The following is a 57,671-nucleotide window of genomic DNA, read 5'->3' on the forward strand; positions in this document are numbered from 1 at the left end:
CTTGCCGGTCAGAACGAAGATCCCGGTGCCGATGATGACGCCGACGCCGAAGACCGTGAGATCGAGGGCGGACAGCGACTTCTTGAGCGCGTGCTCCGGCTCCTCGGTATCCCTGATGGACTGCTCGACGCTCTTCGTCCGGAAGAGGGTGCTGCTCACGGGCGTACCTCCCACGCTGGTTCGTCCTCGACATGATCGAGAGGACGAGTACCCGGCATGCCCCGGCACGGACCTATTCACGCGGATGGGCCGGTCCGACCACCCGTACAGGGTGCGCGGACCGGCCCATCGGCCGGGCGGGTTGACCTCGGCGTCGACCTGTCGGCCTCAGTCGCGGGCGGGCTCCACCGAGTCCACCGCGGCCGCCGTGGACCGTTCGGAGGGGGTCCCCCCGCTCGAACGAAGTTGAGAGTGGGGGAGGCCGTCGAGCTTGGCGACCAGGCCGGTCACCTGGCGGGCGACGTCCGGGGCGGTCAGGCCGATCTCGGTCATGACCTCCTTGCGCGAGGCGTGGTCGAGGAAGCGCGGCGGGATGCCGAAGTCGCGCAGCGGCACATCGACGCCCGCGTCCCGCAGTGCCTGGGCGACGGCCGAACCGACGCCGCCCGCACGGGAGTTGTCCTCGACGGTGACCACGACGCGGTGCTGCTCGGCGAGCGGCGCCATCGCCTCGTCGACCGGCTTGACCCAGCGCGGGTCGACGACGGTCGTGGAGATGCCCTGCTTGTCGAGCAGGTCCGCGATCTCCAGGCACATGGGCGCGAGCGCGCCGACGGAGACGAGCAGGACGTCCGGCTTGGTGGTGTCGGGCCTGCGCAGCACGTCCATGCCGCCGACGGTGCCCACGGCCTTGACCGCCGGGCCGACGGCGCCCTTGGAGTAGCGGACCACGGTCGGGGCGTCGTCGACCTCGACGGCCTCGCGCAGCTGCAGGCGGACCTGGTCGGCGTCGCGCGGGGCGGCGATGCGCAGCGTGGGCACGCACTGGAGGATCGACATGTCCCACATGCCGTTGTGCGAGGCGCCGTCCGTGCCGGTGACGCCCGCCCGGTCCAGGACGAAGGTGACGCCGCACTTGTGCAGCGCCACGTCCATCAGGAGCTGGTCGAAGGCGCGGTTGAGGAACGTCGCGTACACGGCGAAGACCGGGTGCAGGCCGCCGGTGGCGAGCCCGGCCGCGCTGACCGCGCCGTGCTGCTCGGCGATGCCGACGTCGTAGACCCGGTCGGGGAACTCCTCGGCGAACCTCTTCAGGCCGACGGGCTGCAGCATCGCGGCGGTGATCGCGACGATGTCCTCGCGCTCGTGGCCGAGCTTGACCATCTCCTCGCCGAAGACGGACGTCCAGTCCATGCCGCCCGCGGCGATCGGCAGGCCGGTGTCGGGGTGGATGGGGCCGATGCCGTGGAAGTGGTCGGCCTCGTCCTCCTCGGCGGGCTGGTAGCCGCGGCCCTTCTCGGTGAGGCAGTGCACGATGACGGGGCCGCCGAAGCGCTTGGCGCGCTGCAGGGCGGACTCCAGGGCCTCGATGTCGTGGCCGTCGATCGGGCCGACGTACTTCAGGCCGAGGTCCTCGAACATGCCCTGCGGGGCGATGAAGTCCTTGAGGCCCTTCTTGGCGCCGTGCAGCGTCTCGTAGAGCGGCTTCCCGACGACGGGGGTGCGCTCCAGGAGGTCCTTGCCGCGCGCCAGGAACCGCTCGTAGCCGTCCGTGGTGCGGAGCGTCGCCAGGTGGTTCGCGAGTCCGCCGATGGTGGGGGCGTAGGAGCGCTCGTTGTCGTTGACGACGATGACGAGCGGGCGGTCCTTGGCGGCCGCGATGTTGTTCAGCGCCTCCCAGGCCATGCCGCCGGTCAGCGCGCCGTCGCCGATGACGGCGACGACGTGGTCGTCCTTGCGGCGCACCTCATTGGCCTTGGCGAGGCCGTCGGCCCAGCCCAGGACGGTGGAGGCGTGCGAGTTCTCGATCACGTCGTGGTCGGACTCGGCGCGCGAGGGGTAGCCGGAGATGCCGCCCTTGTTGCGCAGCTTGCCGAAGTCCTGGCGGCCGGTGAGCAGCTTGTGGACGTACGCCTGGTGGCCGGTGTCCCAGAGCACCCGGTCCTTGGGGGACTCGAAGACGCGGTGCAGGGCGATGGTGAGCTCGACCACGCCGAGGTTGGGGCCGAGGTGGCCGCCGGTCTTGGAGACTGCGTCGACGAGGAAGGTGCGGATCTCGCCCGCCAGCTGGTTCAGCTGCTCCGGGGTGAACCGGTCCAGATCGCGCGGTCCCGTGATGCGGGTCAGCAGCGGCACCCGTGCCTCCTTGCAGTAGAGCTGAGTAGAGCTGCGCCAGCCTCGCTGAGAACTGGCTGCGTGCTGTTCGAGCATTGCCGGGTCTGTCGAGTCTAATGTTCCGCCGTTGACGGCCGCGTCCGGGCCGGGGGATCCACGTCACACGATCGGCGGTACCTCGGCGGTACGCAGAGAACCGCCCGGCACCGTCGGGGGAACGGTGCCGGGCGGCAGATGAGGGGCAGAAGGCCAGGTCAGGCCCGGCCTGCCGCCTTCTGGCTCTTACGGGAGACGGAGTCGAGGACCACCGCGGCCAGCAGCACCGCACCGGTGATCATCGACTGGACCGCCTTGCTGGAGCTGCCCTCCATGTAGAGGCCCGTCATGATCGACTGGATCACGAGGATGCCGAGGAGCGCGGACCAGGGGGTGCCGCGCCCGCCGAAGAGGCTGGTGCCGCCGATGACCGCGGCCGCGATGACCAGCATCAGGGTGTCGCCGCCGCCGAGGTTGGAGTCGGCGACGCCGGACTGGGAGGCGATGAAGAGGCCGCCGAGACCGCCGAGGAAGCCGGAGATCGTGAAGACGCTGATCCGGATCCAGACGACGTTGATGCCCGCGCGGCGGGCCGCCTCGACACCGCCGCCGACCGCGAAGACCTGGCGGCCGTAGTTGGTGCGGCGCAGCACGAAGCTGGCCAGGACCACGACACCGACGAAGACGGTCAGGCCGAGCGGCAGCCCGTCCTGCTGGTTGAGCGTCCAGGCCGCGGCGAACGCGAGGATCGCCACCACGGCGGTGCGCAGGGCCAGCTCGCTGATCGGGCGGTGCGGCAGGTCCACGGCCTTGCGGCGGGAGTGCTCGCGCCACTGCGAGAAGGCGTACCCGGCGACGGCGACCGTCGCGAGGCCGTACGCGGCGGCGATGTCGCTGAAGTAGTAGTTGTTCAGCTTGTAGACGATGCCGTCGGAGATGTTGTTGAGGCTCAGGGTGTTGCCGAGCACCTGCAGCTGGAGTCCGCTCCAGCCGAGGAAGCCTGCCAGTGTCACGACGAAGGCGGGCACGCCGACCCGGGCGAAGAAGAAGCCCTGGATGGAGCCGATGACGGCGGCGGCGGCCAGGCCGATGAGCACGGCGAGGCCCTCGTTCATGCCCTGCTTGATGGCGAGGACCGAGGTGACGGCGGAGGTGAGGCCCGCGATCGAGCCGACCGAGAGGTCGATCTCGCCGAGCAGCAGCACGAAGACGATGCCGGTGGCGATGAGGCCGGGGCCGACGATGTACTGGGCGATGTTGCTGAGGTTGGCGGGGTCGAGGAAGCGGCCCGTGGTGATCTCGAAGATCGTCCAGATCACGATCAGTCCGGTGACCACGGGTATGGACCCGAGCTCGCCGCCCTTGATCTTCCGCTTGAACTCGGTGAGGTAGCCGGCGAAGCCCTGCTCGCGCACGAGCAGGCGCGGGTCGACGGCGGGGATGGCGTCGGCGGCCGCGGCCCCGGCCTCCACGGTCGTGGCGGGCTCGGCGTCCTTCGTGGACTCCTTCGACACGTTCGCGGATCCCTTGGAGGTGTTCACGGTCTCACTCACTTCGCGGCCTCCGTGCTGCGCGCCTTGCGCCGGGTCACGGCGTTGTCCGTGGCTCCGGTGATCGCGGCGATGATGTCTTCGTTGGTGGTGTCCTTGACGCTGAAGACACCGTTGTTGCGCCCGAGGCGCAGGACGGCCACCTCATCGGCGACGGCCTTGACGTCGGCCATGTTGTGGCTGATCAGCAGGACGGCGAGGCCGCGCTCGCGCAGCCGCTCCACGAGGTCGAGGACCTGCGCGGTCTGCTCGACGCCGAGGGCCGCGGTGGGCTCGTCGAGGATCACCAGCTTGGGCTCGCCGACCAGGGCGCGGGCGATGGCCACGACCTGGCGCTGACCGCCGGAGAGCGAGGCGATCGGGATGCGCACGCTGGGGATGCGGATGGAGAGCGTGTCGAGGAGCTCCTTGGCCCGCTTCTCCATCTTCACTTCGTCGAGGACCTTGGCCCGGCCGAGCTCGCGGCCGAGGAAGAGGTTGGCCACGACGTCCAGGTTGTCGCAGAGCGCGAGATCCTGGTAGACGGTGGCGACGCCGAGTCCCTGGGCGTCGTGCGGGCGCGCGATGGTGACGGACTTGCCGCCCCACTCGATGGTGCCCTCGTCGATGGGGTGGACCCCGGCGATCGTCTTGACCAGGGTCGACTTTCCGGCTCCGTTGTCGCCCACGAGAGCGACCACTTGACCCGCGTGGACTTCCAGATCGACCTCGGTGAGCGCCTGTACGGCACCGAAGCGCTTGGAGACTCCGCGCAACGCCAGCACGGGTGCGGCGGACATGTGAACCATCTCCTTCGTCCGCCGCGGGGACGGCGGAGCACCGCCGTACGGGGATGGCGTACGGCGGGATGTGACGTGTGTGGGAAGGGGGTCCCCCCTGCTCGAGCGAAGTCGAGAGCTTGGGGGAGGGTGGGCGGGCGGGGTGGTTCGGCTCGCCCGGTTCGGCGGGCTCCGTACAGCGTCCCGGCTCCCGGCAGCGGGGTGAATAGGGAGGGAGCCAGGACGCCGTACGAGTTCCGCGTGCGCCCGGTTCGCGGGGCGGGCCCGGGTCAACTCACCACCGGGCGCCGCCCTTTGGGGCACTGCGGGCTACTTGATGCCCGCGTCCGCGCAAGCCTTGGCGTACTCGCCCTTGCAGATCTCGCTCGTCTTGTAGAGCTCGTCCTTGATCACGGTGTCCTTGATGTTGCTCTTGTCCACCACGAACGCCTGCACCAGGGCCGACGGGATGCCCTTGTCGCTGGGGCTGTCGAGCTTCGTCGTCAGCAGCGAGTCGATGCTGTCGCCCTTGAGGAGCTTCACCGCGACCTCGGCGGTCTTGTCCGCCTCGGGCTTGTACGGCTTGTAGATGGTGAAGGTCTGAGTGCCCTTCAGGATCCGCTGGATGCCCGCGAGTTCGGCGTCCTGGCCGCCGACCGGGATGCCCGAGACCTTGGCCGACTGGAGGGCCGCGACGACGCCGCCCGCCATGCCGTCGTTGGCCGAGTAGACCGCGTCGAAGCCGTCCTTGCCGAGCTTGGTGATGGCGGTGCCCATCGCCTTGCCGGCGATGCCCGCGTCCCACTCACCGGTCTGCTCGTAGACGACCTTCTTGACCTTCTTGTCGAGGACGGAGTGGGCGCCCTTCTTGAAGAGCGCGGCGTTCGGGTCCGACGCCTTGCCGTTGATCATCACGACCCGGCCGTCCTTGGCCTTGTCGCCCAGGGCCTTGACGACGCCCTCGCCCTGGAGGCGGCCGATCTTCTCGTTGTCGAAGGAGACGTACGCGGAGAGGGGGCCCTCGGCGAGCCGGTCGTAGGCGACGACCTTGATGCCCTTGTCCTTGGCCTTCTGGACCCAGGACTTGGTGGCGCCGGAGTCGACCGGGTCCAGGACGATGACCTTCACCCCGGCGGTGACCAGGTCGTCGAACTGCTGCTTCTGGGTGGAGACGTTCTCGGACGCGTTCTTGTAATTGATCTTGCAGTCGGAGCAGAGCTCCTTGACCTTCGCCTTGATCAGCGGGTAGTCGAACGACTCGTAACGCGTGGTCCGGCTCTCCGGGAGCAGCAGACCGATCGTCTTGTTGTCGTCACTGCCCTTGTCCCCGCCCCCCGCCTCACCACAAGCGGCGAGGGAAACGGCCATCGCGGTAGCGGACAGGGCTATCGCGGCACGACGCAGATGGGTGTTCACTTTTCTGACCTCCCTGACGTGGCCGCGTCGTTGCGGCCGAGGTGGCTCGAAGTCAACTCGGCCGCCTCAGCAGCGTCAAGGAGTAAATCCTTAACGAGATGACAACGGTGCCATGCGTTATCTAAGTGAAGGCAGGTGCTCCCGCAGGCAGCGTTCCGTCCAAAAGGGTCGAATCGCCCATCTCGCTCAGTGCGAGGGCGAGCGCCCCCAGCACCTCGGCCCGCCCCCCAAGTGCCCCGGGAAGTACGGACAGTTGGCGCGCCGCGCTCGGGATCGCGTACCGCCCGACGGACTCCCGGATCGGGCTCAGCACCAGCTCACCGGCCTCGGCGAGGTCACCGCCGAGCACCACCCGGCTCGGATTGAGCAGATTGCACAGGTTCGCCACACCACTCCCGATATGCCGCCCCACATCGGCGATCACCCGACGGCACCCGGGGTCGCCCTCGCGCGCCAGCGCGACGACCCGCTCCATGGTCAGATCCGTCCCGTGGCTGGACTGCAGCAGCGGCAGCACGTAGCGGGCCGCGGTGAAGGTCTCCAGGCAGCCGCGGTTGCCGCAGCGGCAGACGGGCCCCGACTCGTCGAGCGTGATGTGCCCGATCTCGCCCGCGGTGCCGCCGGGCCCCCGGTAGATCCGCCCGCTGATCACCAGTCCGGCGCCCACACCGCTCGCGACCTTGATGTACGCGAGGTCCTTCACGCCCCGCCCGCTGCCCCAGACGAGCTCGCCGAGCGCGCCGAGGTTGGCGTCGTTGTCGACGTGCACCGGCACGCCGAGCCGCTCCTTCAGCTCCTCTGCGGGCTTCGTGCCGGTCCAGCCCGGCAGGATCGAGGTGGAGCCGAGGGTGCCGGACTCCACGTCGATGGGGCCGGGGACGCCGAGCCCGATGCCCGCCACCTTCGCCCGGTCCACGCCCGTCGCCGCGATCAGACGGCTCACCAGCTGCTCGGCCCGGTCGAAGCCCTGCGCGGCCGAGGCGTCCACGTCCAGCGGCTCGGACTCCTCGGCGAGCACCTGGTGGGCGAGGTTGCCCACGGCCACGCGCAGATGGGTGTGGCCGAAGTCGACCCCGATGACGATGCCGGCGTCCCCGCTCAGCGAGACGCTGCGGGCCCGCCGCCCCCCGGCCGAGGTGGGCGTGACCTCCACGGTCCCGCCGTCCTTCAGCTCCCGGACGATGTTGGACACGGTGGCCGCGGACAGTCCCGTCGTCCTGGCGATCTCCGCCTGCGTGAGCGACCCGGCGAGCCGTACCGCGCGCACGACTCGTTCCAGATTGGCCCGGTGCAGCGAGGACTGCGACCCAGGAGTCTCCATTGACTCATCCTTTGCCCTATGTAAGGCGACACGTAGCCACCCCTGACGCCAGCCGCGATACAGGCCGGGCCACATACAAGTTGTGAACTACAAACTCCGTCGAAGCCGATGCCTCAGTCAAGTCCTTGACGGCAATCCGGCCTTCGTCATCCCCTGCCCTCGGATCGACGTGGGCGGCCCGGAGGGTTCACCTCCGGGCGCCTTCTCCTCGTGAGGAGTACTCGTATCCGTCGGCTCGCTGGACGAGGCGCAGGTTCTTGTGAGAAGTGTCGACATGGCCTCCGAGGACGGAGACGCGGTGAGTACCGGACGCCCGGACCGAGACCCTCCCCTGATACGTCCCTCGGTACTTCCCCTTGGGGACCGTCGCTCGCCTGTCGCTTCGCGTACGGGCGCAACTCCCGCGTCCCGTGGATGTCGCGACGAGGACCGTGTCCGGGCGCCGGACAATGCGTGTGGTGTCTGTGACCTCACCCACGCAGAGAGCGTCCAAGGTGTGGCTCTTGGCCAGTCGGTGCTCAGTGCGGTTGTACTTGGTCCGTCCGCCGGACCACATCGTGACAGGTGGCCCTAGCGTCCTCAGACCTTGGATGCGTTGCCAACGCGTCGCATTCATGGCAGCCGCATCCCGCAAGGATGCTCTGGTCTGATTGCAAGGGACGCACGCCAACGTCAAGTTGGAGATCCGATCGGAATCGCCTCGCGCCCGCGGCTCGATGTGATACTCGGCTGCCTCCAGCGATTCCTTGCCGACACTGATCGCATGCGTGTCGAACGCAACGGACTCCACGTGTACTTCGGTGATGGGGAACAGTCTCAACAGGCGACGCTCGGTACCCACGGTTGTCTCGACCCGGTGCGCCAGAAACGGCGCGAGCCAACCACGCCGCCGCCGACGGCTCGCTCGACGCCGCATGCTCGCATGAATCCTCGCGCCCCGATGAACCAGCTCCAGCGCGAACAGACCGCGGCGATGGGCACCACCCTGGCCCGGGGCAACCTGGCCCGGGGCAAACGTCTCCGAATCACTACTGACGGCGAATCCACTCCCCTTGAGTGGGTACCCACGTCTGTCGATCGCTGCGACCATCCCCGCACCGGTTCCGACACCGGAAGAAGAACGGATGGCACGGCGGCCGCCCTCACTGGCGGTATCTGCTCCCTCGACCACGGCCAGGGCAGCGGTCTCGGGGTGACGCCGCACGCCAACAGGTGAGGTGCGTGCGGTCTCCCCTCGCCCAAGTTCCCTACCGATTCCAGAGCCTGCTGCTGAGGAAGCACAGCAGGGTGCACGCCCTACTTGATCGTCGCCGCCGTGAGCCCCGACTGCACCTGCCGCTGGAAGGACAGGTACACCACGAGCACCGGGATCATCGAGATGGTCATGCCCGCGTACAGGGCGGGCAGGTCCGTCTCGTAGTTGCCCGCGTTCATCAGGCTCACCAGGCCCTGCGCGAGCATCGAGCGGTCGGGGTCGTTGCCGCTCTGCTTCTGCATGAGGGTCAGCGGCAGGATGTACTGGTTCCACTGGCCGAGGACGTTGAAGATGCCGACGCTGATCAGTCCGGGCTTGGCCATCGGCAGCATGATCTGGAAGAAGACGCGGGTGTGCGAGGCCCCGTCGATCACCGCCGCCTCATGGATGGCCGTCGGCAGCGTTCTGAAGAACGAATGGAGATAGAAGACCGTGAACGGCAGGGAATACGCGATATAGACCAATATCAGGCCCTGATACGTATTCAGCATGCCGAGCCGGTCGACCATGAAGTAGAGCGGGACCAGGGCCAGGAACACCGGGAACATCGAACCGGCGACGAAGAAGTAGTAGATGAAGCGGTTTCCGACGAAGTCGTAGCGCGCCAGGACGTACGCCGCCATCGCGCCGAGCAGCATCGTGAGCGGCACCGAGAAGACCATGACGATCAGGGTGTTGAGGAGATAGTCGCCGACACCCTTCTCCCAGCCGCGCTGGAAGGCGTCGAAGGTCCACTCCGTGGGCCAGGCCCAGGCGCTCGACTTGATCTGGGAGTCGGTCTTGAAGTTGCCGAGCAGGATCCAGAAGAGCGGCAGGACGATCATGATCGACCAGAGGATCAGAAAGCCGTGCGAGAAGGCGTTGAACGTCTTGCCTTCCGCGTCGCGCGGGGCGCCGGAACCGCGGCTGCCACTGCCGCGCTGGCGGGGCAACTTGGCCTTGGTGACCGGGGGTTGAGTCGCAGGAGCCGTCATCGCTCGCGCCTCCTCAGAACTCGATGCGGTCGCGGCGGCTGAGCCGCAGCGTCACGATGGACACGATCAGGGTGAGCAGCAGCATGACCACACCCATGGAGCAGGCGTATCCGCTCTTGCTGAACGTCTGGAAGTTCCGCATCAGATACGTGGAGATGACCTCGCTGTGGTGGTCGGGGCCACCGCCGAAGTCCTGCGACGTCAGCGTGGAGATCAGCAGGAACGCGTCCATCGAGAGGATCGCGAGGAACACCCACGCCGTCTGGATGGTCTCCCAGAGCAGCGGCAGCGTGACGCGGATGAAGGTCTGGAAGCGGCTCGCGCCGTCCAGGAGCGCCGCCTCGTAGATGTCCTTGGGAATGGACTGCATGGCCGCCGAGAACAGCACCATGTAGAAGCCCGCCCCGGCCCAGATCATCACGAACGTGATGCACCACAGGACCGTGTTCGGGTCGTTGAGCCACTCCGTGGGGTTGTTCTTGTCGCCGAGCCCCACGGCCTGCAGGCTGCCGTTGATCAGGCCCGAGTCGTCACCCCGGTAGACCGCCTTGAAGAGGATGGCGAGGATGGCGATGGACAGGACCTGCGGGAAGAAGAAGATCACCCGGTAGAAACCGGAGCCCCGCACGCCCTGCACACCGCCCGCGCCGGTGCGCCCGCCGACGTTCACCATGAAGGCGAAGAACAGCGAGAGCAGGATCGTGAGCGCGGGCACGAAGATCAGGAGCAGGGCGTTGTGCTCCAGCGCCTTCAGGAAGACGTCGTCCTTCGCCAGGTTCTTGTAGTTGTCGAAGCCGACGAAGTTGAACTTCTGTGAGGCGCCGCTCCAGTCGGTGAACGAGTAGCTGATGGTCTGGATGTACGGCCAGATCACCAGCAGTAGGTACAGCCCGACGGGGAGGACGAGAAATCCCGCTATGAACGGGTACTTTTTGCGATGCATAACACCCTGCTCCTGGCCTGGTCAGCCCTGAACTTCCGGTCCTAGCGCTTGTTCTTCGGGTTCTTCTCGGCCTCGGCGTCGGTCGCCTTCTGCGCGCGCTCCAGCCACTGCTTCGGCGTGATGCGCTTGGCCATCAGCTCACCGGTGGCGTTCTGGATGGCGACGTCCATCTCGCTGTACCACTCGGGGTAGCGGAAGTTGAAGCGCTCGGGCACCGGGCACGCGTCGACGGCCGCGAGGGCCGACTTGATGCCGGGGCGCAGCTGGACGCTCTTGTCCACGTACTCGGGGCCGAGCACCGAGAGCGAACTGGCCTCCTTGGCAAAGGCGGTGGCGCCCTCCTTGGAGAGCATGCGGCGCAGGAACTCCAGGCCGCCCTCCACGTTCTTCGCCTTCGACGGGACGATGAACGGCTCGTCGGCGCCGGTACGCACCGCGTGCAGCTTCATCTTGCTGCCGGGCAGCAGCGGCAGCGGCAGGAACGTCATCTCGAAGTCCGCCGGCGTCTGCTTGGCCTGCTCGTTCTCCAGCCAGGAGCCGCTGGGGATGAAGACGGCCTTGTACTCGTTCCACTTGGTCTGAGCCTCGGTGTGCTCAAGGGAGTTGGTGCCCGGCATCAGCAGGCCCTTCTCCACGATCTCGTAGACCGCCTCGATGGAACGCTTGGCCGCCGGGTTGCCCACGAACGCCTTGGGGTCGAGGTTGTCGATCTTCTTCACGGAGTCCATGCCGCCGGTCTTGGCGATGAGGTCCATGATCACGATGTTCATGTAGTACGGGTACTTGCCCTGGTGGGCGAAGCCGCCGATGCCCTTGGACTTGGCGTCCTTCATGATGCCGATGAAGTCGTCCCAGGTCTTGGGGGCCTCCCAACCGTGCTTCTTGAAGAGCTTGTTGGAGTACCAGACGCCCCACGCCGCGTACACGTAGAACAGCGCGTGGAACTTGCCGCCGAAGGTGCCCTGCTCGATGGTGCCGGGCAGCATGATGTCCCGGACCTTCTTGGACGGGTCGTCGACCGAGGGCGCGTCGAGCAGCTGCGTGAGGTCCGTGAGCTGGCCGTCCTTGAACAGGGTGTCCAGCTTCATCTTCTTCGAGCCCGAGTCGTCGACGACGTCCGGCGGGTTGCCCTTGTTGAAGCGGGGCTGCAGCTTGCCGGTGACGTCCTGCTCGCCGGAGTGCGCGACGTCGCCGCCGTACTTCTTCTCGAAGGACGCCTCCCACACCTTGGCGTACGAGTCTCCGTAACCGCCCTTGAAGATGAAGACGTCAAGGTCGTTGCCCTTGCCGGCGCCGAAGGGGTTGTCCTTCGTCTTCTTCCCCTTCTTCGCCTTGTCGTCGTCGCTGCCGCCACCGGAGGCACACGCGGAGAGCGCGCTCATGGTGGGGACGGCGACGATGCCCAGGGCGGCGGCCCGCTTGATCAGGTCACGACGGCCGATTCCGGACGCACTGCCGGACGTGCTGGGGGTCTGGGGGGTTCCCGACGTTCCAGAGGTGGATCCCATGCTCAAGTCCTCGCCTTCTCCAGGACTCAGGCGGTGAACCGGATCCTCCCCGGCACCGCGGTGATGGTGTAGCTGGGGTCGTGCGTTGAAACCGATGGAGCTGTGGTGCTGTGCACTGAAGGGGGCTGTATTCGGCTGGCAGAAAGGGCAGTTGACCAGGCATCCCGCGCCGATCACCCCCGGTTCCGCGGCCTGTGGAGAGGCTGTGCGGACGCCGACAGGTATAGTCCACTCACGCTCCGGTGGGCAAGATCGAATGCAGGTTTGGGCTGCAGTCTTTCCCGAGTTGAGACCTGCCGGGCCTTCAGTCGAAACCTCTCGCACGACGGCGCGAGACAGTGTGGACTTTTGCGTCCAGGCACATGGACTTTCCGGACTTCTTCGTCCGGGAGCGGTGGCACCCCTTCCGCACACCGAGCCGGCTACACCGCGTCTGCGGCGCTCTGGATGCGGTCGACGACCTCGGCCGGAGTCGCCCGCTTCGCCATCATGTCGCCGAGCGCCACACCACTCGCATCCCTCAACTCCGCCCCGAACCCGCCCCATTGCACCGCATTGTCCCCGGCCTTCCCATACGCGTCACGGGCGGCCGCCACGCCCTTCGGCAGCTCCCATGCCGCGGAGTCGCGCACGCACGGCAGCACCCCGAGCTTCTTCGCGAAGCGCGCCGCGCCCTCCTTGCCGAGCATGAAGCGCAGCAGCTCCATGCCCCCGTCCGGATTCCCGGCCGCCTTCGGTACGAGGAAGGGCTCGCCCGCCGCGACGACGAGCGTCCCGAAGGGCAGCGCGTCATCGGCACCCAGGGACGGCGGCGGACCGACGGCAAGGTCGAAGTTGTCCTGGGGAGCCGCCTCCGCCTCCACCCAGCTCCCGTTCGGGATCAACAGGGCCCGCCCCTTGACCCACTGGGTCTGCGCCTCAATGTGGTCGAGGTCGTAAGACCCCTTCCACACATGCCCCTTGCGGGCGATTTCGTAGTACGCCTCCAAGGTCTCGCGCACGGCGGTGTGCCGCCAGGCGCCCGGCCGGTTCTCGACGAGCGCCGCGAGGACGTCACGACCGCCGCGCTTGGCGATCGAGGCGGCGACGCCGAACCAGAGGTAGTACGGGTACTTCCCCGGATACGTGAGTCCGGCCATCCCTTGGTCCTTGGCGGCCTCGCAGACGGCGAGCAAATCGGCCCAGGTCTTCGGGTAGTCGACGCCGAGGTCGCGCAGGGCCTTGCGGGAGTACCAGAACCCGTAGACGGTCAGCACGTAGTTGAGAACGTGCACTGCCTTGCCGTCCTTGCCGTCCTTGCCATCTCCCGCGACCCGGCCGGCCTCCAGGGCCTGGGGCACGAGTGTGTCGCGCACGGTCTTTCCCGGGCTGCCGAGTGCGGGGGCGTCCAACAGCGGGCCGAGGTCGGCGAGTTGCCCCTTCTTGACGAGGGCGGCGGCGGACAGGGGCTGCGTCCCCGAGTTGGCGATCAGGTCCGGTGGGTCGCCGGACGTGAGCAGGGGCTGCACCGCGGACTTGATGTCGCTGGTGCCCCGCGGGCGGACCTCGACCTTCGGGTGCGCCTTCTTGAACAGCCCGATCGCGTCGTCGAGGTAGTCGTTCCCGTACCCGCCCTGGAAGAGAAGGAGATCGAGGGCGCCCTTCCCGCTGACGCCCAGGGGGTCCCCGCTCGCCCGCGAACCGCTGCGCGCGCCACCTCCGTCACCCTTCCCCTTCCCCTGGGGCGAGCCACCGTCGTCGCCGTTCCCGCGCAACGCGACGTAGACACCACCGGCGGCAGCGGCGGCGACCCCGGCCGCGGAGAGCCGAAGGAGCCCACGCCGCGAGACCCCGACGCGGGGGCGCTCTTCGGGTACGACGGTGACGATCCCCAACTCGCCTGGAGAAGCGGTGGGTTGAGGGACCGTGAGGTCGGCGTGCCGAGCGGCTGGACGGACGGGCTCCGCGCTCGTCGCGGGCGCGGCCGGCGGCGGGGCGGGGACGTCGGCCGGAGCGGGAAGGCCGCCCCCGGACGAACCGGAAGGCGGCACCTCGGCTCCGACGCCACGGTCGCCGACGCCCTCGACTCCCGCGCCCTCAACTCCTGTGCCCTCAACTCCTGCGCCATCAGCTCCGGTGCTCGCGACTCCCGAGCCCTCAGCTACCGCGCCCTCGACTCCCGTGCGATCAGCTCCGATGCCCTCGACTCCTGCACCATCAGCTCCGACGCCACGGTCGCCGATGCCCTCGACTCCCGCACCATCAGCTCCCGCACCATCAGCTCCGGTTCCCTCAACTCCCGCACCCTCAACCCCGGAGCCACGGCCTCCGGAGCCATCGGCACCGACACCGTCAGCGCCCACGCCGTCCGCCCCGCTGCCGTCGCCGCCGCCCCTCGCCCCGAGCCCGCCCTCCCCATCCCCACCCCGCTGCGCCACCAACGCGCTCACCCCGGACGGCAGCCACGGCTCCCCCATCCGCAACGTCGCCGGAACCGAGAACTCCGCCTGGAGCTCCGCCACCGTCGGGCGGGTCTCCGGGTCCTTGGCGAGGCAGCGGGCCACCGCGCGGCGCAGCGTCGCGCCGGGGACGCCCTCGACGTTCGCCTCCTGCTCCATCGTGCGGTAGATCATCGCGAATACGTCCCCGTGCCCGAACGGGCCCTCGCCCGTCGCCGCGTACACGAGCGTCGCGCCCAGCGCGTACACGTCCGTGAAGGAGCCGATCTCCGAGCCGCGCAGCTGCTCGGGCGCCATGTACCCCGGAGTGCCCGGGACTTGGCCGGTGCGGGTGATCTGCGAATGGGCCACCGACCGCGCGATGCCGAAGTCGATGACGCGCGGCCCGTCGTCGGCGAGCAGCACGTTCGACGGCTTCAGGTCCCGGTGCGTGAGCCCCGCCGCGTGGATCGCGGCGAGTGCCGCCGCGATGCCGGCCGTCAGCGCACGCAGCGACGGCTCCGGGAGCGGGCCACGGTGCGCGACCGCCTCCGTGACCGAGACGCCCGGGATGTACTCCGTGGCCAGCCACGGCCGCCGGGCCCGCGGATCCGCGCCGAGGACCGCCGCCGTGAACCGCCCGTCCACCTGCCGCGCCGCGTCCACCTCGCGCGCGAAGCGCCGCCGGAACTCCAGGTCACCGGCCAGCTCGGTGCGCGCCGCCTTGATCGCCGCGAGCCCGCCGTCCGGCCCCCGGCCCAGGAAGACCTCGCCCATGCCGCCGACACCGAGCCTGCCCAGGAGCTCATAGCTGCCGATCTCCGCCGGGTCCCCGGCCTCCAGCGGATTCACCCGTGCCACGGCGCCGCGCACCTCCCCCGGTCTTCAGCACGCTCCCCGTCCCGGCCTGCCCGCCGGTCCGCCCGCGCGAGGATACCTTCCCGCCGCACGCGCCCCCATGACGCCCCAACACCCTTGACACCTCTGCCCACTTGACTCCCTACTGGACCTTGCGAAGCCAAGTGACAACGTTGTCCAAGCCGCAGGGAGGGACTCACGTATGGGGCACCGAGCCCGCTACAGACGCCGCTCCGCGAGGACCGGGATGGTCGTCGCACTCACCGCTCTCACCCTCGTCGCCGCCCAGGCCACCGCCACCGCGAAGCCGGACCGACCGCCGCGCGCCGACCGGGAGTTCGCCTCCTCCTTCGAGGAGCAGGACCCGCCGCCCGCCTGGCTGAACACCGTCGAGACCGGCCCCGACGGGAAGAAGAAGGCCGCCGGTGTCAACGGGGCGTTCAGCTCCGGCATCCCCGGAAGCGTGATGGACCACGTCACCGACGTGCGGGCCAGCGGTGAGAACACCGGCGGCGGGGAGGGGAAGGAGAACCTCGTCGACGGCGAGGCGAGCACCAAGTGGCTGACCTTCGCGCCCACCGGCTGGGCCGAGTTCGAGCTGGACGAGCCCGCCAAGGCCGTGACGTACGCGCTGACTTCGGCCAACGATCATGCCGAACGCGACCCCAAGGACTGGACCCTGAAGGGCTCCACCGACGGCAAGGACTGGAAGGTACTCGACGAGCGGACCGGCGACAGCTTCGACGGCCGGCACAAGACCAAGTCGTACGACTTCGCCAACGACACCGCCTACAGCCACTTCCGCATCGACTTCACCGCCAACAACGGCGCCTCCGACGCCCTCCAACTCGCCGACGTCCAGCTCTCCGTGGGCGGCGGCGAGACCCCCGTACCCGAGGACATGCTGAGCCTCGTCGACCGGGGCCCGAGCGGCTCCCCCACCGCCAAGTCCCGCGCCGGCTTCACCGGCAAGCGCGCCCTGCGCTACGCGGGCACGCACACGGCGGACGGGCGCGGCTACTCGTACAACAAGGTCTTCGACGTCAACCTCGCCGTCCGGCGGGACACGGAGCTCTCGTACCGGGTCTTCCCGTCCATGGCGGACGGGGACCGTGACTACGACGCCACGAACGTCGCCGTCGACCTCGCCTTCACCGATGGCACCTATCTGAGCGAGCTGAACGCCCAGGACCAGCACGGGTTTCCGCTCACCCCGCGCGGCCAGGGGGACTCGAAAGTCCTCTACGTCAATCAGTGGAACCACGTCTCCGCCGCGCTCGGGCAAGTCGCCGCCGGCAAGACCGTCGACCGGATCCTCCTCGCGTACGACTCTCCCGAGGGGCCCGCGAAGTTCCGGGGCTGGCTCGACGACGTGACCATCCGGCAGGCGCCGCCCGCCGAGCCGAAGGCGCACCTGAGCGACTACGCGGACACCCGGCGCGGCACCAACTCCAGCGGCGGCTTCTCCCGCGGCAACACCTTCCCCGCGACCGCGGTCCCGCACGGCTTCAACTTCTGGACGCCGGTGACCAACGCGGCCTCGACCAGCTGGCTCTACGACTACGCGCGCGGCAACAACGCGGACAACCTGCCCACCATGGAGGCCCTCGCGGCGAGCCATGAGCCGAGCCCGTGGATGGGCGACCGGCAGACGTTCCAGCTGATGCCCTCGGCGGCCGAGAAGGTCGACACCTCCCGCAAGGGGCGCGCGCTGCCCTTCAAGCACGGGAACGAGACGGCGCGGCCGTACTACTACGGCGTGCGCTTCGAGAACGGCGTGCGGGCCGAGATGACGCCCACCGATCACGCCGCCGCGCTGCGCTTCAGCTACCCCGGCGACGACGCGAGCGTGGTCTTCGACAACGTCTCCGAGCAGGGCGGTCTCACCCTCGACAAGGAGAACGGGGTCGTCAGCGGGTACTCGGACGTGAAGTCGGGGCTCTCCACGGGGGCCACGCGGCTCTTCGTGTACGGGGTCTTCGACAAGCCCGTGAAGGAGGCCGAATCCGCCGGTGTGAAGGGGCACTTCACCTTCGACGCGGGCAAGGACCGCACCGTCACGCTGCGGCTCGCGACCTCGCTCATCGGCCTCGACCAGGCCAAGGACAACCTGGCGCAGGAGCTGCCGGAGTCGCGGTCCTTCTCCTCCGTGCGGGACGCCGCGCGCGCCCAGTGGGACGGGCTGATGAAGAAGGTGGAGGTCGAGGGCGCCACGGAGGGACAGCTCACCACGCTCTACTCCTCCCTGTACCGGCTGTACCTGTACCCCAACTCCGGCTTTGAGAAGGTCCGTTCGGAGAGCGGGGGCAGTGGCGGGGGCGGTGGCGGTGGCGGCAAGGGCACGTACAAGTACGCCTCCCCCTTCTCACCGATGCCCGGACCGGACACCCCGACGCACACCGGCGCGAAGATCGTCGAGGGCAGGCCGTACGTCAACAACGGTTTCTGGGACACGTACCGGACGACGTGGCCCGCGTACTCGCTGCTGACTCCGAAGAAGGCGGGTGAGCTGGTCGACGGGTTCGTGCAGCAGTACAAGGACGGCGGCTGGATCTCCCGCTGGTCGTCACCGGGGTACGCGGACCTGATGACCGGCACGTCGTCGGACGTGGCGTTCGCCGACGCGTATGTGAAGGGCGTCGACAACTTCGACGCGGAGGCGGCCTACAAGGCGGCCGTGAAGAACGCGACGGTCGTGCCGCCGAACCCGGGCGTGGGCCGCAAGGGCATGCCGACCTCCCCCTTCCTCGGCTATACGAGCACCGACACCGGAGAGGGTCTCTCCTGGGCCCTTGAGGGCTACTTGAACGACTACGGGATCTCCCGCATGGGGCAGGCCCTCTACAAGAAGACGGGCGAGAAGCACTACAAGGAGGAGGCCGCGTACTTCCTCAACCGCGCCCGGGACTACGTCAACCTCTTCGACCCGAAGGCGGGCTTCTTCCAGGGCAAGGACGGCAAGGGCGTATGGCGCGTCCCGTCGGAGAAGTTCGACCCGCGCGTGTGGGGCTACGACTACACGGAGACGAACGCCTGGGGGTACGCCTTCACGGCGCCCCAGGACTCGCGGGGTCTCGCGAACCTGTACGGCGGCCGGTCCGGGCTCGCCGACAAGCTCGACACGTTCTTCGCCACTCCGGAGACGGCGTCCCCCGAGTACGCGGGCTCCTACGGAGGCGTCATCCACGAGATGACCGAGGCCCGCGACGTCCGCATGGGCATGTACGGACACTCGAACCAGGTCGCCCACCACATCGCGTACATGTACGACGCGGCCGGGAAGCCGTACAAGACGCAGGAGAAGGTCCGCGAGGTGCTCGCCCGCCTCTACACCGGCAGCGAGATCGGGCAGGGCTACCACGGCGACGAGGACAATGGCGAGCAGTCCGCCTGGTACCTCTTCTCCTCGCTCGGCTTCTATCCGCTGGTGATGGGCAGCGGTGAATACGCCATCGGCTCACCGCAGTTCACCAAGATGACGGTGCACCTGGAGAACGGCCGCGACCTCGTCGTGAAGGCCCCGAGGAACAGCGCGAAGAACGTGTACGTGCAGGGACTCAAGGTCAACGGCAAGGCGTGGCACAGGACGTCGCTGCCGCACGAGCTGATCGCGCGCGGCGGGGTCCTGGACTTCTCGATGGGCCCGGAGCCGTCGTCGTGGGGCACCGGCAAGGACGCGGCGCCCGTCTCCATCACCCAGGACGACAAGGTGCCGTCGCCGCGCACGGACGCGATCGAGGGCGAGGGGCCGCTGTTCGACAACTCCTCGGCCACGACGGCCACTTCGCAGTCGGCCGAGCTCCCGGTGAAGGGGAGCCCGCGCGCCGTGCAGTACACCCTGACGTCGGCGGATCACGCGAAGGCGCCGAGCGGCTGGGTGCTGCAGGGCTCCGACGACGGCGAGAAATGGACGGACCTGGACCGGCGCACGGACCAGTCCTTCACCTGGGACCAGCAGACCCGGGCGTTCACGATCGCCGACCCGGGTGCGCACAAGAAGTACCGGCTGGTGCTCGACGGCGGGCCCGCGACGCTCGCCGAGGTCGAACTCCTGGGCTGAGCGGGCTGGTTGGCGGACCTCGCCCGCCATAGAAGGGTGCCCCGTCGCTCACTCCGGGCGGCGGGGCACCCTTGTGGCGCTTCAGCGGGCGACCAGCCCCGCGTCGTACGCGAGCAGTCCGGCCTGCGTCCTGTTCGCGCACTCCAGCTTCACGAGCATCCGCGAGACATGGCCCTTGACGGTGGCCTCGCTCAGGAAGAGCCGCGAGGCGATCTGGGCGTTCGAGAGCCCCTCGCCCAGGCACGTCAGCACGTCCGACTCCCGTTCCGTGAGCTTCCCGATGAGGCGCTCGGCCCGCTCCCGCGCCGCGTCCTCACCGGCGGACGCGGCCACGATGCGGCGCATCGCCACCGGCGAGAGCACCGTGTGCCCGTCGGCGGCGACCCGGACCAGGCCGATCAGGTCCTCGGGGGGCGTGGACTTCACCAGGAACCCGACGGCTCCGCCCCGCAGCGCCCGCAGCACGTACTCGTCGGCGTCGAAGGTGGTGAGCACGACGACCTTCGGGGGCCGGTCGAGCTCCATGATGCCGTCGATCGCCGTGAGGCCGTCGACGCCGGGCATCCGGAGGTCCATGAGGACGAGGTCCGGGCGGTGGCGCAGCACGCTCTCCACCGCGGCCGCCCCGTCGTGCGCCTCGTCGACGACGTCGATGTCGTCGGCGGATCCGAGGATGGTCCTCAAGTGCGCGCAGACCATGGGTTCGTCGTCGACGACCAGCACCTTTACGACTTCGCGTGCCATGCACACCAGTCTATCGATAAGATCACCGGCGACATCGCGTGCCGGTCACCGGCTGGGTGAGGCATGGAGGTGTCGGGAGCTGCCTTGTGGAGGCACTCGACCATGTCAGTACAGCTCAATCACACCATCGTGCACGCCCGGGACGCCCAGGAGTCCGCCGACTTCCTCGGGGACCTGCTCGGCCTCGAAGTGGGCGCCCAGTGGGGCCCGTTCATCCCCGTGGTGCTCGCGGGCGGCGTCACCCTGGACTACGCCTCGATCCCCGAGGACAAGATCGCGATGCAGCACTACGCCTTCTTGATCTCCGAGGCGGAGTTCGACGCGGCGTACGAGAAGATCACGTCGCGCGGTATCCGGCACTGGGCCGACCCGCACCAGAAGCAGCCGGACGAGATCAACCACAACGACGGCGGCCGGGGCGTGTACTTCCTCGACCCGGCGGGCCACGCCATGGAGCTGATCACGGTGCCGTACGGCGGCTTCCCCGCGTAGCGGCCGCCCGGCGCAGGCGCCATCCCTGAATTTCGGGATACCGGGGTGCGGGTTGCCCCTGGGACTTTCTTCGTACGCAGTGCGGGACGGTTCCAGAGCGCAGCCCGCACCCGAACGGGAGCAACGAAATGATGCGATGGACGGCCACGCGTCTGTGGCGACCGCTACTCGCCCTCGCGGTCGGCACGGGCACCTTCCTCGGCACGACGGGACAGGCCACGGCGGCCCAGGACCAGCAGGCCCCGAGGGCCGAGGCAGCCGCCTCCGGTTATCTGAACCTGCACCAGTGCGCGTACTACGCGAGCAGCCTCGACGACCACTTCAACACCTTCGTGACGCCGAGCGGCGACGGGCGCTACTCCACCGGCACGAAGCACTCGGCCACCGCCGACACCACGGCGGCCTGCGGCGCGGGGAACGGCAATCACGTACCCGTTCCGCTCCTGCACGGCGTCAAGGCGCTGAACCTCACCGCGGGCCGCTACCTCAACCTCCAGCAGTGCGACTACTACCGGAGCGCGAGCACCGACCGCTTCACCACCCTGGTGACGCCGAGCGGCGACGGACGCTACTCCACCGGCACGAAGGTCTCCAACACCAGGGAGACCACGCCCACTTGCGGCCCGGGCAACGGCAGCCACGTGCCCAACCCGGGCCTCTCCGGCTCCCTGCCCCTGGACCTGACCGCGGGCCGCTACCTCAACCTGCACCAGTGCGTGTACTACTCGGAGCGGCTCAAGAGCCACATGACGAGCGTCGTGCCGGCGCCGGACACGCGGTACGCGACGGGCACGAAGGTCTCCGACACCCAGGAGACGAGCCCGTCCTGCGGCTCCGGCAACGGCGACTACGTCCTCGTCCCGCTCCTGTCGGCCGTCAAGAGCATCCCGCTGAGCTGATCACTCGCGGTGGCGCGCGCGAAAGGGCCGTACCCCCCGGTCGACCCGGAGGGTACGGCCCTCAACTGCCCGCCCTGACCGCTTACTTGCGGATCAGGCTGCGCAGCACGTACTGCATGATGCCGCCGTTGCGGTAGTAGTCCGCCTCACCGGGGGTGTCGATGCGGACGACCGCGTCGAACTCGACACCGGTGTCGGTGGTGACCTTCACCGTGCGCGGCGTGGTGCCGTTGTTGAGCTCCTCGACGCCGGTGAAGGAGAAGGTCTCCTCGCCGGTCAGGCCGAGGGAGTCGGCGGACTGGCCCTCCGGGAACTGCAGCGGCAGGACGCCCATGCCGATGAGGTTCGAGCGGTGGATGCGCTCGTACGACTCGGTGATGACGGCCTTGACGCCGAGCAGCGCGGTGCCCTTGGCGGCCCAGTCGCGGGACGAGCCGGAGCCGTACTCCTTGCCGCCCAGGATCACCAGCGGGGTGCCCTGCTCGATGTAGTTGCGCGAGGCGTCGTAGATGAAGGAGACGGGGGCGTCCTCCTTCGTGAAGTCGCGGGTGTAGCCGCCCTCGGTGCCCGGCGCGAGCTGGTTGCGCAGGCGGATGTTGGCGAACGTGCCGCGGATCATGACCTCGTGGTTGCCGCGGCGCGAGCCGTAGCTGTTGAAGTCACGGCGCTCGACGCCGTGCTCGGTCAGGTACTGACCGGCCGGGGTGTCGGCCTTGATGGCGCCGGCGGGCGAGATGTGGTCGGTGGTGACCGAGTCGCCGAGCTTGGCGAGGACGCGCGCGCCGGAGATGTCGGCGACCGGGGCCGGCTCCATCTCCATGCCCTCGAAGTACGGGGGCTTGCGGACGTACGTCGACTCGGTGTCCCACTCGAAGGTGTTGCCGGTCGGGATGGACAGCGCCTGCCACTGGGCGTCGCCCGCGAAGACGTCCTGGTAGGACTTGTTGAACATGTCCTCGCCGATGGCGTTCGCCACGACGTCGTTGACCTCGGCCTCGGTCGGCCAGATGTCGGCCAGGTGGACGGGCTTGCCGTCCTGGTCGACGCCGAGCGCGTCCTTGGTGATGTCCACCTTCATGGAGCCCGCGATGGCGTACGCGACGACCAGCGGCGGGGACGCCAGGTAGTTCATCTTGACGTCGGGGTTGATGCGGCCCTCGAAGTTCCGGTTGCCGGAGAGGACCGAAGTGACCGCCAGGTCATGGTCGTTGACGGCCTTGGAGACCTCCTCGGGCAGCGGGCCCGAGTTGCCGATGCAGGTGGTGCAGCCGTAGCCGACGAGGTTGAAGCCGACCTTGTCGAGGTAGGGGGTGAGCCCCGCCTTGTCGAAGTAGTCGGTGACGACCTTCGAGCCGGGCGCGAGGGTGGTCTTGACCCACGGCTTGCGGGTCAGGCCCTTCTCGACGGCCTTCTTCGCGACGAGCGCGGCGGCGACCATCACGTACGGGTTCGAGGTGTTGGTGCAGGAGGTGATGGCCGCGACCGTCACCGCACCGTGGTCGATCTCGTACGTCGAGCCGTCGGGGGCGGTCACGGTGACCGGGTTCGACGGGACGCCGTTGGTGTGCGCCGGGGCGTCGGACGCCGGGAAGGACTCCTTGCCGGCCTCCTCGTCGTCGGTGACGTAGTTGCGCACGTCGACGGCGAACTGCTGCGCGGCGCCCGCGAGGACGATGCGGTCCTGCGGACGCTTCGGACCGGCGATCGACGGGACGACCGTCGAGAGGTCCAGCTCCAGCTTCTCGGAGAAGTCGGGCTCGGCGGCCGGGTCCAGCCAGAGGCCCTGCTCCTTGGCGTACGCCTCGACGAGCGCGACCTGCTGCTCGGAGCGGCCGGTCAGCTTCAGGTAGTTCAGCGTCTCCCCGTCGATCGGGAAGATGGCGGCCGTCGAACCGAACTCGGGCGACATGTTGCCGATGGTGGCGCGGTTGGCGAGGGAGGTGGCGGCGACGCCCTCGCCGTAGAACTCGACGAACTTGCCGACGACGCCGTGCTTGCGCAGCATCTCGGTGATCGTGAGCACGAGGTCCGTGGCGGTGGTGCCCGGCTTGAGCTCACCGGTCAGCTTGAAGCCGACGACGCGCGGGATGAGCATCGAGACCGGCTGGCCCAGCATCGCGGCCTCGGCCTCGATGCCGCCGACGCCCCAGCCCAGGACGCCCAGGCCGTTGACCATCGTGGTGTGCGAGTCGGTGCCGACGAGGGTGTCGGGGTACGCCTGGCCATTGCGCACCATGACCGTGCGGGCCAGGTGCTCGATGTTGACCTGGTGGACGATGCCAGTGCCGGGCGGGACGACCTTGAACTCGTCGAACGCGGTCTGGCCCCAGCGCAGGAACTGGTAGCGCTCCTTGTTGCGGCCGTACTCCAGCTCCACGTTCTGGCCGAACGCGTCCTTGGTGCCGAACTTGTCGGCGATGACGGAGTGGTCGATGACCAGCTCGGCCGGGGCCAGCGGGTTGATCTTCGCCGGGTCGCCGCCGAGCTCCTTCACGGCCTCACGCATGGTGGCGAGGTCCACCACGCAGGGGACGCCGGTGAAGTCCTGCATGATCACGCGGGCCGGCGTGAACTGGATCTCCTGGGAGGGCTGGGCCTGCGAGTCCCAGTTGCCGAGGGCACGGATGTGGTCGGCGGTGATGTTCGCGCCGTCCTCCGTGCGGAGCAGGTTCTCCAGCAGAACCTTGAGGCTGTAGGGAAGGCGAGCAGAGCCCTCGACCTTGTCCAGCCTGAAGATCTCGTACGACTCGTCGCCCACGCGCAGCGTGCTGCGGGCGTCGAAGCTGTTCGCCGACACGACAGTCTCCTTCATATATGTGCGCGTTCCACCACATCGTGCCGCCACGCCCCGCCGCCGATCCGCTAAGGTAAGGCTTAGTTAGGGTTGCCTTACCGTCAGGGTCGACGGATGCGTGTGGCTGCGGTGCGCCTCGGCAGATATCTCGATGTCGAGATAACCCTAGTACATCACGCCGCGGGGCGACGAGGCGTGCCCGGGCGTCCCCGCTACGGAACCACGGAACCGCGAGGGTTCCCGTCGTCGTTGGTACCCCTGTGGAAGATCTCTATGAAATCCAGCTCGGCGTCTTCGCCGCCCCGGAGGCACTGCGCGGACTCGTCGAGGGCTGCACCCGCGTCCTGGAGGAGCGGGGACGGCCGTACGGGCTGAAGGTCGCCGGGCAGGGAAGCGAGCGGAGCGGCGGCGGGATGTCGATCGCCGAGTTCTACGACGAGCTGCCCGAGCAGTGGCGCGTGGAGCACCCCGGCGAGGACCCGGGCGAGCGGGAGAACTACGAGATCCGCGTGGGCGTCGTCGTCACGCACGCGGAGATGGAGGAGCTGCGCGACCGGCTCACCCGCGTCGCCTGCCCCGATCCCGGGCACGCCTCGCCCTGCCCCGTCCCGTGGGGCACGGGGCACATCAGGGCGGGCGGCGTCCAGGACGAGGAGGGAGTCGTCGAGGAGCGGTTCGGGCATCTGCGCGCGCGGTAGCGTGCAGCCGTGCCGCCACAGAAGCGCGCAGCCGTGCCGCCCGTGACCCTCGCCGATGTCGCGCGCGCCGCCGAGGTGTCGACCGCGACCGTCTCGCACGCCCTGAACGGCACGGGACGGCTGGGCGAGGCCACCCGGCGGCGGGTCCGCGAACTCGCCACCGCGCTCGGCTACGGCGCCCCCCGCACCGCCCCCACCCGCACCCTCGGCGTCGCGGTCACCACCTTCCCCGGGCCCTGGAACTACACGGAGATCGCCTACTTCTCGCGCGTCGTCACCGCCGCCACCGCGGCCGCCCACACGCACGGCTACGCCCTCACCACGCTGCCCGCCGACCGCGTCGCGGACGCCGCCTGGCACACCCTCGCCGTCGACGGGATGCTCGTCATCGACAGCCCGCCGGGCGACCCGATGGTGCGGGCCCTGCGCGCCCGCGGCGTCCCCCTCGTCTTCGACGGCGCCCCCGTCGACGCACGCCCCGGCGACCACTGGGTCGACAACGACCACGCGGCGACCGCCCGCGAGGTCCTCGGCCACCTGCGCGCGGCGGGCGCGCGGCGCATCGTGCTCCAGTCGGGCAGCGGGGGCGAGCACTACGCCCGGGCGATCCGGGCCGCGTACGAGCAGTGGTGCGCCGAGCAGGGGGCGCCCGCGCTCGTCGTCGACTTCGACCGGGACGACGCCGCGGGCCACGCCTTCGACGGGCTGCTCGACGCCGGGGCGGACGCGGTGTACGCCGTGTACGACCCGGGCGGCCACCAACTCCTCGCCGCCGCCCGCCGCCACGGCCTGCGCGTCCCCGACGAGCTGCTCCTGGTGTGCGCGAGCGAGGATCCCGCGTACGAGCGCACCGACCCGCCGGTCACCACGGTGACCCTCGCCCCGGAGCGCTCGGCGCGCGAGGCGGTGGCGCTCCTCGTCGCGCTGGCCGAGGGGGCGGCCGGGGTGCCGGCGGGGCCGGTCACGGTGCCCGCGGGCCTGAAGGTGCGCGCTTCCTCGCGGCGGTAGCGGTTGGGGGCTGCGGATTCCGTCGTCCGGGACGGCTTCTGGTTAAGCCGTTACTCACCCAGGGTCCCTGGCAACAGCCAACCCCCTTGGAGTGCCCATGAGTTCGCTCTCCCCCCTGTCCCGGCGCGGCGTCATCGCCGCTGCGGGCGCCACCGGGCTCGCCGCCGTCGCGGGCGCCCCCGCCGTCGCCTCCGCCCCGCACGGGCGGCGGTCCGCCGCGCTCGTCGTCCACAACGCCCGGGTGTTCACCGGGGTCCGCGGGGCGCCCCTAGCCGAGGCCGTCGCCGTCGGCAGGGACGGGCGGATCCTCGGCGTCGGCGGCGCGGAGGTGCGCCGGTTCGCCGGGCGGGACACCGAGGTCGTGGACGCGAAGGGCGCCACCGTGATGAGCGGGATCCACGACGGGCACGCCCACCCCACGGACGCCGCGAGCCGCTCGCTGCGACCCTCCCTCGGGGGCGCCGAACAGACCGTGGCGGACCTGCAGAAGACCCTCACCGGGTTCCTCAAGGACTCCGCCGACCAGGAGCCCGACGGCTGGCTGGTGGTGGAGGACTGGAATCCCGTCGGGCTGCTTCCGCACGGCACCGCCCCGCACCACGACATGCTCGACTCCCTGCCGACCCGCCGCCCCGTCGCGCTGCGCGGCGGCGACGGCCACAACATCTGGGTCAACCGGCGTGCCCTCGACATCGCCAAGATCACCGCGGACACCCCCGACCCGGTCGGCGGGAAGATCGTCAAGGGCAAGGACGGCAAGCCCACGGGCGTGCTCAAGGACGACGCCCAGCCCGTCGTCACGAAGCACATTCCCGAGCCGAGCCCCAAGGAGCTGCACGCGGCCGCCGCGAAGATCCTCGCCCAGGCCGCCGCGTCCGGGATCACCACCTTCATGGAAGCCGTCGTCGGACACGACGAGTTGACGGTCTACCGGTCCCTCGCCGAGACCGGGCAGCTCCTCCAGCGCTTCGTGCCCGCGCTGCGCATCGACACCGACAAGACCAAGGACCCGGCCGCCGCCCTCGCCTACGCCCGCGGCCTGCGCGCCGACTTCGACGACGTGCCGGGCCTGCGCTTCGGCACCGTCAAGGTCTTCCTCGACGGCGTCATCGAGTACCCGGCGCAGACGGCCGCCCTCCTGGAGCCGTACCTCGACAAGGACGGCAGGCCGACCGACAACCGCGGCGAGCTCTATGTCTCCGCCGCCGACTACGGCAGGCTCAGCGCGGCCTTCAACGCGGCGGGCTGGCAGATGCACGCGCACGCCCTCGGCGACCGCGCCGTGCGCACCGCGCTCGACGGCTACGCGTACGCCCTGCGCGCCACCGGGCGCCGCGATCTGCGCAACACCGCCGCCCACCTCCAGCTGGTGCACCCCGACGACTTCCCCCGTTTCGCCCAACTCGGCGCCATCGCCTGCATGCAGCTCCAGTGGGCCACCCGCAACACCTGGACCATGGACTCCCTGCTCCCCTACATCGGCGCCGCCCGCCACCGCCTGCTCTACCCGGCGCGCAGCCTCCAGCGGCACGGGGCGCCGCTGTCCGGCGGCTCGGACTGGCCCGTCGACCCCTTGCAGGTGTGGAACCAGGTCCGCACCGCCGTCGACCGCACGGGCACGGACGGCGAGGGCGGCGATCTGTACCGCGAGAAGGAGGGGCTGAGCCGGACGACGTCGCTGCGCATGCACACCCTCGGCACCGCGCGTCAACTCCGCATGGAGCATCTCACCGGGACCGTCGAGCGGGGCAAGTCGGCCGATCTGGTGCTGCTGGACCGCGATGTGACGCGGTGTCCGGTGGCCGATATCAGCAGCACCGAGGTGCGCCTGACGCTCGTCGGGGGCACAGTGGTGCACGACGCCTCCACGGCGTCGGGCCGCTCGGCTGCGGCCCGGCTCGCGCGGGCGTCGGCGGGGCCCCGGCCCACGGCCTTCGCGTCCGTGCACGGCGGCAGGCACCGTGGGTGCGGCTGCGGCTGACGGTCCCGGTGTCCGGGCCTGGCTCCGGGGCCGAACTCCCGGTCCGGGCAGGCCCGGAAGGGATCCTTCCCGTTCGGCCCACCCCGCCGCGCGACTCATCTCATATCTGAGATAGCCTTCGTCACATGGCAGACGACTACCTCGTACGCATCGGCAAGCTCATCCGCGACGCCCGGCAGCACCGGGGCTGGACGCAGACGCAGCTCGCCGAGGCACTCAGCACCAGCCAGAGTGCCGTCAACCGCATCGAGCGCGGCAACCAGAACATCAGCCTTGAGATGATCGCCAGGATCGGCGAGGCTCTCGACAGTGAAATCGTCTCGCTCGGGTACGCGGGTCCCATGCACCTGCGCGTCGTCGGCGGCCGCCGTCTCTCCGGCTCCATCGACGTCAAGACGAGCAAGAACGCGTGCGTGGCGCTGCTCTGCGCATCCCTCCTCAACAAGGGCCGCACGGTACTGCGCCGCGTCGCCCGCATCGAAGAGGTCTACCGGCTCCTCGAAGTCCTCAACTCCATTGGTGTACGCACCCGTTGGATCAACGACGGGGTGGACCTGGAGATCGTGCCGCCCGCGAAGCTCGACATGGACGCCATCGACGCGGAGGCGGCCATCCGCACCCGCTCGATCATCATGTTCCTGGGCCCGCTGCTGCACCGCATGGACCGCTTCAAGCTGCCGTACGCGGGCGGCTGCGACCTCGGCACCCGCACGATCGAGCCACACATGATCGCGCTGCGCCGCTTCGGCCTGGACATCGCGGCCACCGAGGGGCTCTACCACGCGGAGGTGGAGCGCGGCGTCTCCCCCGACCGCCCGATCGTGCTGACCGAGCGCGGCGACACCGTGACGGAGAACGCTCTCCTTGCCGCCGCCCGCGCCGAGGGCACGACGGTCATCCGCAACGCCTCGTCCAACTACATGGTCCAGGACCTCTGCTTCTTCCTGGAGGCCCTGGGCGTCAAGGTCGAGGGCATCGGCACCACCACGCTCACGGTGCACGGCGTGCCGACCATCGACGTGGACGTCGACTACTCCCCCTCCGAGGACCCGGTCGAGGCGATGAGCCTGCTCGCCGCCGCCGTGGTCACCGAGTCGGAGCTCACCATCCGCCGGGTGCCGATCGAGTTCATGGAGATCGAGCTCGCGGTCCTGGAGGAGATGGGCCTCGACCAGGACCGCTCGGCGGAGTACGCGGCGGACAACGGCCGCACCCGCCTCGTGGACCTCACGGTGCGCCCCTCCAAACTGGAGGCGCCCATCGACAAGATCCACCCGATGCCGTTCCCCGGCCTCAACATCGACAACGTCCCCTTCTTCGCGGCCATCGCGGCCGTGGCGCAGGGCAAGACCCTCATCCACGACTGGGTCTACGACAACCGCGCGATCTACCTCACGGACCTCAACCGGCTCGGCGGGCGCCTCCAGCTCCTCGACCCGCACCGGGTGCTGGTCGAGGGCCCGACGCGCTGGCGCGCCGCCGAGATGATGTGCCCGCCGGCGCTGCGCCCGGCCGTGGTCGTGCTGCTCGCGATGATGGCGGCGGAGGGCACGTCGGTGCTGCGCAACGTGTACGTGATCAACCGCGGCTACGAGGACCTGGCGGAGCGCCTCAACTCGGTGGGCGCGCAGATCGAGACGTTCCGCGACATCTAGTCCGCGGGACGGCGTTTCAGGACGGGGGCGCGGGGTCGCGGTTCATTCCAGCACCGCGACCCCGTCCAGCTCCACCAGCGCCTGCTCGTCCCAGAGCCGGACGACGCCCACCACCGCCATGGCCGGGTAGTCCCGCCCCGCCAACCGCCGCCAGCTGCGCCCGAGTTCGGCGGCGTGCGTGCGGTAGTCGGCGACGTCCGTGGCGTACACCGTGACGCGGGCCAGGTCGGCGGGGGTGCCGCCGGCGTGGCGCAGGGCGGTGAGGAGGTTGGTGAGGGCGGTCTCGAACTGCTCGGGCAGCGTCTCCCCCGTGACCTTGCCCTCCCCGTCGAGGGCGGTCTGGCCCGCGAGGAAGACGAGACGGCCGCCGGTCGCGGTCACGGCGTGCGAGAAGCCCGTGGGCGGGGAGAGTTCGGCGGGATTGACGCGGTGCAGGGTCATGCGGGCGGCCCTTCCGTGGTGGTCGAATCTGCGTGGTCGGCGTACAACTCCTTGCCGATGATGGACCGTTGGACCTCACTGGCGCCCTCGTAGATGCGCGGGGCGCGCACCTCGCGGTAGAGGTGTTCGAGGAGGTGGCCGCGCTGGAGGGCGCGGGCGCCGTGCAGCTGGACGGCCGCGTCGACGACGTACTGGGCGGTCTCGGTGGCGAGCAGCTTGGCCATCGCGGCGCGGCGCGCGATGCCGGGGTCCCCCCGGTCGTACGCCGCCGCGGCCGCGTACACCATCAGGCGGGCCGACTCGGTGCGCAGCGCCATCTCGGCGACCTGGTGCGAGACCGACTGCAGGTCGCTCAACACCCCGCCGAAGGCCCGGCGTTGCGATGTGTGCGCGAGCGTCGCGTCGAGCGCGGCCTGCGCCATCCCGACGGCGAAGGCGCCGACGCTGGGGCGGAACCGGTTCAGGGTGGTCATGGCGACCCGGAACCCGCGGTCGACCTCGCCGAGCACATCGTCCCCGGTGACGCGCACGCCGTCGAAGGTGAGGGTCCCGATGGGGTGCGGCGAGAGCATGTCGAGCGGCTCGCCGCCGAGCCCCGGGCGGCCGGCGGGCACGAGGAAGGCGGTGACGCCGCGGGCGCCCGCGTCCTGGGTGGTGCGGGCGAAGACGGTGGCGAAGTCGGCCTCGGGGGCGTTGGAGATCCAGCGCTTCTCGCCGGTGAGCCGCCAGCCCGAGGCGCCGTCGCGCTCCGCCCGCAGCGTGAGTGCCGCCGCGTCCGAGCCCGCGTCCGGCTCGGAGAGCGCGAAGGCCGCGACCGCCCGCCCCTCGCGGGCGGGAGCGAGCCACTCCTCGCGCTGGCGTGCGGTGCCGAAGGCGTGGACGGGGTGCGCGCCGAGCCCCTGCAGGGCCAGCGCGGTCTCTGCCTCGGTGCAGGAGCGGGCGAGGGACTCCCGCATGAGACAGAGCCCGAGCGCACCGCTCCGTGGCCCCTCCTTGTCCGTGAACAGCGCTTCCAGCAGCCCGAGTTGGCCCAGCTCAGCCACCAGCGGACGGTTCACCCGGCCCGGCTCGCCCCGCTCCGCCAGTGGGCGCAGCCGCGTCGCGGCCAGGACGCGCAGCTCCTCCGCCCATGCGGTTTGTTCCGGTTCGAGGGAGAATGCCGACACCCAGGACCCCTCCTTTATCGCGCACCATTGACTGTCGTCACCATCACGATACGCTCGAAGCGCCAGGGCCTGCCCGGCGGATCCGGCCGCAGAATTTCGAGCTCGCCAGTACGTCGCCGGTGAGCGGTCTCTGGTGCGTGCAGCTGCAAGGCGGAGGAGGGAGTCAACGCGGAGCGTTGGCGACCGACGACAACGCGGCAGATGTGCGCACCAGAGACCGCGACCGCGGCAGGATCCGCCGGGCAGGCCCTGGCTCTCCACCCCGTCGACAAGACCTCGGGTCGACAGGACCTCGGCAAGGGGGCGCACCTCCATGGACGCCAGCGGCACCTGCGCACTGACACCTTCGGCCCACACCGACACCTTCGCGCGCGACCACCTCCCGCCCGTCGAGCAGTGGCCCGCCCTCGTCCGCGACCGGCCCGAGCTGCACTACGCGCCCCGGCTCAACTGCGGGGCCGAGCTCCTGGACCACACGGCAGCGCGGTTCGGCACCGACCGGCCCGCGTTCCGCTCGGGCTCCGGCGAGGTCTGGTCGTACGGCGAACTGCGGCGCCGCGTCGACTCCCTCGCGCACGTCCTGACCGGCGAGCTCGGCGTCGTCCCCGGCAACCGCGTGCTGCTGCGCGGCCCCACCACGCCCTGGCTGGCGGCCTGTTGGCTCGCGGTGATGAAGGCGGGCGCCGTCGCGGTCACCGTCCTGGCGCAGCACCGCCCGCACGAGCTGGCCACGATGTGCGAGATCGCGGAGGTCCGGCACGCGCTGTGCGACGCCCGCTCGCTCGACGACCTGACGAAGGCGGGGATCGCGGGCCTGAGCGTGACCACGTACGGCGGCGAGGGCCCCGACGACCTGCTCACCCGGGCGGCCGCCCACGAGGAGCCCTACGAAGCCGTGGACACCGCGGCCGACGACGTCGCCCTGATCGCGTTCACCTCGGGCACCACCGGGCGCCCCAAGGGCTGCATGCACTTCCACCGCGACGTCCTGGCGATCGCCGACACCTTCGCGCGCCACGTCCTCAAGCCCGTCCCGGACGACGTGTTCGCGGGCAGCCCGCCGCTCGGCTTCACCTTCGGCCTCGGCGGGCTCGTCATCTTCCCGCTGCGGGCGGGAGCCTCCACGCTGCTGCTCGAACAGGCGGGCCCCAAGCAGCTGTTGGCCGCGGTCACCGAGCACCGGGTGAGCGTCGTGTTCACGGCGCCGACCGCCTACCGCACGATGCTCGACGAGCTCACGGAGCACTCCGCGTACGACATCTCCTCGCTGCGCCGCTGCGTCTCGGCGGGCGAGAACCTGCCCGCCGCGACCTGGGAGGCGTGGCGCGAGCGCACCGGCCACCGCATCATCAACGGCATCGGCGCGACGGAGCTCCTGCACATCTTCATCTCCGCCGCCGACGAGGCGATCCGCCCCGGCACCACGGGCCGCCCGGTACCGGGGTGGCACGCGCGCGTCGTCGACGAGGCGGGGCACCCGCTGCCGGACGGCGAGCCGGGCCTGCTCGCGGTGCGCGGCCCCGTCGGCTGCCGCTATCTCGCCGATCCGCGCCAGCAGGAGTACGTGCGGCACGGCTGGAACGTCACCGGGGACACCTACGTCCGGGACCCCGACGGCTGCTTCCGCTACGTCGCACGCGCGGACGACATGATCATTTCGGCCGGATACAACATCGCGGGCCCCGAGGTGGAGGAGGCCCTGCTGCGCCACCCGGACGTGGTCGAGACGGCGGTGGTGGGGCTGCCCGACGAGCGGCGCGGACAGCTGGTCGCGGCGTACGTGGTGCTGCGCGCGGGCGCCCCGCGCGACGCCGGTCGGCTGCAGGAATTCGTCAAGGCCGAGCTGACTCCCTACAAGTGCCCGCGCGAGATCGTCTTCCTCGACGCGCTGCCGCGCACCGCCACGGGCAAGCTCCAGCGCTTCCGGCTGCGGGCGGGCCCCGTCGACCGGAAGCCGGAGCCCGCGCCCGGAACCGTAGAGTGATCACGTGTCCGAGCAGCGCACCCCACGGTCCTTGATCGTCACGTTCTACGGCGCGTACGGGCGTACGCGGCCCGGCCCCGTCCCGGTCGCGGAGCTGGTCCGGCTGCTCGCGCCCGTGGGCGTCGACGCCCCCGCCGTGCGCTCGTCGGTCTCCCGCCTCAAGCGCCGCGGACTGCTCCTGCCCGCCCGTACGGAGTCGGGCGCGGCCGGGTACGAGCTGTCGCCCGACGCCCGCCAGCTCCTGGACGACGGCGACCGGCGCATCTACGCCGCCCCCGAGCCGGACACGGCGGGCGAGTGGGTGCTCGCCGTCTTCTCCGTGCCCGAGCCGGAGCGGCAGAAGCGGCACGTGCTGCGCTCGCGGCTCGCGGGGCTCGGCTTCGGCACGGCGGCGCCGGGCGTGTGGATCGCGCCGGTGCACCTGTACGAGGAGACCCGGCACACCCTGGAGCGCCTCCAACTCGACGCCTACGTCGACCTGTTCCGGGGCACGCACCTCGGCTTCGCGGCCACGGCCGAGTCGGTGGCCCGGTGGTGGGACCTCGCCGCGCTCGCCAAGCAGCACGAGGCGTTCCTCGACCGCCACGAACCGGTCCTGCGCGCCTGGCAGTCGCGCCCGGACACCCCTCCCGAGGAGGCGTACCGGGACTATCTCCTCGCCCTGGACTCCTGGCGGCACCTGCCCTACGCCGACCCGGGCCTGCCCGCCGAGCTGCTGCCCGCGGACTGGCCGGGGGCGCGCTCGGCGGCGGTCTTCCGCGAGCTGCACGGGCGGCTGCGCGAGGCGGCCGCGGAGTTCACCGCGTCCGCCTGAACGGGCTCAACCCCCCCAGGGTGAGCCGGGGCTTGGGGCCGTCCGTGCGACCGGTCTGGGGGCGCCTGCTGCCCGCGCGGTACGGGGCGGGCCAGCTGGCGCCGGGGCCGCTGTAGCCCTGTTCGGCGGCGGCGTGCAGCGTCCAGTGCGGGTCGTACAGATGCGGCCTGGCCAGCGCGCACAGGTCCGTACGACCGGCCAGGATCAGCGAGTTGACGTCGTCCCAGGAGGAGATGGCGCCCACCGAGAGCACGGGGATGCCGGTCTCGTTGCGGATGCGGTCGGCGTACGGGGTCTGGTAGGAGCGGCCGTACGCGGGCTGTTCGTCGGCGACGACCTGCCCGGTGGAGACGTCGACGGCGTCGGCCCCGTGGGCGGCGAAGGCGCGGGCGATCCCGACGGCGTCGTCGGCCGTGGTGCCGCCCTCGGCCCAGTCCGTCGCGGAGATCCGCACCGTCATGGGCCGCTCGGCCGGCCACACCTCCCGTACCGCGTCGAAGACTTCGAGCGGGAAGCGCAGCCGGTTCTCCAGCGAGCCGCCGTACTGGTCGTCGCGGAGGTTGGTGAGCGGGGAGAGGAAGCCGGAGAGCAAGTAGCCGTGGGCGCAGTGCAGTTCGAGGAGGTCGAAGCCCGCGCGGGCGGCGCGCCGGGCGGCGGCCTTGAACTGGAGGGTGAGCACGGCGAGTTCACCGGTGGTGAGGGCGCGGGGGCGCTGGCTGCCCTCCTTGTACGGGAGCGGGGAGGCGGCCACGAGCGGCCAGTTGCCCTCGTCGAGGGGGTCGTCGATGCCCTCCCACATCAGCTTCGTGGAGCCCTTGCGGCCCGAGTGCCCGAGCTGCACGCCGATCGCGGTGCCCGGGGCCTGGGCGTGCGCGAAGTCGGTGATCCGCCGCCAGGCCGCCTCCTGTTGCGGGGTGTAGAGCCCGGCGCAGCCCGGCGTGATCCGGCCGTCCTCGGTGACGCACACCATCTCCGTCATCACCAGGCCCGCCCCGCCGAGCGCCCGCGCGCCCAGGTGGACCAGGTGGAAGTCGCCGGGCACTCCGTCCTCGGCGGAGTACATGTCCATCGGCGAGACCACGACGCGGTTGCGCAGGGTCAGCCCGCGCAGCCGGAACGGCGTGAACATCGGCGGGGTGCCCTCGGGACAGCCGAACTCCCGCTCCACGGCCTGGGTGAAGCCCGCGTCGCGCAGCCGGAGGTTGTCGTGGGTGACGCGGCGGCTGCGGGTGAGCAGGTTGAAGGCGAACTGCCGGGGCGCCTGGTCCACATAGAGCCCCAGCTCCTCGAACCACTGCAGGCTGGCGGCGGCCGCGCGCTGGGTGGAGGCGACGACGGGGCGGCGCTCCTCCTCGTACGCGGCGAGGGCGGCCGGGATGTCGGGCTGCTCCTGAAGGCAGGCGGCGAGCGCGAGGGCGTCCTCGACGGCGAGCTTGGTGCCGGAGCCGATGGAGAAGTGGGCGGTGTGCGCGGCGTCCCCGAGGAGCACGCAATTGCCGTACGACCACTGCTCGTTGACGACCGTGCGGAAGCTGATCCAGGAGGAGTTGTTGGAGCGCAGCGGGCGCCCCCCGAGGGCGTCCGCGAAGATCTTGGCGCACCGCTCGACGGAGGCGGCCTCGTCGAGCTCGGCGAACCCGGCGGCCTCCCAGACCTCTTCGCGCATCTCGACGATGACGGTGGAGGCGCTCTCCGCGTACGGGTAGCCGTGCAGCTGCATCACGCCGTGCTCGGTCTCGGCGATCTCGAAGCGGAAGGCGTCGAAGGCGAAGTCGGCGGCGAGCCAGATGTAGCGGCAGCGGTGCGTGGTGAGGGTGGGCTTGAAGACGTCGGCGTGCGCCGCGCGGGTGAGGCTGTGCACGCCGTCGGCGGCGATCACCAGGTCGTGGCTCGCGGCGAGTTCGGCGGTGGGCGGCGCCTCCGTACGGAAGCGGAGGTCCACGCCGAGCTCCCGGCAGCGCTCGTGCAGGACGGCGAGGACCCGCTTGCGGCTGAGCGCGGCGAAGCCGTGGCCGCCCGAGGTGTGCCGCTGCCCCCGGTGCACGATGTCGATGTCGTCCCAGCGCACGAACTCCGCCTGGAGCGCGGCGTACACGGCGGGGTCGGCGTGCTCGATGCCGCCGAGCGTCTCGTCCGAGAGGACGACGCCGAAGCCGAAGGTGTCGTCGGGCGCGTTGCGCTCCCAGACGGTGATCTCGCGGGTGGGGTCGAGGCGCTTGAGGAGCACCGCCGCGTACAGCCCGCCGGGTCCGCCGCCGACGACGGCGACGCGCCGGGCGGTCACGGCACGGGCGTCACCGCCTTCCTGGGAGTTCATCAACTACCTCACCGTCCCCGCCACTTGGGCGAGCGCTTGGCCGTGAACGCGGCGTGGAACTCGGCGTAGTCCTCGCCGTTCATCAGCAGCGCCTGTGTCGCCGCGTCCATCTCCACGGCGGCGGCGAGCGGCATGTCGAGCTCGGCGGTGAGCAGCGCCTTGGTCTGGGCGTGGGCGAGGGCGGGACCGTCGGCGAGCCGCCGCGCCAGGGCCTGCGCGGCCTCGGCGGCGCGGCCCTCCTCGGTCAACTCGCTGATCAGACCGATCCGTTCGGCCTCCGGCGCGCGCACCGCGTCGCCCAGCATCAGCAGCCGCGTGGCATGGCCGAGGCCGACGACGCGGGGCAGCAGATAGGCGGCGCCCATGTCGCCGCCGGAGAGCCCGACGCGGGTGAAGAGGAACGCGAACCGCGCGCTCGGGTCGGCCACCCGGAAGTCCGCGGCGAGCGCGAGCACGGCACCCGCCCCCGCGGCCACCCCGTGCACGGCGGCGATCACCGGGAACGGGCACTCGCGGATCGCCCGCACGACCTGCCCCGTCATCCGGTTGAAGTCGAGGAGCTGCGCGGTGTCCATGGCGAGCGTGGCGCCGATGATCTCGTCCACGTCGCCGCCCGAGCAGAAGCCGCGCCCCTCGCCGCCGAGCACGAGGGCGCGCACGGCGCGCTCGCGGGAGAGCTCGGCGAGCAGGTCGCGCAGGTCGGCGTAGGCGCCGAAGGTGAGCGCGTTGAGCTTGTCGGGGCGGGCGAGCGTGACGGTGGCGACGCCGTCCTCGACCTCGTAGCGGAGGTGCTGCCAGTCGGGGGTGCGCGGGGCGGAGCCGGTGAAGGGACTCATGACGTGCGGCCTCCGGAATCAGGAGGGGGGCGGCGACTCTTCGAAGTTATCACTTGTTTGTGACTGTCGTCATGAGTACGCGATAGATCTCGCCAACCACGATGGGGTGGACAGGGCCCGCCCTAGGGCACTACGTCCCGCCCACGCCCGACGGGAGCCCCTGTCGGCGGGCCGCTTAAGATTCGTACCGTTGAAAGCAGGACCGCCCGCGCCTGCTCCCCGAACGGACCCGCCTTGACCGAAGCTCCCCGGCCTCTCGCCTCCTGGCGCATCGCCCTGCCGCACACCACGGCCGCAGTGCCCATCGCCCGCGCCCTCGTCCGCACCGCCCTCACCGACCTGGAGTCGGGGGCCGACACGGACACCGCGGAGCTGCTCACGGCCGAGCTGGTGGCGAACGCCGTGGAGCACACGGCGGGCGACGCCCCGATAGAGCTGGTCATCGAGCTGCTGCCGACCGGCTGCCGGGTCGAGGTGCACGACAGCAATCCACTGCCGCCGGGCGAACTCACCACGGCGGGCTGCGCGGAACCCGACCCCTGGCAGGAGCACGGGCGGGGCCTGCTGCTCATCCGCACCCTGAGCTCGGCCTGCGGGCACCGGCCGACGGAGTCCGGCAAGGCGGTGTGGTTCAGGATTCCGTGCTGAACGGGGTTCGGGATTCCGTGCCGAGGGGGTTCAGGATTCCGCGCCGAGCGTCGCGACCAGGACCGCCTTGATCGTGTGCAGCCGGTTCTCCGCCTGGTCGAAGACCACGGAGTGCGCCGACTCGAAGACCTCGTCGGTGACCTCGAGCGAGGTCAGGCCGTGCCGCTCGTGGATCTCGCGGCCGACCTTCGTGCCCAGGTCGTGGAAGGCCGGCAGGCAGTGCAGGAACTTCACGTCGGCGTTGCCGCTCGCGCGCAGCACGTCCATCGTGACGGCGTAGGGCTCGAGGGCCGCTATGCGCTCGTCCCACACCTCCTTGGGCTCCCCCATGGAGACCCAGACGTCCGTGGCGATGAAGTCGGCGCCACGGACGCCCTCCTCGACGGACTCGGTGAGCGTGACGCGCGCGCCGCTCGCCTCGGCCAGCTTCCGCGCCTGCGCCACGACCTCCTCGGCCGGCCAGTAGGCCCGGGGCGCGACGATCCGCACGTCCATGCCGAGCAGGGCGCCGGTGACCAGGTAGGAGTTGCCCATGTTGAAGCGGGCGTCGCCGAGGTAGGCGAAGGCGGTCTCCGTGAGCGGCCTGTCGCCGTGCTCGGCCATCGTGAGCACGTCGGCGAGCATCTGCGTGGGGTGCCAGTCGTCGGTCAGGCCGTTGTAGACGGGCACGCCCGCATGGGCGGCGAGCTGCTCGATGCCCGGCTGGCTGTCGCCCCGGTACTCGATGGCGTCGAACATCCGGCCGAGAACCCGCGCGGTGTCCTTCACGGACTCCTTGTGCCCGATCTGCGAGCCCGAGGGGTCGAGATACGTGGTCGAGGCGCCCTGGTCCGCGGCCGCGACCTCGAAGGCGCAGCGGGTGCGGGTGGAGGTCTTCTCGAAGATCAGCGCGATGTTCTTGCCGCGCAGGACCGGCGTCTCGGCCCCCGCCTTCTTGGCCGCCTTGAGCTCGGCGGCGAGATCGACCAGACCGCGGAACTCCTCGGCGGTGAAGTCCACCTCCTTGAGGAAGTGGCGGCCGGTGAGGGCGGGGCGGTCTTTCGCCATGGCGGGCTCCGGGGTGGCGGTCGAATCAAGGGGACACTGGAAGTGTATACGACGCTCCACATTTCTATACAGCCCCTCGTCCCCCGGCTCCCCGGGGGGTCAGGGGCAGGGCCTCCCTACGAGCCCACCGCGTCCCGCTCCACCGGGCAGCTCATGCAGCGCGGCCCGCCCCGCCCCCGGCCCAGCTCGCTGCCCAGGATCTCGATGACCTCGATGCCCTCCCGGCGCAGATGGGTGTTGGTGGTCGAGTTCCGCTCGTACGCGACCACGACGCCCGGCTCCACCGCGAGCACGTTGCAGCCGTCGTCCCACTGCTCCCGCTCCGCCGCGTGCACGTCCTGGGTGGCCGTGAGCACCCGGATCCCGCTCAGCCCGAGCGCGGCGGCGATGGCCCGGTGCATGTGCTCCGGGGGATGGTCGGTGACCTTCAACTCCCGGTCCCCCACGCCCGGTTCGATGGTGTACGAGCGGAGCATGCCGAGCCCCGCGTACTGCGTGAAGGTGTCCCGGTCGACCATCGTCATCACCGTGTCCAGGTGCATGAACGCCCGGCTCTTCGGCATGTCGAGGGCCACGATCGTCTGCGCCGAACCGGCCGCGAACAGCTTGTGCGCGAGCATCTCCACGGCCTGCGGCGTGGTGCGCTCGCTCATCCCGATGAGGACGGCGCCCTGCCCGATCACCAGGACGTCGCCGCCCTCGATGGTGGAGGGGTAGTCCGCCTGGCCCTCGGACCAGATGTTGAAGTCCGCCCCCTTGAACAGCGGGTGGTGCCGGTAGATCGCCTCGAAGTGCACGGTCTCGCGCTGCCGCGCGGGCCAGCGCATCGCGTTGATCGACACCCCGTCGTAGATCCAGGCGGAGGTGTCCCGGGTGAAGAGGTGGTTGGGCAGCGGGCCGAGCAGGAAGTCGTCCAGGTCCATCACGTGGAAGCGCACCGACGTCGGCTCCGGGTGCCGGGCCAGGAACTCCCGCTTCGTCATGCCGCCGACGAGCGCCTCCACCAGCTCGGCGGAGTCCATCGTCTCGAAGGCCGCGCGCAGATGGTCGGTGGCGAGCGGCCCGTACTCCTTCTCGTCGAAGACCCGGTCCAGGACGAGCAGGCGGGCCTCGGGGACGTCCATCGCCTCCGTGAGGAGGTCACCGAAGAGATGGACGTCGACGCCCCGGTCCCGCAGCACGTCCGCGAAGCCGTCGTGCTCCTGGCGCGCGCGGCGCACCCAGAGGACGTCGTCGAAGAGGAGGGCGTCCTTGTTGGTGGGGGTGAGCCGCTTGAGCTCCAGGTCCGGTCGGTGCAGGATGACGCGGCGCAGCCGCCCGGTCTCGGAGTCGACATGGAATCCCATGGGTTCCATCTTTCCCCGGCCGGGCGGCTCTCGCCCGTGCAACTTCGTATGGATCGCCCCGGTGGCTACAGGCGCGGGTCCACCGGCTCCGACTCCAGCGCGAGCACCGCGAACACCGCCTCGTGCACCCGCCACAGCGGCTCGCCCTCCGCGAGCCGGTCGAGCGCCTCCAGGCCGAGCGCGTACTCGCGGAGCGCGAGCGAGCGCTTGTGGCCGAGGAAGCGGCCGCGCAGCCGGTCCAGGTTGTCGGGGCGGGTGTACTCGGGACCGTAGATGATCCGCAGGTACTCGCGGCCCCGGCACTTGATGCCCGGCTGCACCAGACGGCCCTGGCCGTTCCTGACCACCGCCTCGACCGGCTTGACGACCATGCCCTCGCCGCCACGGCTGGTCATCTCCAGCCACCAGTCGACGCCCGCCTGGACCGACGCCTCGTCGCCGGTGTCGACGAAGAGCCGCCGGGTGGTCTGCAGCAGGCCCGTCGTGTCGTGCTCCACCATGCGGTCGATCAGGGCGAGTTGGGCGTCGTGCGGCATCCCGGCGAGGCTGCGGCCCTGCGCGGCCAGGACCTGGAACGGCGCGAGCCGCACCCCGTCGAGCCCGTCCGTCGTCCAGCAGTAGCGCCGGTACGCGTCCGTGAACCGGGCCGCGTCCACGGCCCGCTCGCGCTGCTTGCCGAGCAGCTCCGCCACGTCGACGCCGCGCGCCGCCGCCGCTTCGAGGGCCGCCACCGCGCCCGGGAACACCGCCGACGAGGCGGCGCCCACGGCCGCGTACTGCGAGCGCAGCAGCCCCGACGCCTTGAGCGACCAGGGCATCAACTCGGCGTCAAGGAGCAGCCAGTTGGTGTCCAATTCCTTCCAGAGGCCCGCTTCGGTGACGGCGGTGCGCAGCCGCGCCAGGATCTCCTCCGTCATGGCCGGGTCCTTGAAGAAGGCCCGTCCGGTACGGGTGTACAGGGCACCGCTCGGCCCGTCCACACCGAACCGCTCGCGCGCCGCGTCCGCGTCCCGGCACACCAGCGCCACCGCCCGCGAGCCCATGTGCTTCTCCTCGCACACGACCCGCTCGACCCCGTCCGAGGCGTACTGCGCGAAGGCTTGGGCCGGGTGCTCCAGGAAGTGTTCATCAGCGGCTCCGCCGCGGGCCTCGCGCTGCGACGTCGCCGTCGGCGCCATCGTCGGCGGCAGATACGGAAGGAGGCGCGGGTCGACCGCGAAGCGGCTCATGACCTCGAGGGCCGCGGCCGCGTTCTCCTCGCGCACCGAGACGCGGCCCGCGTGCCGGGTCTCCACGACGCGGCGGCCGTGCACGTCCGCGAGGTCGAGCGGGCGCCCCTCGTGGCCGCCCGGCGCCTCCGTGGCGAGCGGCTTCACCGGCTCGTACCAGACCTGCTCGGCCGGCACCTCGACGAGCTCGCGCTCCGGCCAGCGCAGCGCGGTCAGCTTGCCGCCGAACACGGCGCCCGTGTCCAGGCAGATGGTGTTGTTCAGCCAGGTCGCGGTGGGCACGGGCGTGTGGCCGTAGACGACCGCGGCCTTGCCCCGGTACTCCTCGGCCCACGGGTAGCGCACCGGGAGGCCGAACTCGTCGGTCTCGCCGGTCGTGTCCCCGTACAGCGCGTGCGAGCGGACCCGGCCCGAGGTGCGGCCGTGGTACTTCTCCGGCAGCCCGGCGTGGCAGACCACGAGCCGCCCCTCGTCCAGGACGTAGTGCGAGACGAGCCCGTCCACGAACTTCCGTACCTGGCCGAGGAATTCCGCGCTCTCCCCGCCCAACTGCTCGACGGTCTCGGCGAGTCCGTGCGTGAGCTGGACCTTCTTGCCCTTGAGGTGGCGGCCGAGCTTGTTCTCGTGGTTGCCGGGCACGCACAGGGCGGTGCCCGCGTCGACCATGGACATCACGCGGCGCAGCACGCCCGGCGTGTCCGGGCCGCGGTCGACGAGGTCGCCGACGAAGACGGCGGTACGGCCCTCCGGGTGCGCCCCGTCCGCGTAACCGAGCTTGCCGAGCAGGGTCTCCAGCTCGCTCGCGCAGCCGTGGATGTCGCCGATGATGTCGAAGGGGCCGGTGAGGTGGGAGAGGTCGTTGAAGCGCTTCTCGGTGACGATCTCGGCGCCGTCGATCTCCTCCACCCCCCGCAGGATGTGCACCTTCCTGAACCCCTCGCGCTCCAAGTGGCGCAGCGAGCGGCGCAGTTCGCTCTGGTGGCGCTGGATGACGCGGCGCGGCATCCCGGCGCGGTCGGCGCGCGCGGCGTTCCGCTCGGCGCAGACCTCCTCCGGCACGTCCAGGACGATGGCGATGGGCAGCACGTCGTACTGGCGGGCGAGCTGGATGAGCTGCTTGCGGCTCTCGGACTGGACGCTGGTGGCGTCCACGACGGTGCGCCGGCCCGCCGCGAGGCGCTTGCCCGCGATGTAGTGCAGCACGTCGAAGGCGTCGCGGCTCGCGCTCTGGTCGTTCTCGTCGTCCGCGACCAGGCCGCGGCAGAAGTCGCTGGAGATCACCTCGGTGGGCTTGAAGTGCCGCCGCGCGAACGTGGACTTGCCGGAGCCGGTGGCGCCGATCAGGACCACGAGGGAGAGGTCGGTGACGGGAAGGGTGCGTGCCGCACCGGTCTGCCGGGTCTGCTCGCTCATGCCGCCTTCTCCTCCTTCGGGTCGGTGGTCCTCGGGTTGCCGGTCTGTGTGAACACGGCCATCTGCGTGGGCGGGCCCACCTCGGGGTCGTCGTCGCCGACGGGCGTGAACCCGACGTCGTAGCCGTGCCGTTCGGCGACCCGCCGGGCCCAGGCGCGGAACTCCTCGCGGGTCCACTCGAAGCGGTGGTCGCCGTGGCGGACGTGCCCGGCCGGGAGGGTCTCCCAGCGGACGTTGTACTCCACGTTCGGCGTCGTCACGAGGACGGTGCGGGGGCGCGCGGAGCCGAACACCGCGTACTCCAGGGCGGGCAGCCGCTCCTCGTCGAGGTGCTCGATGACCTCGCTGAGCACCGCCGCGTCGTACCCCTTGAGCCGCTTGTCCGTGTACGCGAGGGAGCCCTGGAAGAGCTTGACCCGCTCGGCCTGCCGCTCCCCCATCCGGTCCAGGTGCAGCCGCCGCGAGGCGACGGTGAGCGCCCGCATCGACACGTCGACACCCACGATCTCCGTGAACCGCACGTCCTTGAGCAGCGCCTGCACCAACTGGCCCTGCCCGCAGCCGAGGTCGAGCACCCGGGCCGAGCCGGACGCGAGCAGCGCATCGGTGATCGCCGCACGCCGCTGCACCGCGAGCGGCACCGGCTTCTCCGACCCCTCTTCAAAATCAAATGCAGCGCTCTCCTCGTCCACGGCGTTGTCGATCTCCTCGACGTCCGTGTCGTCCGCGTCGGCGAGCCGGACCAGCTCAAGGCGCTCCATCGCCTCGCGCGTCAGCGACCACCGCCGCGCCAGATAGCGGCTGGTGATCAGCTTCTGCTCGGGGTGCTCGGCGAGCCACCCCTCACCGGCGCGCAGCAGCTTGTCGACCTCGTCGCTGGAGACCCAGTAGTGCTTGGCGTCGTCGAGCACCGGAAGCAGGACATAGAGGTGGCGCAGCGCCTCGGACAGCGTGAGGCGCCCGTCCGGCACCTCAAGCACCAGCCGTACGTACCGCGAGTCGCCCCACTCCGGGAACTCCTCGTCCAGCGGCACGGCCTCCGCGCTCACCGTCCACCCCAGCGGCTCGAAGAGCTCTCGCACCAGCTTCGCGCCGCCCCGTGCGGGGAGCGCGGGCACCTCGACGCGCAGCGGCAGGGGCTCCCCTGCGCGCTCGGGCATGGCCCGGCACTGGCCGCGCAGGGCGCTGGAGAAGACGCTGCTCAGCGCCACGGCGAGCAGCGAGGAGGCGGCGTAGGGGCGGTCGTTCACGTACTGCGCGAGCGCCGCGTCCGGGGCGCCGCCCCGCGCCTTGCCGTTCTTCCCCCTGCCGCGCCGTTGCAGCGCCACGGGGTCGACCTCCAGGAGCAGCGCGGCCGTGCACCGCTCCGCGGACGCCTCGGGGTAGAGGACGTGCGCGGTGCCATAGGAGGTGGAGAACGCCTGCGCGTTGTCGGGGTGCTTGTGCAGCAGGAACCCGAGGTCGGTCGCGGGGCGCTCCGGGCAGCCGGTGGTGCTGATCGTCAGGAACACGCGTCCGAGTATGACCGGGTTCGCCCGCCCCGACCAGGGGTTTTCGGCCTTGACCGGGGCGAGGGAGGACATCGTGCGCAGGAATGCCTACGCCAGCTGCGACTGCACCTGCGAGGAGATCAGCTCCAGGTGGTCCAGGTCCTTCAGGTCGAGGCACTGGAGGTAGATCCGCCGGGAGCCGATCGCCTCGTACCGGCCGATCTTGTCGACGACCTCGGCCGGGGATCCCGCGAGCCCGTTCAGCTTCAGCTCGTCGACGTCGCGGCCGATCGCCGCGGCCCGCCGGGCGACCTCCGCGTCGTCCTTGCCGACGCATGCCACCAGCGCGTTCGAGTACACCAGGTCGTCGCCCTTGCGACCGGTCTCCTCGGCGGCGGCCCGGACCCGGCCGAACTGCCGCTCGCTGTCCTCGATCGAGGCGAACGGGATGTTGAACTCGTCGGCGTACTGCGCGGCGAGCCGCGGGGTCCGCCGCGCGCCGTGGCCGCCGATCAGGACCGGCACCTTGGCCTGCGCGGGCTTGGGCAGCGCGGGCGAGTCGGTGAGCTGGTAGTGCGTCCCGTCGTGGCTGAACGTCTTGCCGACCTCCGTACCCCACAGCCCGGTGACGATCGCCAGCTGCTCCTCGAGCCGCGCGAACTTCTCCTTGGGGAAGGGAATCCCGTACGCCTTGTGCTCCTCCTCGAACCAGCCCGCGCCGAGCCCCAGTTCGACCCGGCCGCCCGACATCTGGTCGACCTGCGCGACCTGGATCGCGAGGACCCCGGGCAGCCGGAACGTGCCCGCCGTCATCAGCGTGCCGAGCCGGATCCGCTTCGTCTCACGGGCCAGGCCCGCCAAGGTGACCCAGGCGTCCGTGGGCCCTGGCAGCCCGTCGGAGGAACCCATCCGCAGATAGTGGTCGGACCGGAAGAAGGCATCGAAGCCGAGGTCCTCGGTGGCCTTGGCGACGGACAACAGCGTCTCGTAGGCGGCGCCCTGCTGGGGCTCCGTGAAGATTCGAAGATCCATGGCTCCATCCTGCACGCTCGAACGCCCGTCAACCCCGCCGATCCCGCCGATCCCCCGCCTCCCCGGTCGGGTGAAAATCCGTCAACCCGGCGGGCGCCGGGCGTCCGCCCCAGTGACCCGCTCCCGGGGTGATCGTTGGCTCGGGCGGAGCCGGACCGCCCGGCACCCGCACCGGCGTTCACATGGCCGGGGCGTCGCCCGCACCCGTTGATCCTTTCCCTGTGGTGCTGCATCAACTGCCTTCCCCCGGGGGAGGGCGAGGGCCTAGGAGGCCGTCATGTCCCAGGAAGCCGTGCCCGAGCAGGGGGCCGCGCACGACTCGCCGGTGCCGTCCATGGCATCCGCGCCCGAGCAGGAGGGCAGGCCCAAGGGCCTGCTGCAGCAGATGGAGGAGCTGATGGCCGCGCTCAACGCCGACCTGACCCAGCTCGACGCGGACCTGCAGCAGTCCGCCGCCACGCCGTCGTCCACCGCCCTGCCCCAGTCCCCGGACAGCCGCCCGCCCGCCTCCGGCGACGAGCCCGGCCGCTACTGACGATCAGGCGGCCCCCGGCCAGGACCTGACCGACGGATCCAGGACCTGCCCGACGCATCAAGCTCTAGGACGACCCCGCCGCCGAGTCGGGCTCGGGCAGGCCCTGTTCACGGGCCGCGAGTCTGCGCAGCATCTCCAGGACCCGGTCCCTCGACTCGTCGGCGGCGTCGATCGCCTCCACGCACCGCCAGTAGGCCCCTTCCTCGTCCGCGCCCATCGCGACGGCGACCAGCGCGATGCCGACCTCGCCGAGCAGCAGGTCGAGTCCGTGCAGGACCGCCGGGACGTCGCCCACCTCGGAGAGCCGCGCGGCGCGTAAGCCCTCGACGCCGAGCGAGGGCGGATCCAGGACCGCGCAGCCCCGGCCGCCGAGCTCGCTGAGCCCGAGGGCCTCGCCTCTCAACTCCGGTGGCCCCGCGACCGCGAGGCGCGCGCCTATCGCCTGGGCGATCGCCTGCGCCTGCCACACCTCCACCACGATGTCCGCCGGCTCCTGGCTCCGCTCCAGGGCGCGCCTGCTCGACTCGATGAGCCGCATCGCATCCATGTGCAGTCCCCGATCCACTCCGCGCGCACACCGCACGCCCGCCGCACGTCCACCGAACTCGCCTGCTCACTACCCACAGTGAGAGTCCGGGCGCAGAAAAGCCAGGGGAAGCCGGAAATCTGTGGACAATTAATCGATTGTGGATCAGCCGTCCACTCCGGAGAGTGACATTGATCTAGGAGTGGGCAGGACGTCCGGGCACCGGAAAACGCCGTTCGTTCCGGTCGATCTTCGCGTCGAGCGCGGCCAGCGCGTCGATCCCCAACACCTCGCAGAACTGCAGCAGATAGGCGAGGACGTCGGCGACCTCGTCCGTCACCCGGTGCGCCGACTCGGGGTCCGCCATCACCCGCGCCGACTCGTCCGGGGTCAACCACTGGAAGATCTCGACGAGTTCGGAGGCTTCCACGCTGAGCGCCGCGGCCAGGTTCTTCGGGGTGTGGTAGGGCTGCCAGTTCCGCGCCGCCGCGAACTCGGCCAGCCTGCGCTGCAGTCCCGCTACGTCAAGTTCCGTCACGCCCCAGGTCTACCACCGTGACTCCGTCGAGCCCCACGGCCCCCGCCGCGTCGCCGACCGCGCCCACGAACCGGACGTGCCCGCGCTCGCACATCTCCCCCGCGAGCGCGGTGAGCGCCCGCAGCTGATGGCGGTCGAGGGCGCGGTCGAACCGGTCGCCGAGCACCGTGAACGCCTGGTACGCGGCGGGCACCTCGGCGACGGTGTCGACTTCAAGGACCCCCGGCCCGGTCAGCAGCACCAGGGCGAGCGCGAGGTGCCTCAACTCCCCGTCCCCGAGCCGTCCGACGGGGGTCCTGACCCCCTCCCCCCGGTCGAGGAAGGCGTGCAGCGAACCGTCGTCGGCCTCCGTCACGAGCACGTCGTCGACCCGCCCCGCGCACCCCTTGCGCACCTCGGCGACCAGCCGGGCGTGCCGGTTCACGCACTCCTCCCGGGTGCGCCACAGCACCGCCGCGAGGTTCTCGCAGCCCCCGAGGAGCCGCCCGTCCCCCACCCGCCCCGGCGGCAGCGGCCGACGCATCCGGCCCGGCTTCGGGTCACAGGCGAAGGCCGACCGCAGCGCGACGACGACCTGTTCCGCCGCCGCCAGCACCAGGCGCTGCCCGTCCGTCCGGCCCGCGACGCGCAGTGGGAGCAGCGCGGTGCCGAGCCGGTCGTCGGGCAGCGGACCACGGGTGACCTGGGCGTTGCCCCCGGTGTACCAGGCGGCCTGGACGACGGACCGCGACGGGTCGCGCAGCGCGGTCTCCAGCAGGACGAGCGGCCCCAGCGTCAGTCGCTCCCCCACGACGCGGAGTTCCGGCTCGGCCTGCACGGCCAGGTCGAGCCGGACGGCGCCGGCGGGCCCGTCGACCGTGCAGCCGATGCGGAAGCCGCGCCGCCGCTGACCGTCGGCCCGCGCCCGCTCGGGCACACACGCGACGGGATCGGCGAAGACGTCCGCGAGCTCTTCGCCCGCGCTGAGCCGGCCGAGGGCCGCGTAGGCGCGCAGCGCGCTGCTCTTGCCACTGCCGCTGGGCCCGGCGATCAGGGTCACCGGCCCGAGCGGCAGGACGGCGGACCGGTGCCCGGCGAAGGCGGACAGGCGCAGTTCGGCGACCTCGGGCCGCTCAAGGGGAGCCGCAGTCATGTCCCGGACCGTAGGCGGACACCGAAAGGCGAACCGTTTTGCCCAAGTGACCTTCCTACGAACGGGCGATGACCACCCATAAGAGAGACACCGGGCCACCGGGGCGCTACAGCGCGCCCACGGCGCCACGGGCCCGCACAGCCCGCTGCGCCCCTGCCCCGCCACGTCCTACGGCTGAGCGACGGCCTCCACCAGCCCCTGGACCTCGGTACCGGGCGGAGTCAGCAGGAACACATTGCGGTCGACCCGGTGCATGGCACTGCCCCGCCCCAGCACGACCCCGCTGCTGAAGTCCAGGACGCGCTTGGCGGTGTCGCTCTCGGCACCGGTCAGGTCGAGGAGGACCGGAATCTCCGCCATCAAGGTCTCGGCGACCTCACGGGCGTCCGCGAAGACGTTGACCCGTATCACCACGAACCTCCGCCGCGCCTCGGTCTCCGCCTCGGGCAGCGCCCGGTGACCCGGCCAGGACGGCCATTCGTTGCGGCTGCGCAACGGTACGACCTGGGCGAGCCCTTCCCACTGTTCGTCGGTGACGTCGTGGCTGTTCACCGCAGCCCCCCGCCCTGACTCGCACTCAATTTCTGCACCGGCCCATTCTTACGCCACTCACCCGTTCAGCCCAACACCGACACGGATCGGCCCAGCCAGAGAACGTCAGCGCCCAGCCAGCCGGTCCAGTGCCGCCTGGCTCTCCCCGTCCGCCGCACGGTAGATCACCAGCCGCTGATCCGGATCCTGAAGCGGCGCAAGGACCTCGTAGTGCACCGCGACCTCACCGACCTCGGGATGCCGCATCACCTTGTGCCCACGGCCGTTGACCTTGACGTCCCGCTCGGCCCACCAGTGCGCGAACTCCGCGTCGTGGGCGGTGAATTCGGCGATGAGGCCGCTCAGCGCCCGGTCCTCCGGGTGCGCGGCCCACGCGGCACGCAGGTGGGCGACTCCCTCCCGTACGACGCGTTCGCGGTCGGCGTAGAACTCGCGCGTCAGCGGATGCCTCAGACACAGCCACATCACATTGCGCTGCGCCGGCGGCAGGGTGTCGAAATCCAGGAGCAGCCTGGCCATTTCGCGGTTCCAGGCCAGGATGTCGTAGCGGTGGTTGAAGAGCATGGCTGGCAGCGGTGCCAGGTCGGTGACCAGCCGGGCCAGCGCCGGCGGCGCCGTGGTGGCGGGCTTCTCGGCGCCGCGGGGACGCTGCTGGGCCAGGTCGAAGAGGTAGGCGCGTTCGCCGGGGGCCAGGCGCAGCGCGCGGGACAGCGCCTCCACCACGTCCGCCGAGGGCCGCAGCCCGCGGCCCTGTTCGAGGCGCACGACGTAGTCGATGCTCACCCCGGCCAGTTCGGCGACCTCTTCGCGGCGGAGCCCCGGGGTCCGCCGGGACCGCCGGCGCGACGGCAGGTCGAACTCGTCCGGGTCCAGGCGCTCGCGCCGGGACCGCAGGAACGCGGCCAGCTCCTGGGTCGCGTCCACGGTGGAGGGCGTCACGGTGGAGGGCGTCACGGCGGGGGTGGTCACGGCGGAGGTGGTCACGCCCGCCCCAACGCCCAGGGTAGGACTGGCATTCCCAGGAAGATCCCTCCCTTACCCCCGCCTCACGACGGTCACAGGCTTGTTCCAGCCGACATCGGATCAGCAGCAGTCGGATCACCAGCACTGGAGCACGCCATGTCATCGTCATCCCCGTCATCCCCGTCCCTCACCCTCGACACCTACCGGCTGCTCGGCCGCTCCGGGCTGCGCGTCTCACCCCTGGCGCTGGGCGCGGCGACGTTCGGCAACGAATGGGGCTGGGGCGCCGAGCGGGACGAGGCGCGCAAGCTGTTCGACCTCTACGTCGAGCGCGGCGGCAACTTCATCGACACCGCGACCACCTACACGGACGGCAACTCCGAGCGCCTGCTGGGCGAATTCACCCGCGACCACCGCGAGAGCCTGGTACTGGCGACGAAGTACTCGACGCTCCGCCGTCCCGGCGACCCGAACTCCGGGGGCAATCACCGCAAGCCCCTGTTCGCGTCGGTGGAGACGAGCCTGCGCCGCTTGAACACGGATTACATCGACCTGCTCTACCTGCACGTGTGGGACTTCACGACGCCGGTCGAGGAGATCCTGCGCGGCCTGGACGACCTGGTCCGCCAGGGCAAGGTCCTGTACGCGGCGATCTCCAACGCCCCGGCCTGGCAGGTGTCCCGCATGCAGGCGATCGCCGACCTGCGCGGCTGGTCGCCCCTGGTCGCGCTGCAGATCGAGCACAGCCTGATCCAGCGGACCGGGGAGCGCGACCTGATCCCCATGGCGCGGGAGATGGGCCTCGGGGTGGTCCCGTATTCGCCGATGGGCGGCGGGGTGCTCACGGGCAAGTACAGCCGCGACGACCTGACCGCGACGGGCGGCGGCACCGGAACCGGCACCGGCACCGGCACCGGCCCGGAGGAGAGCACCCGCAAGAGCTTCAACCGCGACCTGGGCTGGGTCACCGAACGCAACCTCGGCGTCGCCGATGTCGTGAAGGAGGTCGCCGCGGAGCTGGGCCGCACCCCCGCCCAGACCGCCCTGGCCTGGACCCTGCAGAGCCCGGGTGTGACGGCACCGATCATCGGCGCCCGCACCCCCGCCCAGCTGGAGGACAACCTGGGCGCACTGGAGGTCGCCTTCACCCCCGCTCAACTGGCCCGCCTCGACGAGGCGAGCACGATCGAGCCGGGCTACCCGCACGCCTATCTCGCGAGCGATCTCGCCCGCGCGCAGACGCAGGGCGACCTGACGGTCGAGCCCCGCCGCTGACCCCGGGCCCCACGGCCGCCTCAGGGTCTCGGGGCGGAAGGTGTCCCCGGAGCGGCGTGCAGGCCCCCGTGCAGATGGACCAGGCTGCCGCGCGGGGAGCCGGTCCGTACGTGCTCCACGGCGCAGACGATCAACTCGTGGTCTCCCAGCGTGAGTTGACGGTGCCGCGTGGCGACCAGCCACGCGGCACAGTCGTCGAGCAGCGGCACCCCGTGCGGGCCGGTGTGCCAGCGCGTGGGCGGCGCGAACCGGTCGACGTCCGTGGCCGCGAACCGCTCGGCCACGTCGCGCTGGTCGGCGCCGAGCAGCTGGATCCCGAACCTCTGGCAGTCCTTGATCCTCGCCCAGGTCGAGGACGTCTCGGCGAGCGCGAAGGAGACGAGCGCCGGTTCGGCGCTCACCGAGGTGAAGGAGGTGATCGTCACCCCGGCGGGGCCCGAGGGCGCGGCCGCGGTGAGCACGGCGACCCCGGAGGCGTGCCCGCGCAGTGCGGTGCGCAGCCGGGCCGCGCCGACCGTGGGCGCCGCGGTGGTCACTGCTCCGTCCCGGAGGGCGTGGTGCCGAGCAGCCGTTCGGGCCGGGGCGCCACGGCCGCGATGGAGCGGGATGCGCCCGCCGCGGCCGGGTCGGGCCGGGTCTTGATGCTGATCCGGTCGGCCAGTTCGCGGGCCAGGGCGCGCGCCTCGTCGGCCGAGTCGCCCCGGACCATGAGCAGGCCCGACCGGTCGTACGACCAGGCGATGGGGGCCACCGTGTCACCGGGCGCGACGGAGAGCTGCAGCATCACCACCCGCGGATCGGCGCGCACCTCGTCGGCTCCGGTGACGGACTCGACGACGCCCGGCTCCGCGGTCAGGAAGCGGATGGCGCCGCCGCACCGTGCCGGGCCCGGCGTGAGGGGCGCGGTGCGGCCCGCGTACCAGAGGAAGGCCAGCGCGTCGATGTCGGTCCCGTACACCTCGGTGGCCAGGTCGGCGATCCGGTCGCCGCCGCGCCGGTTGTGGGACTCCACGAGGCGCGGGCCGTCCGGGGTGAGGATCACCTCCGAGTGCGAGGGGCCGTCCTCGACGCCCACGGCGTCCAGCATCCTGGCGACGAGCGACGCGACGCGGGCCGTGGTGTCCGCGTCGAGGGCCGCCGGCTGGACGTGCCCGACCTCGACGAACGAGTCCAGCTTCTCCTTGGCCGTGTACGCGACGACCACGTGCTCGCCCGCGAAGCTGAACGCCTCCACGCTGAACTCGGGCCCCCGCAGATACTGCTCCATGATGAACGTGTGCAGCCCGAACTCCGCTGCCCAGGCGGCGACTTCGGCGACCGCGCCGGGTCCGTCCACGAGGCGCACGCCCAGGCTTCCCGAGCCGAACCTGGGCTTGATCACCGCGGGTCCGAAGGCGTCGACGAAGGCGCGGATGTCGGCCTCGTCGTGCCCGAGGCGGGCGGCGACCCCTTCGATGCCCCGCTCGGCGAGCAGCTCCCGGAAGGCCAGCTTGTCCTGCAGCACGCGGACGGTGTCGAGGCCGGTGCCCGGCAGGCCGAGCGCCGTCGTCGCGGCCGCCGCCGACTCCAGGCCGTCCTCGATCATCGAGATGACCCGGGCCAGCGGCCGGTGCCGGTGCACGGCGGCGAGGAGGTCCGTGACGGCCTGCGGGTCGCGGTAGTCCGTGAGGTGGGCCTCGGTGACCAACTCCAGTCCCGCCGGGTCGAGTTCGTGCGGGCCGTACACCCAGACGATGTCGAAGCCGGCCTGCCGCGCCTTCTTCAGGGTGGCGACCTGGCCGCCGATGACCGCGATCCGCGGTGCGTTCTCGTGCTTCTCGTGCTTCTCGTGCTCGTTCCCGTGCTCGTTCCCGTGCGTCATGCGCGCTGCCTCGTGCTCGTTCTCGTTCTCGTATGCGTGCGTCATGCGCGCAGCTCCCGTCCCGATGCGTTCTCCAGCCAGCGCACGACCTCGACGTTGTCGGCGCCCGCCGGCAGCTCGTCGTGCGCCTTCTCCCACAGATCCCGGCAGGCGTGTCCGAAGGCGGCGGGGCCGCCCGCGGAGTCGAGCAGCGACGTGCCGATGCGGATGTCCTTGAGCATCAGGCGCAGCGCGAAGCCCGAGTCGAAGGTGCCGGGCAGGACGTGGTCGGGGAGCTTGGTCTGCGAGGCGTGGTTGCGGCCCGTGGACGCGTTGATCACTTCCAGCATCGCCGCGGGTTCGAGGCCGAACGCCCGCCCGGCGAGCATCACTTCGGCGACCGCGGCCAGATTGACCGCGGAGAGCAGGTTGTTGAGCGCCTTCAGCGCGTGGCCCGCGCCCGCGGGGCCCACCCGGTACACCCTGCCGAGCGCGCCGAGCACCTGTTCCGCCCGCTCCACGTCGCCGGGTTCGCCCGCGGCCATCAGCGTCAGCTCGCCCGCGCGCGCGGCGGCCGGGGAACCGGAGACCGGCGCGTCCACCACGGCCACTCGGTGCGCGGCGGCGGCGCGGCCGAGGTCCAGCGTGTCCTCGGGCGCCGAGGAGCCCGTGTCGACGATCAGGGAGCCCGCGGCGAGGTGCGGGAGCAGCTCGTCGGTGACCTGCCGGACGGCCGCACCGTCGGGCAGCATGGTGACCACCACCGGCGCGGCCAGGTCCGCGACGGACTCCGCCGCGCGCACGCCCGGGTGCTCGGCGGCCGCCGCGGCGACGCCCGCGTCGGCGTCGTACGCGACGACGTCGAATCCGCGCTCCGCGAGGCGGCGGCACATCCCTCCGCCCATCGACCCCAGTCCCGCAATGCCCACCCGCATGATCCGTTCCTTTCTTGTACGTGTGCTCAGTTCTCGGTGCCTGTGCCGCGGCACGCTCCGGGCGCGTACCGCCGCTCTCATCCCGTGGAGATGGCGACCAGCCCCCGGACGATCAGGACGAGCGCCGCGGCGACGGCCAGGGCGAGCACCGCGGCGCGCATCCGGCCGCTCTCGTCCACCTGCCGCCGGACCGGCCCCGACAGCGCGAAGCCGGCCACCACGGCGGGCAACAGCAGTGCCCCGAAGGCCAGTTGCTCGCCCGACAGCCGGCCGACGGCGGTGAGGGAGCCGAGCGAGAGCAGCGTCCCCGCCGTGTAGAAGACCCCGAGGGTGCCGCGGACCGTGGGCCCCGGCTCCTGGTGGTAGACGAGCGCGATGAACGGCCCGCCGATGGACGACGTCGTCCCGGTCAGACCCGCCACGGCACCGGAGGCGATCAGCGTGCCCCGGTTCCTGGCGAGCCTGGCCGGGTCGAGGGCGAGGAGGGAGACGACGCCCAGGGTGATGCCCGCCGAGAGCAGGTCGAGCGCCGGCCCCGAGACCACGAGGATCACGTACGAGGCCACCGCCGTGCCCGCGATCCGCCCGGCCAGCGCCCAGGAGACGCCGTACCAGTCGGTGTGGGAGAGCTCCCTGACCGCCCCGAGCGCGGCCAGGACGGCGGCGACGAGCAGCAGCGACCCCGGCATGAGGTCCGGCGTGGCGATCTGCACCACCGGCGCCGACACCAGGGCGAGGCCCACTCCCAGGCTGCCCTGGACCAGCGCGCCGAGGAACACCGCGGCGGACGCACAGGCCAGGACGGGCAGTTCAGGCATCGACGGGCACCCCTGTACCCGCCGTACCCCCCGTACCCCCCGCGTGCATCCGCTCCCCGGCCGCGCGGGCGACCCGCTCGGCCGCGCCGCCCGCCGCCACGAGCACCGCGGCGGCCGCCACCCAGCCGAGCGCCCCCGAGCCGAGCAGCAGTCCGGTGACCAGCACGGGCCCGAGGACCCGCTGTCCGGCCACGCTGAGGTTGAAGACGGACAGATAGCGCCCGCGCTGCTCCTCGGGGGCCAGCGCGATGGACAGGTCCCACACCGCGGAGTTGGCGATCACCTCGGCCAGGGACAGCGTCACCACTGCGGCGGCCAGCCACACCACCGCGGGCCCGCCCCCGGCGGAGCCGGACGCGGCGAAGCACAGGCTGCTCACCGCGAGCACGGCGCCCGTCCAGGTCAGCATCCGCGTGGTGCGCCGCTGGCTCGTCGCCAGCTTGCTGACCGGGATCTGCAGCACCACGACGAGCACGGTGTTCAGCGCGAACAGCACGGACACGGTGACCCGTGGAGCGTCCGTGTGCTCCAGGATCCACACGGGCATCGCGACGAGCAGCATGGTGTCGAAGAAGAACAGCAGGAAGTTGAGGCCGGTCAGCGCCAGATAGCGCGCGTCGGGCAACACCCGTCTTCTGACCGGCTGTTCAGCCGCTGTCCTCGGTGCGGATTCGACCGCGGACGCGGCCGGCTCGGGCACCCGCAGCACGAGCACCGCACCGCCCAGGAAGGCGAGTCCGATGGCGAACAGCGTGACCCGGTAGGCGGCCTGGGTGTCGCTGGCGAGGGCGACGCCCGCCGCCATCGCGCCGACCCCGAGGCCGCAGTTGCGTACGACGTTGACCACCGCGAGCAGCCTCGTGCGCTCCTGGCGTTCCGGCACGGCCACGGCGACCAGGGCCTGGAGCACCGGCGGCCCCGCCCTGTCGCAGGCCACCGCGCACAGCGTGACCACCATGAACTGCCAGAAGTCCGTGACGAAGACGTACGCCGCGCAGCACACACCCCGCCCCAGGTACACGGCGGCGAGCACCCGCCGCGCCCCGTACCGGTCGGCGAGGACCCCGCCGAGCAGCGAGATCCCCAGGGCCACGGCACCGGCGAGGGCGAGCCCGGAGGCCACCTGGTTCGCGGAGAGGTCCACCTGCCGGGTGAAGTAGGCCATGGAGCTCGCCATGAACAGGCCGATGCCGAGCGACTGGACGAGGGCTGCGGCGGCGAGCCTGCGGCCGCCCGCGGTGAGCTTCACGTCACTCGGTCCCGAAGTCGAAGTCGACCTGGTCCTCGAGCTCCATCTCGCGCACGATGCGCCGTACCCCGGAGAAGTCGCGCACCAGCAGGCCGGTGCCGGCCTGGCGGCGGCAGTCCTCGACGATCTCCTCGGCCTTCTCGAAGCCCGCCGCCTTCAGGATGCCGGGCCACACCGCGAAGTCCTGCTCCACGAAGGCGTGCAGGGCCTTGGGCAGCGAGTCGACGAAGGAGCGGCGCTGCTCGGTGTTCATGTGCACGTACAGCGCCTTGGCGACCTCGACCATGACGGAGGAGTGCGCGGACTCGTCGCGGGCGTGCAGCCGGGGCACCAGGGCGTGCAGCGGCTGGACGGTCCTGTCGCGGGAGAGCAGCTCCAGATAGGCGTTGACGCTGATCTCCGAGACCGTCGTCCACACCAGCTTCAGCAGGTCGCGCTCCCAGCGCTCCGACGCCTGCGCGTCGGCCTCCAGGAGGCGGCGGTAGGTGACGGTGTGCGGGTAGGCGGGCTCGCCGGTGATCTGCCGGACCTCGCGGGTGCGCTGCATCGCGATCATGTGCATGTACGTGTGCCAGACCTCGTCCACGTGCGTCTGCTGGACGGCGCGCTTGAGCTGGACGCTGTCGGCACCGGGGAAGGCGCCGTGCATGATCATGGCGAAGGTCGGGTTGGCGACGTACTCCTCGGCCGCGATGACCCGCTCGTTGTAGACGAGCCAGGCCATGGTGAGGACCTTCTGGCGCTGCTCGGGCGTGGCCGCGAGGTACAGCGGGTGGTCGGCGAACGGCAGCAGCCGCTCCGGGTAGTCCGGCAGCCGCTCGTCGTACTCCTCCGGCTCGGATATCTGGTCCAGGTCGGTGCGGATCGTGGCGCGCCGGGGCCAGGAGTCGGCGATCCGGCGCAACACGGTCTCGTCGATGTGGTCGAACCCGTCCTCGACGGTGTGCTCGTGCTCGGTGATGCTCAACGCAACTCCCCTTCGTCTGCGGCGTCCTGTGCGGCCGCGGTGATGGCGTCGGCCAGCAGGGCGAGGCCGGGTGCGAGGTCGTCGGCGTCCGCCACGATCGGCGGCATGATCTTGAGGACCTGGCCGGTGGCCCCGGACGTCTCCACGAGCAGCCCGCGCGCGAAGGCCGCCCGCGAGACCCGGTCGGCGAGGGACGGGTCGGTGAAGCCGAGTCCGCGGATCAGGCCCCGGCCGCGCACCGTGCAGCCCAGCTCGGTGAACTGGGCGGCGAGCTTGGACAGTTGGTACGCGAAGTCGTCGGCGTTGCGCCGCACCTGGTCGGTGAAGGACGCGTCGGCCCAGCGCTCCAGGCACGCCGTGGCGGTGACGAAGGCGAGGTTGTTGCCGCGGAAGGTGCCGCTGTGCTCGCCGGGGCCCAGCTGGTCGAGCTCGGGGCGGACCAGGACGAGGGCCATGGGCAGGCCGAAGCCGCTGATGGACTTGGACAGGCAGATCAGGTCCGGGACGATGCCCGCCTCTTCGAAGCTGAAGAAGGTGCCGGTGCGCCCGCAGCCCGCCTGGATGTCGTCGACGATCAGCAGGATGCCGCGCTCGCGGGCGACGTCGGCGAGCCTGCGCAGCCACGGCGCGCTCGCCGCGGAGAGGCCGCCCTCGCCCTGCACGGTCTCCACCACGAAGGCCGCGGGCAGGTCGACGCCGCTGCCCGGGTCGTCGAGCATCCGGGTCAGGTAGTCGATGGTGTCGACGCCTTCGCCCGCGTACCCCTCGTAGGGCATCCGCGTGACGTGGCCGAGCGGCACTCCCGCGGCGCCGCGCTTGAACGAGGTGGCGGACGCGGCGAGCGCGCCGAGCGAGAGGCCGTGGAAGCCGCCGGTGAACGCGATGACGTCGGTGCGTCCGGTGACCCTGCGGGCCGTCTTGAAGGCCGCCTCGACGG

At 71.0% G+C, this 57,671-nt stretch carries 46 protein-coding genes (2 of these 46 running past the window's edge); 12 read left to right on the forward strand and 34 right to left on the reverse strand.

The window, feature by feature from the left end; translation table 11 throughout:
- The 11 genes from ACQB60_RS25500 to ngcE (ACQB60_RS25550) form a co-directional block, all read right to left on the reverse strand.
- Positions 1 to 159, reverse strand: the 5' end (the start) of a protein-coding gene (locus tag ACQB60_RS25500; protein WP_496928445.1) for an amino acid permease. The gene continues 1,335 nt to the left of window position 1, outside the view; the window shows 159 of its 1,494 coding nt (coding positions 1–159); its start codon is at positions 157 to 159; its stop codon lies beyond the left edge, outside the window.
- Between the two features lie 168 nt (positions 160 to 327).
- On the reverse strand, positions 328 to 2,295 hold the full coding sequence (gene dxs, locus ACQB60_RS25505) for a 1-deoxy-D-xylulose-5-phosphate synthase (RefSeq protein WP_496928446.1): 1,968 nt from the start codon (positions 2,293 to 2,295) through the stop codon (positions 328 to 330).
- A gap of 233 nt (positions 2,296 to 2,528) precedes the next feature.
- The gene (locus tag ACQB60_RS25510; protein WP_496928507.1) at positions 2,529 to 3,824 is read right to left on the reverse strand and encodes a sugar ABC transporter permease; all 1,296 of its coding nucleotides are present in this window, start codon (positions 3,822 to 3,824) and stop codon (positions 2,529 to 2,531) included.
- A 35-nt stretch (positions 3,825 to 3,859) separates the two neighbouring features.
- The gene (locus ACQB60_RS25515; protein ID WP_496928447.1) at positions 3,860 to 4,648 is read right to left on the reverse strand and encodes an ATP-binding cassette domain-containing protein; all 789 of its coding nucleotides are present in this window, start codon (positions 4,646 to 4,648) and stop codon (positions 3,860 to 3,862) included.
- A 300-nt stretch (positions 4,649 to 4,948) separates the two neighbouring features.
- Positions 4,949 to 6,034 (reverse strand): substrate-binding domain-containing protein, encoded by a 1,086-nt coding sequence (locus tag ACQB60_RS25520; RefSeq protein ID WP_496928448.1) that lies wholly within the window; start codon positions 6,032 to 6,034, stop codon positions 4,949 to 4,951.
- 121 nt (positions 6,035 to 6,155) lie between these two features.
- The gene (locus ACQB60_RS25525; protein ID WP_384844525.1) at positions 6,156 to 7,355 is read right to left on the reverse strand and encodes an ROK family transcriptional regulator; all 1,200 of its coding nucleotides are present in this window, start codon (positions 7,353 to 7,355) and stop codon (positions 6,156 to 6,158) included.
- 187 nt (positions 7,356 to 7,542) lie between these two features.
- On the reverse strand, positions 7,543 to 8,445 hold the full coding sequence (locus tag ACQB60_RS25530) for an RRXRR domain-containing protein (RefSeq protein ID WP_496928508.1): 903 nt from the start codon (positions 8,443 to 8,445) through the stop codon (positions 7,543 to 7,545).
- Positions 8,446 to 8,651: 206 nt separating this feature from the next.
- Positions 8,652 to 9,584, reverse strand: coding sequence for a carbohydrate ABC transporter permease (locus ACQB60_RS25535; protein WP_496928449.1), 933 nt, complete (start codon positions 9,582 to 9,584; stop codon positions 8,652 to 8,654).
- Positions 9,585 to 9,597: 13 nt separating this feature from the next.
- Positions 9,598 to 10,527, reverse strand: a complete 930-nt coding sequence (locus ACQB60_RS25540; protein ID WP_496928450.1) for a carbohydrate ABC transporter permease — start codon at positions 10,525 to 10,527, stop codon at positions 9,598 to 9,600.
- Between the two features lie 41 nt (positions 10,528 to 10,568).
- On the reverse strand, positions 10,569 to 12,035 hold the full coding sequence (gene ngcE, locus ACQB60_RS25545; protein ID WP_496928451.1) for an N-acetylglucosamine/diacetylchitobiose ABC transporter substrate-binding protein: 1,467 nt from the start codon (positions 12,033 to 12,035) through the stop codon (positions 10,569 to 10,571).
- 422 nt (positions 12,036 to 12,457) lie between these two features.
- Entirely contained in the window at positions 12,458 to 15,313 is a 2,856-nt protein-coding gene (gene ngcE / locus ACQB60_RS25550) for an N-acetylglucosamine/diacetylchitobiose ABC transporter substrate-binding protein (protein ID WP_496928452.1), read from the reverse strand.
- A gap of 199 nt (positions 15,314 to 15,512) precedes the next feature.
- Here ngcE (ACQB60_RS25550) and ACQB60_RS25555 point away from each other — a divergent pair, with 199 nt between their 5' ends.
- Complete coding sequence (locus ACQB60_RS25555) at positions 15,513 to 19,370, forward strand: GH92 family glycosyl hydrolase (RefSeq protein WP_496928453.1); 3,858 nt, start codon at positions 15,513 to 15,515, stop codon at positions 19,368 to 19,370.
- A gap of 81 nt (positions 19,371 to 19,451) precedes the next feature.
- On the opposite strand, the gene ACQB60_RS25560 is transcribed toward ACQB60_RS25555, so the two are convergent.
- Entirely contained in the window at positions 19,452 to 20,114 is a 663-nt protein-coding gene (locus tag ACQB60_RS25560; protein WP_496928454.1) for a response regulator, read from the reverse strand.
- Positions 20,115 to 20,216: 102 nt separating this feature from the next.
- Between ACQB60_RS25560 and ACQB60_RS25565 the strand changes: the two genes are divergently transcribed.
- Both ACQB60_RS25565 and ACQB60_RS25570 read left to right on the forward strand, forming a co-directional pair.
- The gene (locus ACQB60_RS25565) at positions 20,217 to 20,606 is read left to right on the forward strand and encodes a VOC family protein (protein ID WP_496928455.1); all 390 of its coding nucleotides are present in this window, start codon (positions 20,217 to 20,219) and stop codon (positions 20,604 to 20,606) included.
- A gap of 128 nt (positions 20,607 to 20,734) precedes the next feature.
- On the forward strand, positions 20,735 to 21,505 hold the full coding sequence (locus ACQB60_RS25570) for a hypothetical protein (protein ID WP_496928456.1): 771 nt from the start codon (positions 20,735 to 20,737) through the stop codon (positions 21,503 to 21,505).
- Between the two features lie 82 nt (positions 21,506 to 21,587).
- Here ACQB60_RS25570 and acnA read toward each other — a convergent pair whose 3' ends face one another.
- The gene (acnA, locus tag ACQB60_RS25575) at positions 21,588 to 24,302 is read right to left on the reverse strand and encodes an aconitate hydratase AcnA (protein WP_496928457.1); all 2,715 of its coding nucleotides are present in this window, start codon (positions 24,300 to 24,302) and stop codon (positions 21,588 to 21,590) included.
- A 257-nt stretch (positions 24,303 to 24,559) separates the two neighbouring features.
- Here acnA and ACQB60_RS25580 point away from each other — a divergent pair, with 257 nt between their 5' ends.
- The 4 genes from ACQB60_RS25580 to ACQB60_RS25595 all read left to right on the forward strand — a co-directional run bounded on the left by ACQB60_RS25580 (position 24,560) and on the right by ACQB60_RS25595 (position 29,641).
- Positions 24,560 to 24,997, forward strand: coding sequence for a hypothetical protein (locus ACQB60_RS25580; protein ID WP_496928458.1), 438 nt, complete (start codon positions 24,560 to 24,562; stop codon positions 24,995 to 24,997).
- A 9-nt stretch (positions 24,998 to 25,006) separates the two neighbouring features.
- On the forward strand, positions 25,007 to 26,005 hold the full coding sequence (locus tag ACQB60_RS25585; protein WP_496928459.1) for a LacI family DNA-binding transcriptional regulator: 999 nt from the start codon (positions 25,007 to 25,009) through the stop codon (positions 26,003 to 26,005).
- 97 nt (positions 26,006 to 26,102) lie between these two features.
- Positions 26,103 to 27,986: an amidohydrolase gene (locus tag ACQB60_RS25590; RefSeq protein WP_496928460.1), complete on the forward strand. Its 1,884-nt coding sequence runs from the start codon at positions 26,103 to 26,105 to the stop codon at positions 27,984 to 27,986.
- Between the two features lie 125 nt (positions 27,987 to 28,111).
- A complete protein-coding gene (locus ACQB60_RS25595; protein ID WP_496928461.1) occupies positions 28,112 to 29,641 on the forward strand; it encodes a helix-turn-helix domain-containing protein in 1,530 nt (509 codons plus the stop codon).
- 42 nt (positions 29,642 to 29,683) lie between these two features.
- On the opposite strand, the gene ACQB60_RS25600 is transcribed toward ACQB60_RS25595, so the two are convergent.
- Both ACQB60_RS25600 and ACQB60_RS25605 read right to left on the reverse strand, forming a co-directional pair.
- A complete protein-coding gene (locus ACQB60_RS25600) occupies positions 29,684 to 30,082 on the reverse strand; it encodes a RidA family protein (RefSeq protein WP_496928462.1) in 399 nt (132 codons plus the stop codon).
- Positions 30,079 to 31,248, reverse strand: coding sequence for an acyl-CoA dehydrogenase family protein (locus ACQB60_RS25605; RefSeq protein ID WP_496928463.1), 1,170 nt, complete (start codon positions 31,246 to 31,248; stop codon positions 30,079 to 30,081). Before ACQB60_RS25605 ends, ACQB60_RS25600 begins: the two co-directional genes overlap by 4 nt.
- A gap of 313 nt (positions 31,249 to 31,561) precedes the next feature.
- Between ACQB60_RS25605 and ACQB60_RS25610 the strand changes: the two genes are divergently transcribed.
- Both ACQB60_RS25610 and ACQB60_RS25615 read left to right on the forward strand, forming a co-directional pair.
- Positions 31,562 to 33,232, forward strand: coding sequence for an AMP-binding protein (locus ACQB60_RS25610; RefSeq protein ID WP_496928464.1), 1,671 nt, complete (start codon positions 31,562 to 31,564; stop codon positions 33,230 to 33,232).
- 4 nt (positions 33,233 to 33,236) lie between these two features.
- Positions 33,237 to 34,046, forward strand: coding sequence for a PaaX family transcriptional regulator (locus ACQB60_RS25615; RefSeq protein ID WP_496928465.1), 810 nt, complete (start codon positions 33,237 to 33,239; stop codon positions 34,044 to 34,046).
- Here ACQB60_RS25615 and ACQB60_RS25620 read toward each other — a convergent pair.
- Together ACQB60_RS25620 and ACQB60_RS25625 are read right to left on the reverse strand one after the other, a co-directional pair.
- Positions 34,030 to 36,363, reverse strand: coding sequence for a bifunctional salicylyl-CoA 5-hydroxylase/oxidoreductase (locus tag ACQB60_RS25620; protein WP_496928466.1), 2,334 nt, complete (start codon positions 36,361 to 36,363; stop codon positions 34,030 to 34,032). The genes ACQB60_RS25615 and ACQB60_RS25620 overlap by 17 nt on opposite strands.
- A gap of 8 nt (positions 36,364 to 36,371) precedes the next feature.
- Entirely contained in the window at positions 36,372 to 37,199 is an 828-nt protein-coding gene (locus tag ACQB60_RS25625; RefSeq protein WP_384844587.1) for an enoyl-CoA hydratase family protein, read from the reverse strand.
- Between the two features lie 234 nt (positions 37,200 to 37,433).
- On the opposite strand from ACQB60_RS25625, the gene ACQB60_RS25630 reads away from it, so the two are divergent.
- Positions 37,434 to 37,847, forward strand: coding sequence for an ATP-binding protein (locus tag ACQB60_RS25630; RefSeq protein ID WP_496928467.1), 414 nt, complete (start codon positions 37,434 to 37,436; stop codon positions 37,845 to 37,847).
- A 30-nt stretch (positions 37,848 to 37,877) separates the two neighbouring features.
- Here ACQB60_RS25630 and argF read toward each other — a convergent pair whose 3' ends face one another.
- The 5 genes from argF to ACQB60_RS25655 form a co-directional block, all read right to left on the reverse strand.
- Entirely contained in the window at positions 37,878 to 38,894 is a 1,017-nt protein-coding gene (gene argF, locus ACQB60_RS25635; protein WP_496928468.1) for an ornithine carbamoyltransferase, read from the reverse strand.
- A 116-nt stretch (positions 38,895 to 39,010) separates the two neighbouring features.
- Entirely contained in the window at positions 39,011 to 40,240 is a 1,230-nt protein-coding gene (locus tag ACQB60_RS25640) for an arginine deiminase (RefSeq protein ID WP_496928469.1), read from the reverse strand.
- Between the two features lie 65 nt (positions 40,241 to 40,305).
- Entirely contained in the window at positions 40,306 to 42,882 is a 2,577-nt protein-coding gene (locus ACQB60_RS25645) for a polynucleotide kinase-phosphatase (RefSeq protein WP_496928470.1), read from the reverse strand.
- Positions 42,879 to 44,393 (reverse strand): 3' terminal RNA ribose 2'-O-methyltransferase Hen1, encoded by a 1,515-nt coding sequence (locus ACQB60_RS25650; RefSeq protein WP_496928471.1) that lies wholly within the window; start codon positions 44,391 to 44,393, stop codon positions 42,879 to 42,881. Before ACQB60_RS25650 ends, ACQB60_RS25645 begins: the two co-directional genes overlap by 4 nt.
- A gap of 87 nt (positions 44,394 to 44,480) precedes the next feature.
- Positions 44,481 to 45,404 carry an LLM class F420-dependent oxidoreductase gene (locus ACQB60_RS25655; protein WP_496928472.1) on the reverse strand — a complete coding sequence of 308 codons (924 nt, stop codon included), beginning with the start codon at positions 45,402 to 45,404 and terminating at the stop codon, positions 44,481 to 44,483.
- A 277-nt stretch (positions 45,405 to 45,681) separates the two neighbouring features.
- Here ACQB60_RS25655 and ACQB60_RS25660 point away from each other — a divergent pair, with 277 nt between their 5' ends.
- Entirely contained in the window at positions 45,682 to 45,939 is a 258-nt protein-coding gene (locus ACQB60_RS25660) for a hypothetical protein (RefSeq protein ID WP_496928473.1), read from the forward strand.
- Between the two features lie 64 nt (positions 45,940 to 46,003).
- Here the strand turns inward: ACQB60_RS25660 and ACQB60_RS25665 are convergent, their stop codons facing one another.
- The 5 genes from ACQB60_RS25665 to ACQB60_RS25685 form a co-directional block, all read right to left on the reverse strand.
- Entirely contained in the window at positions 46,004 to 46,486 is a 483-nt protein-coding gene (locus tag ACQB60_RS25665) for a DUF6099 family protein (protein ID WP_496928474.1), read from the reverse strand.
- 175 nt (positions 46,487 to 46,661) lie between these two features.
- Positions 46,662 to 47,003, reverse strand: a complete 342-nt coding sequence (locus tag ACQB60_RS25670; RefSeq protein WP_496928475.1) for a nucleotide pyrophosphohydrolase — start codon at positions 47,001 to 47,003, stop codon at positions 46,662 to 46,664.
- Positions 46,990 to 48,135 carry an AAA family ATPase gene (locus tag ACQB60_RS25675; protein WP_496928476.1) on the reverse strand — a complete coding sequence of 382 codons (1,146 nt, stop codon included), beginning with the start codon at positions 48,133 to 48,135 and terminating at the stop codon, positions 46,990 to 46,992. Before ACQB60_RS25675 ends, ACQB60_RS25670 begins: the two co-directional genes overlap by 14 nt.
- Before the next feature lie 168 nt (positions 48,136 to 48,303).
- Complete coding sequence (locus ACQB60_RS25680; protein WP_496928477.1) at positions 48,304 to 48,687, reverse strand: cell division protein SepF; 384 nt, start codon at positions 48,685 to 48,687, stop codon at positions 48,304 to 48,306.
- A gap of 105 nt (positions 48,688 to 48,792) precedes the next feature.
- Complete coding sequence (locus ACQB60_RS25685) at positions 48,793 to 49,626, reverse strand: helix-turn-helix transcriptional regulator (RefSeq protein ID WP_496928509.1); 834 nt, start codon at positions 49,624 to 49,626, stop codon at positions 48,793 to 48,795.
- Positions 49,627 to 49,806: 180 nt separating this feature from the next.
- Here ACQB60_RS25685 and ACQB60_RS25690 point away from each other — a divergent pair, with 180 nt between their 5' ends.
- Positions 49,807 to 50,925 carry an aldo/keto reductase gene (locus tag ACQB60_RS25690; protein ID WP_496928478.1) on the forward strand — a complete coding sequence of 373 codons (1,119 nt, stop codon included), beginning with the start codon at positions 49,807 to 49,809 and terminating at the stop codon, positions 50,923 to 50,925.
- Positions 50,926 to 50,945: 20 nt separating this feature from the next.
- On the opposite strand, the gene ACQB60_RS25695 is transcribed toward ACQB60_RS25690, so the two are convergent.
- The 7 genes in view from ACQB60_RS25695 to ectB are tightly spaced (at most 1 nt apart) and all read right to left on the reverse strand, a layout consistent with a single transcriptional unit that may run on beyond the window.
- Complete coding sequence (locus ACQB60_RS25695) at positions 50,946 to 51,461, reverse strand: flavin reductase family protein (protein WP_496928479.1); 516 nt, start codon at positions 51,459 to 51,461, stop codon at positions 50,946 to 50,948.
- On the reverse strand, positions 51,458 to 52,831 hold the full coding sequence (locus tag ACQB60_RS25700; protein WP_496928480.1) for an ATP-grasp domain-containing protein: 1,374 nt from the start codon (positions 52,829 to 52,831) through the stop codon (positions 51,458 to 51,460). Before ACQB60_RS25700 ends, ACQB60_RS25695 begins: the two co-directional genes overlap by 4 nt.
- Complete coding sequence (locus tag ACQB60_RS25705) at positions 52,828 to 53,781, reverse strand: NAD(P)-dependent oxidoreductase (RefSeq protein WP_496928481.1); 954 nt, start codon at positions 53,779 to 53,781, stop codon at positions 52,828 to 52,830. Before ACQB60_RS25705 ends, ACQB60_RS25700 begins: the two co-directional genes overlap by 4 nt.
- Positions 53,778 to 54,518 carry a TSUP family transporter gene (locus tag ACQB60_RS25710; protein WP_496928482.1) on the reverse strand — a complete coding sequence of 247 codons (741 nt, stop codon included), beginning with the start codon at positions 54,516 to 54,518 and terminating at the stop codon, positions 53,778 to 53,780. The genes ACQB60_RS25705 and ACQB60_RS25710 overlap by 4 nt, the downstream gene beginning before the upstream one ends.
- Positions 54,511 to 55,767 carry an MFS transporter gene (locus tag ACQB60_RS25715; protein WP_496928483.1) on the reverse strand — a complete coding sequence of 419 codons (1,257 nt, stop codon included), beginning with the start codon at positions 55,765 to 55,767 and terminating at the stop codon, positions 54,511 to 54,513. Before ACQB60_RS25715 ends, ACQB60_RS25710 begins: the two co-directional genes overlap by 8 nt.
- Position 55,768: 1 nt before the next feature.
- Positions 55,769 to 56,734, reverse strand: a complete 966-nt coding sequence (locus ACQB60_RS25720) for a diiron oxygenase (RefSeq protein ID WP_496928484.1) — start codon at positions 56,732 to 56,734, stop codon at positions 55,769 to 55,771.
- On the reverse strand, positions 56,731 to 57,671 hold the 3' portion of the coding sequence (ectB, locus tag ACQB60_RS25725) for a diaminobutyrate--2-oxoglutarate transaminase (protein ID WP_496928485.1). The gene runs 385 nt beyond the window's last position; 941 of the gene's 1,326 nt are visible here — the last part of the coding sequence; the start codon falls outside the window, past its right edge — the gene reads right to left on this strand; it ends in the stop codon at positions 56,731 to 56,733. The genes ACQB60_RS25720 and ectB overlap by 4 nt, the downstream gene beginning before the upstream one ends.

The sequence above is a fragment of the Streptomyces odontotermitis genome (genome assembly GCF_050510915.1).
Lineage (GTDB): Bacteria > Actinomycetota > Actinomycetes > Streptomycetales > Streptomycetaceae > Streptomyces.

Excerpts from the sequence above, each read along its gene's own strand:
- ACQB60_RS25625 (WP_384844587.1), bottom strand. The coding sequence starts at position 37,199 with ATGAGTCCCTTCACCGGCTCCGCCCCGCGCACCCCCGACTGGCAGCAC.
- ACQB60_RS25590 (WP_496928460.1), top strand. The coding sequence starts at position 26,103 with ATGAGTTCGCTCTCCCCCCTGTCCCGGCGCGGCGTCATCGCCGCTGCG.
- ACQB60_RS25645 (WP_496928470.1), bottom strand. The coding sequence starts at position 42,882 with ATGAGCGAGCAGACCCGGCAGACCGGTGCGGCACGCACCCTTCCCGTC.
- ACQB60_RS25560 (WP_496928454.1), bottom strand. The coding sequence starts at position 20,114 with ATGGCACGCGAAGTCGTAAAGGTGCTGGTCGTCGACGACGAACCCATG.
- ACQB60_RS25555 (WP_496928453.1), top strand. The coding sequence starts at position 15,513 with ATGGGGCACCGAGCCCGCTACAGACGCCGCTCCGCGAGGACCGGGATG.
- ACQB60_RS25610 (WP_496928464.1), top strand. The coding sequence starts at position 31,562 with ATGGACGCCAGCGGCACCTGCGCACTGACACCTTCGGCCCACACCGAC.
- ACQB60_RS25665 (WP_496928474.1), bottom strand. The coding sequence starts at position 46,486 with ATGGATGCGATGCGGCTCATCGAGTCGAGCAGGCGCGCCCTGGAGCGG.
- ACQB60_RS25515 (WP_496928447.1), bottom strand. The coding sequence starts at position 4,648 with ATGGTTCACATGTCCGCCGCACCCGTGCTGGCGTTGCGCGGAGTCTCC.
- ACQB60_RS25700 (WP_496928480.1), bottom strand. The coding sequence starts at position 52,831 with ATGACGCACGCATACGAGAACGAGAACGAGCACGAGGCAGCGCGCATG.
- ACQB60_RS25655 (WP_496928472.1), bottom strand. The coding sequence starts at position 45,404 with ATGGATCTTCGAATCTTCACGGAGCCCCAGCAGGGCGCCGCCTACGAG.
- ACQB60_RS25690 (WP_496928478.1), top strand. The coding sequence starts at position 49,807 with ATGTCATCGTCATCCCCGTCATCCCCGTCCCTCACCCTCGACACCTAC.
- ACQB60_RS25660 (WP_496928473.1), top strand. The coding sequence starts at position 45,682 with ATGTCCCAGGAAGCCGTGCCCGAGCAGGGGGCCGCGCACGACTCGCCG.
- ACQB60_RS25525 (WP_384844525.1), bottom strand. The coding sequence starts at position 7,355 with ATGGAGACTCCTGGGTCGCAGTCCTCGCTGCACCGGGCCAATCTGGAA.
- ACQB60_RS25705 (WP_496928481.1), bottom strand. The coding sequence starts at position 53,781 with ATGAGAGCGGCGGTACGCGCCCGGAGCGTGCCGCGGCACAGGCACCGA.
- ACQB60_RS25570 (WP_496928456.1), top strand. The coding sequence starts at position 20,735 with ATGATGCGATGGACGGCCACGCGTCTGTGGCGACCGCTACTCGCCCTC.
- ACQB60_RS25565 (WP_496928455.1), top strand. The coding sequence starts at position 20,217 with ATGTCAGTACAGCTCAATCACACCATCGTGCACGCCCGGGACGCCCAG.
- ACQB60_RS25710 (WP_496928482.1), bottom strand. The coding sequence starts at position 54,518 with ATGCCTGAACTGCCCGTCCTGGCCTGTGCGTCCGCCGCGGTGTTCCTC.
- argF (WP_496928468.1), bottom strand. The coding sequence starts at position 38,894 with ATGGCGAAAGACCGCCCCGCCCTCACCGGCCGCCACTTCCTCAAGGAG.
- ACQB60_RS25620 (WP_496928466.1), bottom strand. The coding sequence starts at position 36,363 with ATGAACTCCCAGGAAGGCGGTGACGCCCGTGCCGTGACCGCCCGGCGC.
- ACQB60_RS25530 (WP_496928508.1), bottom strand. The coding sequence starts at position 8,445 with ATGGTCGCAGCGATCGACAGACGTGGGTACCCACTCAAGGGGAGTGGA.
- ngcE (WP_496928451.1), bottom strand. The coding sequence starts at position 12,035 with ATGGGATCCACCTCTGGAACGTCGGGAACCCCCCAGACCCCCAGCACG.
- ACQB60_RS25595 (WP_496928461.1), top strand. The coding sequence starts at position 28,112 with ATGGCAGACGACTACCTCGTACGCATCGGCAAGCTCATCCGCGACGCC.
- ACQB60_RS25675 (WP_496928476.1), bottom strand. The coding sequence starts at position 48,135 with ATGACTGCGGCTCCCCTTGAGCGGCCCGAGGTCGCCGAACTGCGCCTG.
- ACQB60_RS25540 (WP_496928450.1), bottom strand. The coding sequence starts at position 10,527 with ATGCATCGCAAAAAGTACCCGTTCATAGCGGGATTTCTCGTCCTCCCC.
- ACQB60_RS25600 (WP_496928462.1), bottom strand. The coding sequence starts at position 30,082 with ATGACCCTGCACCGCGTCAATCCCGCCGAACTCTCCCCGCCCACGGGC.
- ACQB60_RS25535 (WP_496928449.1), bottom strand. The coding sequence starts at position 9,584 with ATGACGGCTCCTGCGACTCAACCCCCGGTCACCAAGGCCAAGTTGCCC.
- ACQB60_RS25640 (WP_496928469.1), bottom strand. The coding sequence starts at position 40,240 with ATGGGATTCCATGTCGACTCCGAGACCGGGCGGCTGCGCCGCGTCATC.